General features: G+C 43.9%; 40 protein-coding genes and 3 pseudogenes. 18 read left to right on the forward strand and 25 right to left on the reverse strand.

What is annotated here, in order from left to right:
• Positions 1-134 precede the first annotated feature (134 nt).
• Positions 135-1,032: pseudogene (locus AB4371_RS14430) on the reverse strand (IS3 family transposase); the annotation flags it as partial.
• A gap of 36 nt (positions 1,033-1,068) precedes the next feature.
• Between AB4371_RS14430 and AB4371_RS14435 the strand changes: the two are divergent.
• On the forward strand, positions 1,069-1,884 hold the full coding sequence (locus AB4371_RS14435) for a tyrosine-type recombinase/integrase (protein ID WP_240798952.1): 816 nt from the start codon (positions 1,069-1,071) through the stop codon (positions 1,882-1,884).
• A 111-nt stretch (positions 1,885-1,995) separates the two neighbouring features.
• Here the strand turns inward: AB4371_RS14435 and tdh are convergent, their stop codons facing one another.
• Together tdh and AB4371_RS14445 are read right to left on the reverse strand one after the other, a co-directional pair.
• Positions 1,996-3,027, reverse strand: a complete 1,032-nt coding sequence (gene tdh, locus AB4371_RS14440) for an L-threonine 3-dehydrogenase (RefSeq protein ID WP_050649238.1) — start codon at positions 3,025-3,027, stop codon at positions 1,996-1,998.
• A 110-nt stretch (positions 3,028-3,137) separates the two neighbouring features.
• On the reverse strand, positions 3,138-4,331 hold the full coding sequence (locus AB4371_RS14445; RefSeq protein WP_372150197.1) for a glycine C-acetyltransferase: 1,194 nt from the start codon (positions 4,329-4,331) through the stop codon (positions 3,138-3,140).
• A gap of 455 nt (positions 4,332-4,786) precedes the next feature.
• Between AB4371_RS14445 and AB4371_RS14450 the strand changes: the two genes are divergently transcribed.
• The gene (locus AB4371_RS14450) at positions 4,787-5,719 is read left to right on the forward strand and encodes a LysR family transcriptional regulator (protein ID WP_065584581.1); all 933 of its coding nucleotides are present in this window, start codon (positions 4,787-4,789) and stop codon (positions 5,717-5,719) included.
• Positions 5,719-6,102 carry a VOC family protein gene (locus AB4371_RS14455; RefSeq protein WP_372150199.1) on the forward strand — a complete coding sequence of 128 codons (384 nt, stop codon included), beginning with the start codon at positions 5,719-5,721 and terminating at the stop codon, positions 6,100-6,102. Before AB4371_RS14450 ends, AB4371_RS14455 begins: the two co-directional genes overlap by 1 nt.
• Positions 6,103-6,213: 111 nt before the next feature.
• Here AB4371_RS14455 and AB4371_RS14460 read toward each other — a convergent pair whose 3' ends face one another.
• The 4 genes from AB4371_RS14460 to AB4371_RS14475 all read right to left on the reverse strand — a co-directional run bounded on the left by AB4371_RS14460 (position 6,214) and on the right by AB4371_RS14475 (position 9,799).
• A complete protein-coding gene (locus AB4371_RS14460; RefSeq protein ID WP_372150200.1) occupies positions 6,214-7,749 on the reverse strand; it encodes a PepSY-associated TM helix domain-containing protein in 1,536 nt (511 codons plus the stop codon).
• Positions 7,750-7,860: 111 nt separating this feature from the next.
• A complete protein-coding gene (locus tag AB4371_RS14465; protein WP_372150201.1) occupies positions 7,861-8,211 on the reverse strand; it encodes a hypothetical protein in 351 nt (116 codons plus the stop codon).
• A gap of 301 nt (positions 8,212-8,512) precedes the next feature.
• Entirely contained in the window at positions 8,513-8,908 is a 396-nt protein-coding gene (locus AB4371_RS14470; protein WP_017059534.1) for a cytochrome b562, read from the reverse strand.
• Positions 8,909-9,052: 144 nt separating this feature from the next.
• Entirely contained in the window at positions 9,053-9,799 is a 747-nt protein-coding gene (locus tag AB4371_RS14475; protein WP_017059533.1) for a phosphatase, read from the reverse strand.
• Positions 9,800-10,120: 321 nt separating this feature from the next.
• Here AB4371_RS14475 and AB4371_RS14480 point away from each other — a divergent pair.
• Positions 10,121-13,144 (forward strand): annotated as a pseudogene (locus AB4371_RS14480) (HD domain-containing phosphohydrolase).
• Positions 13,145-13,186: 42 nt separating this feature from the next.
• Here AB4371_RS14480 and AB4371_RS14485 read toward each other — a convergent pair.
• Positions 13,187-14,212, reverse strand: a complete 1,026-nt coding sequence (locus AB4371_RS14485) for a DMT family transporter (protein ID WP_017059531.1) — start codon at positions 14,210-14,212, stop codon at positions 13,187-13,189.
• A gap of 91 nt (positions 14,213-14,303) precedes the next feature.
• On the opposite strand from AB4371_RS14485, the gene AB4371_RS14490 reads away from it, so the two are divergent.
• Positions 14,304-15,251 carry a LysR substrate-binding domain-containing protein gene (locus AB4371_RS14490; RefSeq protein WP_372150203.1) on the forward strand — a complete coding sequence of 316 codons (948 nt, stop codon included), beginning with the start codon at positions 14,304-14,306 and terminating at the stop codon, positions 15,249-15,251.
• A 36-nt stretch (positions 15,252-15,287) separates the two neighbouring features.
• On the forward strand, positions 15,288-15,608 hold the full coding sequence (locus AB4371_RS14495) for a heavy metal-binding domain-containing protein (protein ID WP_004730185.1): 321 nt from the start codon (positions 15,288-15,290) through the stop codon (positions 15,606-15,608).
• 106 nt (positions 15,609-15,714) lie between these two features.
• On the opposite strand, the gene AB4371_RS14500 is transcribed toward AB4371_RS14495, so the two are convergent.
• The gene (locus AB4371_RS14500; protein ID WP_102319751.1) at positions 15,715-16,971 is read right to left on the reverse strand and encodes a peptidoglycan DD-metalloendopeptidase family protein; all 1,257 of its coding nucleotides are present in this window, start codon (positions 16,969-16,971) and stop codon (positions 15,715-15,717) included.
• A 161-nt stretch (positions 16,972-17,132) separates the two neighbouring features.
• Complete coding sequence (locus AB4371_RS14505) at positions 17,133-17,972, reverse strand: tetratricopeptide repeat protein (RefSeq protein ID WP_017069419.1); 840 nt, start codon at positions 17,970-17,972, stop codon at positions 17,133-17,135.
• A 276-nt stretch (positions 17,973-18,248) separates the two neighbouring features.
• Here AB4371_RS14505 and AB4371_RS14510 point away from each other — a divergent pair, with 276 nt between their 5' ends.
• On the forward strand, positions 18,249-18,764 hold the full coding sequence (locus AB4371_RS14510) for a cytochrome b (RefSeq protein ID WP_082151303.1): 516 nt from the start codon (positions 18,249-18,251) through the stop codon (positions 18,762-18,764).
• A gap of 80 nt (positions 18,765-18,844) precedes the next feature.
• Here AB4371_RS14510 and AB4371_RS14515 read toward each other — a convergent pair whose 3' ends face one another.
• From AB4371_RS14515 to AB4371_RS14535, 5 genes are all read right to left on the reverse strand, one after another.
• Complete coding sequence (locus AB4371_RS14515) at positions 18,845-19,279, reverse strand: hypothetical protein (RefSeq protein ID WP_102319749.1); 435 nt, start codon at positions 19,277-19,279, stop codon at positions 18,845-18,847.
• Between the two features lie 74 nt (positions 19,280-19,353).
• Positions 19,354-19,620 carry a hypothetical protein gene (locus AB4371_RS14520; RefSeq protein WP_017067627.1) on the reverse strand — a complete coding sequence of 89 codons (267 nt, stop codon included), beginning with the start codon at positions 19,618-19,620 and terminating at the stop codon, positions 19,354-19,356.
• A gap of 235 nt (positions 19,621-19,855) precedes the next feature.
• A complete protein-coding gene (locus AB4371_RS14525) occupies positions 19,856-21,640 on the reverse strand; it encodes an ABC transporter ATP-binding protein (RefSeq protein ID WP_372150204.1) in 1,785 nt (594 codons plus the stop codon).
• Positions 21,634-23,397: an ABC transporter ATP-binding protein gene (locus AB4371_RS14530; protein WP_017059523.1), complete on the reverse strand. Its 1,764-nt coding sequence runs from the start codon at positions 23,395-23,397 to the stop codon at positions 21,634-21,636. Before AB4371_RS14530 ends, AB4371_RS14525 begins: the two co-directional genes overlap by 7 nt.
• Before the next feature lie 228 nt (positions 23,398-23,625).
• Complete coding sequence (locus tag AB4371_RS14535) at positions 23,626-24,144, reverse strand: NUDIX hydrolase (protein ID WP_017059522.1); 519 nt, start codon at positions 24,142-24,144, stop codon at positions 23,626-23,628.
• Between the two features lie 302 nt (positions 24,145-24,446).
• Between AB4371_RS14535 and AB4371_RS14540 the strand changes: the two genes are divergently transcribed.
• On the forward strand, positions 24,447-24,707 hold the full coding sequence (locus tag AB4371_RS14540; RefSeq protein ID WP_017059521.1) for a DUF333 domain-containing protein: 261 nt from the start codon (positions 24,447-24,449) through the stop codon (positions 24,705-24,707).
• 129 nt (positions 24,708-24,836) lie between these two features.
• On the opposite strand, the gene AB4371_RS14545 is transcribed toward AB4371_RS14540, so the two are convergent.
• Entirely contained in the window at positions 24,837-25,715 is an 879-nt protein-coding gene (locus AB4371_RS14545) for a YdcF family protein (RefSeq protein WP_136982996.1), read from the reverse strand.
• A 355-nt stretch (positions 25,716-26,070) separates the two neighbouring features.
• Here AB4371_RS14545 and AB4371_RS14550 point away from each other — a divergent pair, with 355 nt between their 5' ends.
• The 3 genes from AB4371_RS14550 to AB4371_RS14560 all read left to right on the forward strand — a co-directional run bounded on the left by AB4371_RS14550 (position 26,071) and on the right by AB4371_RS14560 (position 30,318).
• Positions 26,071-27,441: an L-serine ammonia-lyase gene (locus AB4371_RS14550; protein ID WP_017068616.1), complete on the forward strand. Its 1,371-nt coding sequence runs from the start codon at positions 26,071-26,073 to the stop codon at positions 27,439-27,441.
• Between the two features lie 415 nt (positions 27,442-27,856).
• Entirely contained in the window at positions 27,857-29,335 is a 1,479-nt protein-coding gene (locus AB4371_RS14555) for a peptide MFS transporter (protein ID WP_372150206.1), read from the forward strand.
• A 200-nt stretch (positions 29,336-29,535) separates the two neighbouring features.
• The gene (locus tag AB4371_RS14560; protein WP_017070633.1) at positions 29,536-30,318 is read left to right on the forward strand and encodes a siderophore-interacting protein; all 783 of its coding nucleotides are present in this window, start codon (positions 29,536-29,538) and stop codon (positions 30,316-30,318) included.
• A gap of 133 nt (positions 30,319-30,451) precedes the next feature.
• Here AB4371_RS14560 and AB4371_RS14565 read toward each other — a convergent pair whose 3' ends face one another.
• The 6 genes from AB4371_RS14565 to AB4371_RS14590 all read right to left on the reverse strand — a co-directional run bounded on the left by AB4371_RS14565 (position 30,452) and on the right by AB4371_RS14590 (position 37,884).
• Positions 30,452-31,354 carry a multidrug transporter gene (locus AB4371_RS14565; RefSeq protein ID WP_102319744.1) on the reverse strand — a complete coding sequence of 301 codons (903 nt, stop codon included), beginning with the start codon at positions 31,352-31,354 and terminating at the stop codon, positions 30,452-30,454.
• A gap of 136 nt (positions 31,355-31,490) precedes the next feature.
• Positions 31,491-32,195: a phosphonate utilization transcriptional regulator PhnR gene (phnR, locus tag AB4371_RS14570; protein WP_029235340.1), complete on the reverse strand. Its 705-nt coding sequence runs from the start codon at positions 32,193-32,195 to the stop codon at positions 31,491-31,493.
• Positions 32,196-32,262: 67 nt separating this feature from the next.
• The gene (locus AB4371_RS14575) at positions 32,263-33,972 is read right to left on the reverse strand and encodes a putative 2-aminoethylphosphonate ABC transporter permease subunit (protein WP_372150208.1); all 1,710 of its coding nucleotides are present in this window, start codon (positions 33,970-33,972) and stop codon (positions 32,263-32,265) included.
• Positions 33,973-33,993: 21 nt separating this feature from the next.
• The gene (locus AB4371_RS14580; RefSeq protein WP_372150210.1) at positions 33,994-35,103 is read right to left on the reverse strand and encodes a putative 2-aminoethylphosphonate ABC transporter ATP-binding protein; all 1,110 of its coding nucleotides are present in this window, start codon (positions 35,101-35,103) and stop codon (positions 33,994-33,996) included.
• A 228-nt stretch (positions 35,104-35,331) separates the two neighbouring features.
• Positions 35,332-36,753 carry an FAD-dependent oxidoreductase gene (locus AB4371_RS14585; protein ID WP_372150212.1) on the reverse strand — a complete coding sequence of 474 codons (1,422 nt, stop codon included), beginning with the start codon at positions 36,751-36,753 and terminating at the stop codon, positions 35,332-35,334.
• A gap of 120 nt (positions 36,754-36,873) precedes the next feature.
• Positions 36,874-37,884 carry a putative 2-aminoethylphosphonate ABC transporter substrate-binding protein gene (locus AB4371_RS14590; RefSeq protein WP_372150214.1) on the reverse strand — a complete coding sequence of 337 codons (1,011 nt, stop codon included), beginning with the start codon at positions 37,882-37,884 and terminating at the stop codon, positions 36,874-36,876.
• A 350-nt stretch (positions 37,885-38,234) separates the two neighbouring features.
• On the opposite strand from AB4371_RS14590, the gene phnW reads away from it, so the two are divergent.
• The 4 genes from phnW (at position 38,235) to AB4371_RS14610 (ending at position 43,222) form a co-directional block, all read left to right on the forward strand.
• Complete coding sequence (gene phnW, locus AB4371_RS14595) at positions 38,235-39,338, forward strand: 2-aminoethylphosphonate--pyruvate transaminase (protein ID WP_102495249.1); 1,104 nt, start codon at positions 38,235-38,237, stop codon at positions 39,336-39,338.
• Positions 39,338-40,777, forward strand: a complete 1,440-nt coding sequence (locus tag AB4371_RS14600; RefSeq protein WP_372150216.1) for an aspartate aminotransferase family protein — start codon at positions 39,338-39,340, stop codon at positions 40,775-40,777. The genes phnW and AB4371_RS14600 overlap by 1 nt, the downstream gene beginning before the upstream one ends.
• A 114-nt stretch (positions 40,778-40,891) precedes the next feature.
• Positions 40,892-41,710, forward strand: a complete 819-nt coding sequence (gene phnX / locus AB4371_RS14605) for a phosphonoacetaldehyde hydrolase (RefSeq protein WP_136982419.1) — start codon at positions 40,892-40,894, stop codon at positions 41,708-41,710.
• 441 nt (positions 41,711-42,151) lie between these two features.
• The gene (locus AB4371_RS14610) at positions 42,152-43,222 is read left to right on the forward strand and encodes an OmpA family protein (protein ID WP_102321396.1); all 1,071 of its coding nucleotides are present in this window, start codon (positions 42,152-42,154) and stop codon (positions 43,220-43,222) included.
• A 131-nt stretch (positions 43,223-43,353) separates the two neighbouring features.
• On the opposite strand, the gene AB4371_RS14615 is transcribed toward AB4371_RS14610, so the two are convergent.
• Positions 43,354-43,752, reverse strand: a complete 399-nt coding sequence (locus tag AB4371_RS14615; protein WP_102393590.1) for an OsmC family protein — start codon at positions 43,750-43,752, stop codon at positions 43,354-43,356.
• Between the two features lie 200 nt (positions 43,753-43,952).
• Between AB4371_RS14615 and msrB the strand changes: the two genes are divergently transcribed.
• Positions 43,953-45,095: a peptide-methionine (R)-S-oxide reductase MsrB gene (msrB, locus tag AB4371_RS14620; protein WP_017061740.1), complete on the forward strand. Its 1,143-nt coding sequence runs from the start codon at positions 43,953-43,955 to the stop codon at positions 45,093-45,095.
• Positions 45,096-45,193: 98 nt separating this feature from the next.
• Here msrB and AB4371_RS14625 read toward each other — a convergent pair whose 3' ends face one another.
• Positions 45,194-46,561: a TrkH family potassium uptake protein gene (locus AB4371_RS14625; RefSeq protein WP_017065604.1), complete on the reverse strand. Its 1,368-nt coding sequence runs from the start codon at positions 46,559-46,561 to the stop codon at positions 45,194-45,196.
• 19 nt (positions 46,562-46,580) lie between these two features.
• Complete coding sequence (locus AB4371_RS14630; RefSeq protein ID WP_019820412.1) at positions 46,581-47,237, reverse strand: TrkA family potassium uptake protein; 657 nt, start codon at positions 47,235-47,237, stop codon at positions 46,581-46,583.
• Positions 47,238-47,423: 186 nt separating this feature from the next.
• Here AB4371_RS14630 and AB4371_RS14635 point away from each other — a divergent pair.
• A pseudogene (locus AB4371_RS14635) lies at positions 47,424-48,020 on the forward strand (mechanosensitive ion channel family protein); the annotation flags it as partial.
• Positions 48,021-48,161: 141 nt separating this feature from the next.
• Positions 48,162-50,458, forward strand: a 2,297-nt coding sequence (locus AB4371_RS14640; protein WP_372150218.1) for a hypothetical protein, incomplete at its 3' end; no start/stop codon positions are given.

Raw genomic sequence — 50,458 nt, forward strand, 5'->3', positions numbered from 1 at the left:
TAAGCTTGTGTATACCTAATATGTTCAAGGTCCTCTAAACCTTGGACAGATTAGTAGTATTTGCACTTAACGTATTGAAAATAATCAAGTGTAGCGGTGAATGGGTAACAACTTTCAGCGTAATGGCAATTGAAATAGTCTTTCGAGCAGTACTGACTACCTCGATCGCTATGAGTTATAACCTGCTCAGGGAATCCTCGACGGAATAAAGCCATCGATAAGGCATCACAGACCAGTGAGGCCGTCATTCTCGTATCCATAGACCAACTAATTACTTGCCTTGAATATAGGTCAATAATGACAGCTAAGTACAGCCAGCCTTCGCTTGTGGCAACATAAGTAATGTCTCCTGCCCATTTTTGATTCGGAGCCGTTGCGTTAAAATCTTGAGCGAGCAAGTTCGGAGCAACGGGCATTTTATGCTTACTGTCCGTTGTACACTTAAACTTGCGTGCTGCTTTCGCTACTAAATCCTGACGTTTCATACTGGCGGCAATGGTCTTAACATTATGGTTATCACCGCTCTCTGCCAGTTCTTTCTGAATACGTCTGAGCCATCTCATTCTTTGCTAACGTCAAAGGCTTCTTTTACCTTGGTATCAAGCTTTTGGCGCTCTGTCTCACGTTGAATCGCCTTGTGGCGGTTCTCAACCCAATAATAAAACCCACTTCAAGAAACTCTGAACACCTTAGCCATACGGGAAATACTGAAACTCAGCAGGTGTTCGAGCATAAATTCATAGCAATTTACTTTAGATTTTTCGCGAAGTAGGTGGCGGCCTTTTTTACGATGTCTAGCTCTTCTGCTTGCTCTGCCAACTGCCTTTTTAGCTTAGCGACTTCAACGGCCAATTCTTGTTCTCGTTGGCTAATATTAGAATTCTTCTTTGTGGCTTTTCGCCAACCATAGATCTGAGATTCATGTAACGAGAGCTGTCTTGCAGCTGTAGCGACTCCCACTTTCTCTGCCAACTTCAGGGTTTCGGCTTTAAATTCAGGAGAATGGATAATACGTTTCTTCTTGCTTGTTATGGTTCACCTCATTAGTGATTGTACTCACTTAACTCAGTGTCCAAAACTACTGGTGCGGATCAGCAAGCTCGGGATCTGATAGCCAAAACAATTGAAGGATTAGGTAACCCGATTGCCTACCACCTTAAAGAACGAGACTACTTGGACTATCGTGCAACACGAATACCTTACCGTGGCAAAAATAAATCTGTTGAGATTTCACCAACAACACATAACATGGAATTGATTTATCTAAAGGGAATGTTCAAGAAACTAATCAAGTACAATCAATGGAAATACCCCAACCCGATTGAAGCTATCGATACAATCAAAACTAGCGAGAAGAACCTGGCATATCTAACCAAGCCACAAATTGAAGAGTTCCTATTTAACCTGAAGAATTTCAACCGCGTAATTACAGTCTCGATTCCACAGCTCATTGTAATCTCTAAGATTTGCTTAGCCACCGGTGCTCGTATAAGTGAAGCTCTCACTCTTACCCGTTCACAAGTAGCTGAATTCAAGCTAACTTACACCGAGACAAAAGGTAAGAGAAATCGAAGTGTGCCCATCTCACCTGCTTTGTATCATGAGATCTTAGATATCGCAGTGAACGACCATAAGATTTTTGACACTACTTATAAGGATGCCTGGCGCTACATTAAAAGGGCTTTACCTAATCATGTTCCAAGTGGGCAAGCAACGCATGTTCTACGGCATACATTTGCTTCGCACTTTATGATGAATAAAGGGGATATTTTGGTGTTACAGCGGATTCTAGGTCACACAAAAATTGAGCAGACAATGGCGTATTCTCACTTTGCTCCCGAGCATTTGATGCAGGCAGTTCACCTCAATCCTTTAGAAAATTAATGGCGACAAAATGGCGACAGCCACTGTAATCGAGCGTTATTTAGCGGTTTTAGACGTAAAAAAGGCGACAATTTAACCTGTCGCCTTTTGCTAATGAGAGCCTAATTTAGACTATTCCCAATCAAGGATAACCTTTCCTGAAAGCCCGCTACGCATAGCGTCAAAGCCTTTTTGGAAGTCATCAACCTTGAAGTGGTGAGTAATGATTGGTGTTAGATCTAGGCCAGATTGAATCAATGAAGCCATCTTGTACCAAGTTTCGAACATCTCACGACCGTAGATACCTTTGATAACCAAGCCTTTAAAGATTACTTGGTTCCAGTCTACTGCCATGTCTGATGGTGGAATACCTAGTAGAGAGATCTTACCGCCGTGGTTCATGTTAGTCAGCATGCTGTTGAACGCAGATGGGTTACCAGACATTTCTAGGCCTACATCGAAGCCTTCAGTCATGCCAAGATCAGACATTACGTCTTCAAGCTTCTCTTCCATCACGTTTACTGCGCGAGTCACACCCATTTTCTTAGCAAGATCTAGGCGGTACTCGTTTACATCAGTGATTACAACGTGACGAGCACCAACGTGCTTAGCAACAGCTGCAGCCATGATACCGATTGGGCCAGCACCAGTAATTAGCACGTCTTCGCCAACTAGGTCGAAAGAAAGTGCTGTGTGTACTGCGTTACCAAACGGGTCAAAGATTGAAGCTAGATCGTCAGAGATTTCTGCAGGGATCTTAAATGCGTTGAACGCAGGAATCACAAGGAACTCAGAGAACGCACCAGTGCGGTTAACACCAACACCTGTTGTGTTACGACAAAGGTGAGTACGGCCGCCACGACAGTTACGACAGTGACCACATGTGATGTGACCTTCGCCAGATACACGGTCGCCGATTTCAAAACCACGAACTTCTTGGCCAATGCCAACAACTTCACCCACGTATTCGTGACCTACTACCATAGGTACTGGGATTGTGTTTTGTGACCACTCATCCCAGTTGTAGATATGTACGTCAGTACCACAAATTGCGGTTTTCTTAATACGAATAAGAAGATCATTATGACCCATTTCAGGTTTTTCAACCTCGGTCATCCAAATGCCTTCTTCAGGCTTTAGCTTAGAAAGTGCTTTAATTTTCATAATGTTACCTAGTTCATCTCGCCTAACTGTAAGGCGAGAATCAAAAATCTATATATTCTACTGGGTGTTGCTCTATCTAATTAAAGGATGCTCGTGGCATCCCTTTAAAATTAGATGATACCCATGTCTTTACCAACTTGAATGAACGCATCGATTGCGCGGTCTAGTTGCTCACGAGAGTGTGCAGCAGACATTTGCGTACGGATACGAGCTTGACCTTTTGGTACTACAGGGAAAGAGAAACCTACAACGTAGATGCCTTTCTCTAGTGCGCGCTCTGCGAATTCAGCCGCTACTTTTGCATCACCCAGCATGATTGGGATGATTGCGTGGTCAGCACCGCCCATAGTGAAGCCCGCTTCTTCCATGCGAGTACGGAAGTGAGCAGAGTTTTCCCATAGTTGAGTGCGTAGGTCGCCTGATTCCGCAAGAAGATCTAGAACACGGATAGACGCAGATACGATTGCTGGTGCAACAGAGTTAGAGAATAGGTATGGACGAGAACGCTGACGTAGCCAGTCGATCACTTCTTTCTTACCAGAAGTGTAACCGCCTGAAGCGCCACCCATTGCTTTACCAAGCGTACCTGTGATGATGTCGATACGGTCAACAACGTTGTGGAACTCGTGAGTACCCGCGCCGTTTTCACCCATGAAGCCTACTGCGTGAGAGTCATCAACCATAACTAGTGCGCCGTACTTGTCAGCAAGGTCACAGATAGCAGGAAGGTTAGCCACTACGCCGTCCATTGAGAACACACCGTCAGTTACGATAAGCGTGTGACGAGCGCCCGCTTCTTTAGCTGCTATAAGTTGTTGCTCTAGCTCTTCCATGTTGTTGTTCGCGTAGCGGAAGCGCATTGCTTTACACAGACGAACACCATCGATGATAGATGCGTGGTTTAGTGCGTCAGAGATGATTGCGTCTTCTTTACCTAGAATCGTTTCGAACAAACCAGCGTTTGCATCAAAACAAGATGTGTAAAGGATAGTGTCTTCTTTACCTAGGAACGTAGAAAGCTTTTGCTCTAGTTCTTTGTGAGAATCTTGAGTACCACAGATGAAACGTACTGAAGCCATACCAAAACCGTGCTGATCCATACCATCTTTAGCCGCTTCGATAAGATCTGGGTGGTTAGCAAGACCTAAGTAGTTGTTTGCACAGAAGTTTAGTACTTCTTCACCAGTCGAGATAGAAACCGCTGCTTTTTGAGCAGAAGTAATAATGCGCTCAGACTTGTAAAGACCTTCTTCTTTAACTTCTTCGATTTGAGTTTGAATCTGTTGGTAAAATGCAGAAGACATTGTCTCATTCCTTCCTAGTTATTATTCAGCAGCATCGCGCGCCGCATTATGTAGGGATATAAACGATCTCAACACGATCATTTACACTGTAAAACTTATGCCTATATTCTAGTTGAACATACCCTTTTCGATTATCCCTCTAGTTGGAAAAACATTAATGAACCACAGGCACTAATAATAGTTCATCCCAGTGACATAGGGCACATTAACGCCCTTCACCTGCTTTTTTAAACGCCAAATTAGCTATAATTTCCGTCTAATTTCGCTTTCATATCAAATCTCAATTTTTCATCTCAGAATGCGCAGCAGCAACGCCGCTATACAGATGAGCTTCAAACACAACAACCTATCAGAGCAATCACGTCAATCAATTAATGAAATTGATTCACAAATCAAAGTAAATCGCTCACAATGACCATTAAGTTCATCGTTGAAACTAGCTTAACTGGATACTTATGATTAACCCAAAACTCATCGCCCTGCTTCCGGATCTCGCCTCGTTCATTTTGGTGGTTAACGAAGGTAGTTTTACGGCTGCAGCAAAACAGTTAGGCGTGACACCATCAGCCTTGAGTAAGCTCATCACCCGCTTGGAAAAAGCGCTATCGGTGAAACTGTTTGAGCGTACCACTCGTACCCTTATCATTACGCAAGCGGGTCAATTGGTTTATGATCAGAGTGTGGTGATGATCAACGCAGCGCAACAAGCCGTTGAACTGTCTACCTCCGACCATACCGAACCTGCAGGCTCGATAACGGTAGCGGCGCCTGAAGCCTTCTTGAATTCGGTATTGCAGCCTTTCGTTGTTCCATTCTTAAATCAGTATCCAGAAATCCAACTTAAATTGAGAGCGGCTGACGGCGACATCGATATTTTACGTCAAGGCATCGACATTGCTTTCCGCCTGACTGATAAGCCCGACGAAAGCTTAGTATTGAAAGAGTTAGGAAAAACAAACCTCGTGTTGTGTGCAAGCCCTGACTATTTAGATGCCAAGGGGATTCCTCACCACCCTACCGAGCTGTCTGAACACGACTGTTTGTATCTTGCAGAGACAGACAAAGATCACATTTGGGATTTTCTTAAAGATGATGAATTTCACACAGTACCCGTCAGTGGACGTTACGCAGTTAACCACTCGCAGATGCGACTGAAAGGTGTGAAAGAAGGTCTAGGCGTCGGTATTTTCCATGACTTCGTGATTCAAGATGCGTTGGCTGAAGGGTCTGTAGTACAAGTGTTGGAAGATTGGACTATCAAGAGTAATTACCATGGTGCGATTGCGATGCAATTTGCTCAAACCAAGTATATGCCCGCACGACTGCGTGTATTCATTGATTACGCCATGAAGCACTTAGGTGACAAGTTGGCAGGAGAAATAAACTGATGCTGAAAGGAATACACCACGCGGCCATAATCTGTTCAAACTACGACGCGTCGAAACACTTTTACACTGAGATTTTGAAACTTGAGATAATTGCTGAAAACTATCGTGAGGCTCGCCAGTCGTACAAACTTGATTTAGCGCTACCTAATGGTGCTCAAATAGAACTATTCAGCTTCCCTAACGCGCCAGAAAGGCCTAGCTTTCCTGAAGCTCAAGGGCTAAGACACTTAGCTTTTTGTGTTGATGACGTTCAACAAATCAAAAGCTATTTGGAAGAACAAAGAATCGAAGTCGAACAGATCCGAATTGATGAATTTACAGGTAAAGCATTTACTTTTTTTGCCGATCCTGACGGGCTTCCGCTAGAGCTGTATCAGATCTAAAGCTTTATCAAATATAGAGCTGTACAAGTCTAACGTCTTCTTAATAAACAGAGCATGTCATCTGAATAATGAAACTGACCTCCTCAAAAAGGAGGTCAGTTTGTATATCAATTAACTCAATGCCGTCTTGAATTTCTCAACGCGTGAAAATAGTAACCAATCCAGCAGCATTGCTGTCACGATCGTCGCTCCCGCCAGTGGAAACAGTACTGAAATAACTATCACGATCACTAAACCTGTCTTCCAAAGCCCTGCATCGCCAAACTTCGGTGGCGTGCCAAGCTTTCTTTGACCTGAAGGTCTACGTATCCACCACATCACACAGCCAGTCACGGACACAACAATGAACGCCAAACAAAACAAAGCATTTAGAAGCTTGTTAATGATGCTGATGTCACCTTGATGCAATGAAATACCTACCGCTAACGTTTTGGCAATGAAGTTATAATCTTGCCATGTCACCTCACCCAGAATACGACCTGAGTATTGGTCGAGGTGCGTAGTACGATCCTGCGTTGGATCGATGATGTCACCGCCCATAGTGTTGGCTGTGACCGTGTAAACACCTGTTTCTGAACGCGGGAAATTCACCTTGTATTGAGTGAAACCAAGTGAGTGCGCTTTTTGGATAACATCATCAATCCCGAAACTGCTTGCTGACATCACATGTTGAGAGTGGTCTTCGCCCATCTTAGAGTGATCATGAGGTTCAGATGCCTCTTCCACGTGATGTACATGTTCTGCAGGCTTATCTTGAGACAACGGCAGCGGTGTTTGTTCTAGATTCCATGGAAGTTCTTCCTCTGAGCCATGGTTAAGCGATGTGTGCGTCTTATCAGACAACGGAATATCGTCCCACATTTGAGCAGGGAAAGTGCTCCATGCTTGAACAAGCTTACCGCCCCAAAAACCTGTCCATGCCAATCCAGACAGAATAAACAACAACAGAACGAGCGATAACACACCTCCAATGTTCGCATGCAGATCACGCATTAAAATACGCGTTCCTGAACCAAATCGAAGCTTAAGAAAACCAGCGCGGCTTGCGTTGTCTCTCGGTAACCATAAATAGATACCACTGATGAGCAACAGAATAGACAAGCTTATTGCGACTTCAATTAGGTAATCACCCCAATCACCAATCAACAAAGTGCCGTGAATGTCATTGGCGAGTTGGTATAGGCTGTCGCTGCGCGGAATCTCTCCAACCACTTCACCAGTATATTGATTCACAGTCGCGAAAACAGACGTTCCGTCTTCAAGTGATACCGAAAAGCGGTTAGCCAGATCAGGTGCTTTGCTCGGAACAAACTGCGTCACCGAACCTTGTGGGTATTGAAGTTGTACTGCAGCTAACTGTTGTGACACTTTAATCGGCTCGCCCGATGCAACAATCTCGATCGCATCGTGATGGAAAGCTAACTCGATTTCATCATCAAACAGCATCACCAAGCCTGTAATGCTCAGCATTAACATAAACGGGATAACGAATAGCCCAGCATAGAAGTGCCAGCGCCATGTGAGGAAGTAGAGGGTTTTATTGCGGTCTTTGCTTTCTATACTGGTTTTCGAACCAGTGGCTGCACTGCTTTTAGACTGCGAAGTTGCTTGTGCTTTCGCAGGGGTTTGAGATTCATTTCTCAACATTATTATTTCCTTTGACACACGCAAACATACCTTCTGAAAAATCAGAAAGTAATCTGAGCATGTTTAACTTTACTTAATACTTTATTTTTTAATTATTTTAATGGGTTAGGTTTAAGCAATAACAAAGGGAGGGCCGCGCGGGGCTTGCCTCGTGTAGCGTTCGCTTAGAGCCAAAAAAGCGTAGCTGTCGGAGGCAATAGAACTCAGTCGAGTTGTCAGTAGTGTAGTGGGAAGTTCATCTTGGTGAAACGTGGAAAAATGGCTAAACGGACACGGCTTTCCTTTATGAGTATTAGGTTCGCCTTCTTCGATTTGAACCAATTCAAAGCCATTGACCGTACATAACGACGCCCATACTCCCGCACTATTACCATGAGCATTGATAACAGGCATTAATGTCACTAGCGCCCAGCTTAATGCTGTTGCAAGTAACATGAAGAAGTTGAACGAGGTTCGGCGCATTATTCCAAGTCTTTATAAATTTCCCTTATTATGAGGGACTTGGAATATAGGTAAACGTAAAGATTAACAGCAAGTTAAAAAATTGAAGCTAACGCACACTCTTTTTCGTTAAATACTGGTTACAACACTAAAACTAAAAAAGTAATACTCATCTCTTTGCAGCAGGCTTTCGATAAAAGAGACAATAAAAACGCCGCCTTACACCTTCCTCGAAAGAGGGTAATGTAAGGCGGCGTTTTAGAAATCGAATCTTGAGGTTTGCTCTTTGTTACCTATCTAGCAAACGTTCATGATTAACGAATTAACCGAAGATCTTGCTCCAGATGCTTGGGTTACGCTTCTCATGGTACTCTTCACGAAGGCCATCAATAGTACGAAGTTCTTGCTGTGCCGACGCTAAGTCACCTTGGTCTAGCTTCTGCTCAATGCTATCCAGTGATGCACTGATCTTTTTGAAGCCTTCCATGAAGTTGTCTTCTTTCTCGACTGGGTAAACACCCGTTTTCAGCTCTGCCACTAGCGTATCTAAACGAACGATAGGCTTTTGCATCTCTTCAATGCTTTGAGCTTCTGCCGCTTGTTTGAACGCAAGCTTCATTTCTTGCATGTTTTTCTTAAGGTCTACATTAGCAAATGCATTGCCAGACAATACTGAAGCAGCGATTAAGCCAGATAAAAGGATTGAGCGAGTTTTCATTGTTTCTCCAAGTGAAGCGGTGTCTTTGAAGTTAGAGCCGTCATTACTGTGGCACTTCGACTTTATTATTTTCGGCTAGTGTATACAAAAATCTTTCAGGCACAAAAATTGATTGTGTCGAAATGCAAACCCGCCGACATTCTCTTAAACAAGATCTGAATATTCTGGGATTTCATTACGACCGCGCAAGGCCAAAAAGGCTAGGAACTGCTTTGGCGAATGGGTAATCACTTTACTCGAATCTACGCCCACTTCATCTAACAATGCTGCGACTAAGTCTAAGCCACCGACATCTAAACAGAAATGCGCATCGCTGCCTGTTGTAATAAATGCACCCTTCGCTTTCGCTATTCTTGCAATCTCATAGCAGCGGTCAACACTGCCAACTCGGCTATTGCCTTTGAGTGTGGTGTTGTTGATCTCAATCGCCACGTTGTTCTCAACCGCACATTGAATAACGGCTTCGAAATCGAAATCAAAATTAGGATTGCCTAAGTGACCAAGCGCATCAATTCGACCGCCCTTAATCACATTCAACAATGCTTCTGTATGGGTAGCGACATCCGATGGGCGAAATACTGGCTCATGAAAACTCGCGATCACCCAATCCAAGTTCTTATCCACACTCGGATGAATGTCGATTTCACCCTGTGTGTTCATGATGTTTGACTCAACACCTCGAATAATTGCGACATCTTCAATAAAACGAGGGAGCACACGCTGATTGCTGAAGAACCAATAGTGTGGCGCGCCCGGCATTGATTCTGAATGATCAGTAGTACAAAACATGGCTAAACCATTTTGCTTTGCCGACTTGGCGTTTTCGATCAATGTGCTGTAAGCATGACCACTTGCGTATGTGTGGGTGTGAGTATCTACTTTGAGTTCCATGAATCAATGCCCTCTTCGCTCGGTCAAAATACGTTTTTCAGAAAGTAACTCTGAATCTCTTTCAGGAAAAGAATACTTCAGAAAATGAATGCCTAATGGCAACAATTCGGCCAGTTTATCAGCTGAAAGTGACAATTAGCACCCAAACATAAAGGTTTATTACTGGTTCATTTACACGACACGGGAATACGTGGCTAACCAGAGCCAGCCAGCGCTTGGCCTTATCTAAGTAGAACCGCACACACTCGGTAATTGCGCCAATTTTTTGCAACCTACCCAAGTTCGTCAATACTTAAACCAGTCTACAAACCGGAGTGTTAGATGAGAAGAAGACGATATCCGCTGAGTATCCACATCACTAGCCTTTTCCTAATTTTGACAACACTTGTCGGTGCGGTATTGATTTCGATAAGTTATCGGCACTCCCAAGAGCTGCTGCTAGGCACAGTGCGCGAGATCAGTAATGAGCATCGCGACAAGCTGGAATCAGTATTTAAACAAGCCATTGCCCCTGTTATCACAACCTTAAATGTGATGGCGGTGAGCCCGTTTGTTGCTCATCAAACTTCCGCTGTCGAAAAAGACTCTTGGCTTGCTTCGGTCGATATCATCTTCAAGCAAAACACCAATTTGGTCGCTCTATTTTATGGTTCTGAAGATGGTGACTTCAGAATCTTTCGTCCATTAAGCACCAATAAACAGAGAGCCGCAAACAGCGCCCCCGCTAAAGCGACCATGATGGTCAGCAGCACCAATCTAGACGGTGAAAACTTTATTACCTACCTTGATGGCGCACATCAAGTGATCAGTACTCGACAAGCAGAGAGTAAGTTCAACCCCACAACTCGTCCTTGGTTTCGTAACGCAAAGCCTGACGGCTCAATACAACTCTCTGAACCCTATCTGTTCTATTTCCTGCAAACCAATGGTATTACGCTCTCTAGGCGTTCTGCCGATGGCAAGCATGTGGTTGGTGCCGACTTTACGTTGAGTTCCCTCTCTTCTCAGATCAGTGAATTAGCTTATTCTCCGCAAACCCGACTCGCCTTGTTCGATCAACATTTTAATCTTCTCGGTCAGCATCAACTTGAGCTATCAGTACCCAAGCCTGACTCCCAATCTGATGACACAAGTAAAACTGAGCAAACGAACAACCAAACGACGGGGAATCTCTCTGGCAGTGAGCAAGACCAAAGCTTCTTTAATGTGCCCAAACGTGAACAGATGGAAGCATTGAAAGCGTCCGTTATTGCGCCGCTTATCTCTGATGAAGAGAAGTTTAACCTCAATCTAAAAAACGTTGAGTACAACTTAAACACTTGGGCACTAACGCTAACGCCGGTTCAACTGACTCAAAATGTCACCTTATACTTGGCAGAAGCGACGCCACACAATGAGCTGCTCGCTGATCTTATCTCGATGCGAGACAAGCAAGTTGCGGTCGCGATTGGGATGTTGTTCATCTGCTTCGCTATCGTATGGTTTGTTGCTAATCGACTGTCTCAGCCGCTCAATACGCTGATGCAACTCACCGACAACATCGCTCGGTTCGACTTCAGGCGTACTCATTATCCCAAAAGCATGATTCAAGAAGTGGCTAACCTCGCCCACTCGATTGAGCTAATGGAACACACGCTTCATGATCTGATTACCCTACTTCGAGACACCGCCGGGAATCAGGAGTTTTCGATCTTAGCCAAGAACATTGCTCATCAAAGCTATTTAATTACCAAAGCAGAAACCATTGTCCTTTTCACTCAATCCAAAGAGAAAGACGTGTTTGATACGGCAGCCAACCTTGCCATTCTTCCTTTTAAGGCCGACATCAATGACTTCATCAAACACACGCCTTGGTTGCTGTGTCAGCTTAAATCTGGTGAGACGATCCATTTGAACAGAGAAGACAATGTTCTCAACTATTACCAAGATTCGATCTTCAATTCAGACCTGTACCTATTTCCACTATTAAACCGAGAGAAACTGTTGGTAGGGATTGTGGCAATTGGCTATGAGAGACCAATTACCAAGATGCAGGCAGACAAGCACGCCTTTTTAAGAGAGTTGCTCAGCTTTGCGGAAATAGCGAAAGACAACATCGACCAAATGCAGCAACAAAAAGACATGCTTAATGCCTTTATTGAGCTGATTGCATCGGCGATTGATACCAAGTCACCTTATACGGGCGGGCATTGCCAACGAGTGCCTGAGCTCACCAAATGGCTAACTCAAGCAACCATAGATGATGACCGCTATTACCCGCAATTCTCATTGGACAGTAAACAGTGGGAAGAGTTGATGCTCGCCGCTTGGCTTCATGACTGCGGCAAGGTGACCACGCCTGAATATGTGGTAGATAAGGCAACAAAACTGGAAACCATTTACGACCGAATCCACGAAGTGCGAATGCGTTTTGAGTTGTTGAAACAGCAAGCGGAAACCGATTACTGGAAAGCGATGGCGAACGGTGCACTACAAGAAGAACAACTCAAAATACTCGAACAAAGCCTGTCTGAACTGGATGAGGAGTTTGCCTTCGTTGCTGAGTGTAATCTTGGCGGCGAATCTATGACGGAAGAGCAGCTAGAACGCTTAGATCAAATAGCCAAACGCCAATGGAAACGTACACTGGATGATCAATTGGGTTTGTCTTGGTCTGAAAAAGAGAGATTTAACACCCAAAAATAGTCGGTTGAGAAAGAGAGAACTGAGCCAACAAGTCAGGAAAAGGGTTTGCCTGTCATGGAGCCTCTGCTTGCAGACAAACCGGAGCATAAAATACCTTGGGACAATGGCTTTAACCCTGCCGATGTATGGCAAGAAGCGTTTGTACTTAAGCCCGGAGAAGTTAAATACAACCAAGGTGAACTGCACAATTTGAAAGTACGCCGTGGTACGCTAAACGATGAAGAACGTTTCATGATCAACGATCATATTATCCAAACCTTCACCATGCTCAACAAGTTGCCTTACCCGCCTTACCTTCAAAACATTCCGGATATCGCCAGCGGACACCACGAACGTATCGACGGTAAGGGATACCCAAGAGGCTTAAACGAAGACCAGTTACCTCTGCCGTCCAGAGCAATGGCAATTGCTGATGTCTTTGAAGCACTCACCTCTAGTGATCGCCCTTATAAGAAAGGTAAACTCTTAAGCGAATCACTCAACATCATGACCGACATGGCCACCAGCGGTCATATCGATCCCAAGTTGTATTTACTGTTTTTGGAAAACAAAATCTACGATAAATACGCTGAGCGATTCCTAGAAATGAACCAACGCTGCGAGATTGACCCGCACGAACACATCGACCGAGTAAAAGAATACATACGCTCATTGTTCTAAGTTTTAAATTAACCATTCAGAGGATAAGCCATAACTCAATGGTTAGCTTTTAGCTGCCGAGTCCAATACCGCAACGTCCACTACAGTCGCTACAGCCACTGTGGTGTGCGGTTTTTGTTTGGCTTTCGCCTTGCTGTGTCTTTTTGCCAGCAATGTATTGGTGATGCTCGCCACGACAATCAGGTTAATGCCAATCATCTGCTGTGTAGAAAACACATCATCAAAGAACAAGCCCTGCCAAAGCGCGCTAAACAGCATGTTAGTAAAAATCAGAGGTGCCAACTGGGAGCCACTGTCTGCAAGCTTATACGCCTTGGAACGGAAGATTTGGGTATTGATGGTAAACAGTGCAAGACCAAGTGATCCGAGAACAATCCAGCGTAAATCGTCAAAAGACAGCAACGCCGACAAGGTTCCTTTCTCTGCACTTTCAAGTACATCAGGCACCGCAGAAACAGAAGTAAACACCACCATTGGTATCACAATAATTGCCGCAACTAAAAAGGTCCACGCGTTAAGCTCTGCCGGAGTCAGGCTGGTTTTAGACGCTCGGTACAAACTCACTTGCGAGCCAGAATTAAATACCCCCGCGAGAAGCCCAAGCAGAAGCGCAGGTCTAAAGAACTCCGAACCCAACTCAAACTGCGACCAATCCCCCGCCATCATCACTACGCCAACAAAGGTGACAGCTAAACACACTATCGTCGTTGTATGAATCTTGGTTCTAAATATTAACTTTTCTAACAATGGAATAAACAGAGGCCCCGTACTGAACAACACAACCCCTTCAACAAGCGTTAAGGTTTGCAGTGAAGTAAGGAAACACCACTGACACGCCACCATAAAGATCGCCCGCATCACCAAAGGTTTCCACATTTCTCGTGTCGGCTTGCTGATTTTGTAAAAGGTCAGGAAAAGAAATAAAAACAGACTGGGTAACAAAAAACGCACAAAACTGAGTAACGAAGTGGGCATCACTTCAGATAGATACTTAGCCATCAAGCCACTTAAAGACAAACTGAACGTCGACAACAACATGAAAGTCGTCGCCTTGGTAATATCAGACATAATTATCACCTCCTATGACATCTATTTTAGAGGCGTGACGTAATGAAAAATAGCGAGTAATATTAACTATAACTGTAAGGAAAACTTACCAATGAAAAAACTCGTTCCGCTTAAATCCGTTTATGCTTTCATTGCTGTTGCTGAGACTGGCAGCATGACCGACGCCGCGCGGGTATTGTACGTCAGTCACTCTGCGGTAAGCCAAGCGATAAAGTCGTTAGAACAACTGGTCAACAAGCCTCTGTTTCAACGAGTCGGTCGTCGTGTTGTTCTTAATGCCGCAGGTAAGCGATATTACCGCAAAGTTGCTCCCGCACTTGAGCAAGTGATAGAGGCGACCGAAGAGCTTGCCAGAACGCCTAACGACCACCGCATTACCCTCAACATGGTCAATTCGCTAGCGATGCACTGGTGGATCCCACGAGTTCCCGACTTCCAAGCCTTCGCTCCCTCACTTGATATCCGCATTTCGACGCTAACTGGCCCTTTCGATATCGAGCAGGAAGGGGTCGATGTTGCGCTTGTACATGGCAAACCCAACGAGTGGGAACAATATTACAGCGAGAAACTGGGCGACGATGACCTAATCTTGGTGTGTAGCCCTACGATATTAAAAAACCAGACCGGATTGAGCGTCGAACAACTCGTCAAACAAAACCCGACCATTGGCGTTTTTAACCTCAGGCGACAACACGACTGGCAAGTGTGGTGCGACAATTACCAAATCCCAATGCCCACATTCCATAGCAACCTGACATTCGATGTCTCCATTCAAGCAGTACAAGCTGCGATTCGTTCACTAGGCGTATTGGTTACACATCGCTTGTTTGTGAAGGATGACATCAGCCACGGGATGCTTGTCGAACTGGGTAAACCGGTTGCTAACCCGCACCAAGATTTTTACTTTGTTTGCCCAAAAAACAAATTAAAACAAGAAAGTGTGCTAAAACTGAGAACATGGTTAAGACATGAATTCACACGCTCAGAGACAGCACTGAACGATGACATTCAAGAACAAGACCAAGCTATCAATCAATAAGCGAGTAACAACTCAGCAAGCTTACAAGAGGCCATTATGATTATTACCACCACTCAATCTGTCGAAGGCAAACGCATTGTCGATTACAAAGGGGTTATCGCCGGAGAAGCCATTCTAGGGGTGAACGTTTTCAAAGATATGTTTTCAGGAATTCGTGACTTTGTGGGTGGACGTTCTGGCACCTACGAGAAAGAACTGGAAAAAGCACGTAACTACGCGTTCAAAGAGTTAGAACAGAAAGCGATTGAAGCGGGTGCCAACGCGGTGGTAGGCGTAGATATTGATTACGAAGTCTTGGGAACAGGTAATGGCATGTTGATGGTCTCTGCTAGTGGCACGGCAGTGGTGGTTGCTTAACTGAATCACTCGCTAAATCATGCGATTACCTAGAAAAACGCCCCTTAGCTGAATCGCTAGCTAAGGGGCGTTATTGTATTCGCTGCCAAACTAGGCTTGAATATCTCTAACTCGCACGATCTTCTGGCTCAGAAATCATGGCATCAAAAGAGGCAATTCGAGCCAAAAACTCTTTTCTATCTTTAGGCATAATTGAGCTTGCCATTGGTAAGTTCGCCTTCATCGCATCGACGGCGCGACCACGAACCAATACCTCAAAGTGCAAGTGCGGGCCAGTAATACGACCAGTAGCACCCGATAGCGCAATTTTCTGACCTCGCTTAATTTGCTGACCTTTCTTAACTAAGAAGCGGCTCAAGTGAAGATAACGCGTCGTATATACGCTGTTGTGTTCAATCACCAAATATTTACCAGCATACGGGTGGTCACGAAGTGCCACCACTCGACCATCACCAGTTGAGTAGATAGGTGAACCAACAGGTGTCGCAAAGTCGGTACCATTGTGCGGTGAGATTCGCCCAGTTACTGGGTGTCTTCGTGTCGGATTGAACGAAGAAGTGATTCTTCGGAATTTTCTGTCGACTGGGTATCTATCAAAGGCTTGCTCTAGACTATTTCCCTCTCTGTCATAAAAAAGACCATCTGGTGCTAGAAAAGCTGCGACTTCTCGGTTTCTTAATTGAATTGAGATACCTTGAATTTCTGTTTTACCCGTTAGGTGATCATCCGTGTACTGCTCTTTGATCAATACATTGAAGCTATCACCAGCTCTCAGCTCTCGAGCGAAGTTGACTTTGTCTTTTAGTGTGCGGGTGATATTGGCTATCTGGTTAGTAGTTAACCCCGCTTTGTAGGCTGACGTTGAAAAGCTACCGTGAACACTACCCGCATAGAGTTTTTCTTTCCATTCGCCTGGGATCTCGTGGAATTTATAGGTGAAGCTACCATCATCGTTTCGAGTAAAGGCTGCTTGCTCAACCAAACTCTCGTGATAAATCAGCTCCACAAGCTGTTTTGAGTCACTATCCAAAAGCAACTCTAGATGGTCACCAGGTTTTATTGTGTCGAGTTTCAAAGACTCCAGATCCGCTTCCATCACCTTTTGAACGGTTCCATATGGCAGTTGCCATGACGAAAAGATGTTGCTTAGCGTATCGCCAACTTTCACAAAATAATGGACCTTAACCAAAGAGTTGGGAGTCGCTTGCGAGTCGATGACTTCCTTATCATTAGGTTGAGAACCTTGGTAAGGTGTTATTTTGATAGAGATTTCTGGTGCTGGTTTGGAGTGAAAAGAGAGCAAAGCAGCAAGGGAAAATGCGCTGATCGCAGTAACGATCAGACCAATACGGAGGAACTTCATAAAATACTTAGCGGTTATAACGAGGAACTTAGAATGTGTTATAACATAACAATTAAATCAAAAAAATAAATGAAATGTAAGAAACCATAGCGCGATAGGTGTGAAAGTATGGTGAGCATGCAAAGCCCACCACCTTAGTTAACACGGATCTTTACCTCATATTACTCTTCACGAAGTACTTCGAAGCGTTCTAAGCCTCGCAGCATCTCAAAGTCCGGCTCTTCAGTTAGCAGCTCTCTCATGGACCCACTGGCTTCAATAGCGCGCTCTAAGTCATCGATAGCTTGACCTTCTGCCCCTAATCGAGCATAGGCGCAAGCACGTTGATACAAGGCATGAGCATTTTGGTCATCGACTTCTAATACACGGTTACAAAGACTCATTGCCCAGTGGTATTCCTGTATATCCATAGCAGCGTCAGCTTTGGCAGTAAGTGCTTCTAAATCTCCAGGACGAACCTTCAGTATTTCATCGTAGATTTCAATTTTTTGCTCTGCCGTTTGTGCGTTCTGTGCTCTCAACCATAGGTTATGAATCTCATTGATAATTTCAATTTCGCGGTTGTTGTCGGAAATGATTCTGGTCTTGCGCTTAAGATCCCGTTCAAGAACATTAAACTTCTTCTCATAGTCTTGAGCGATAGAATTAAGTCGCTTATCAGCCATGTCTTGAGTTGTGTGTTTAAGCTCTTTGATGGATTGCCAACCCACCAGCGCGATAAGAGAGGCCACACCAGCAATAATGTAGAAGAAGTAGGTTACGGTTACATTGGCGTAATTCAGAGACTTGTCTGCCACAGTCAGTTCCCGGTCAGTCATCTGAATGGTCAAGCGTCTTTCAAGATCCTGCTGTTCCATTCGAAGCTGCTTCAACTCATCCAAGATATAGCGTTCCATCAGCGGTCTATCCAAATACTCTTGTTCCGAGTACTTAACCTCTTCGCTTGCAAAACTCATCGTGCTGAACACCGAGATAACTGCAATCAATAAGATTCGAAGCATTATACATTCCTTATATATTTATCTTTAGACTAACTGTATCTCGTAATAGGCATACAAGCTAGGAAGTCGACAAGTTTGCTATGTCCATATTGGAATTAACACTCTAAAACATCATTGATAATTATAAAACACCTGAAGCAACATCATTAATTTCTAAATTATAAAAATACCGCGTAATACTGTTCTATATGATTAATTCGCGATGCGAATATACCGAAAAATGGTTTATTGCATCGAGATGAATCTTATATTAATAACGATCAGAACGAGGTTAATTTGAATAATCCACGATACGATTTAGTAAGCCGTGTACTGCACTGGGTAATGGCTTCTGTAATCATCTATGCAACAATCGCAGGGTATGTGATGCACTATGTCACCAGTCATCCAGAGCTGTTTTCTTTTCTGTCAGTGCTCAACATGTCATTGGCGACCGTTGCGACGCCACTGCTTGTGGTTCGTTATATCTGGAGCCACTTTCGCTCGTCGCCAAGCATGCCAACCTCTGTGCCTGAAGGGCAAAAATGCGTTGCCAAGCTTGCACACTCTTTGATGTATCTTGTGATGTTTATGGTTTTCAGCACCGGCTACTTAATGCTAAAAGAACCGTACTCTTTATTTTGGTTAGTGAGCGTAAATAATCTAATTACCGACTCTGCAATCAACGGCTTCTTTTTCTATTTACATCGTGCCAGTTGTATTGCCCTAGCCTGTTTAATTGTGCTGCATATCAGTGCCGCACTTAAACATCACTTTGTCTCTAGGAACTATGTATTGAAGATGATGCTCTAGATTCAAAGAATTCAAGACAATTTGCACAAACAACAAAAAAGCCATAGCATGTTCGCTATGGCTTTCTTATTTCAATTTGATTACTTGGTTTGAGTATCAATCATCACTTGCCAGTATTCACATTTAGCCAAGAACTCTTTTAAATAAAGCTCTGGGTTAGCAAGCTTCTCACCGCCTTTAACATCAGCACCAGTCACACGCCAAAAGCCACGAGTGACCAAGTTTCGATGATAAATAAAATCGTTGAGTTCATTAGCCTTCAAAGGAAGTTGTTCACCAAACGTATTTTCGTAGCGGCTCAGAGTCGAGGCTTGTTCACTTGGCTTCTCCCTTAAAAAGGTATCCAAATCCAGACCTAATGCCTGTTGCTGATCTTTTGATAGGGTTTTAACTAATTTAGAGATCACACTGAACAGAGCCAACTCAACTTTTTGAGACGCTAATAACGATGCACCTAAAAGCGCATGTTCATTGGAAATGTGTTGCTCTGTTGATGAAACGGTTGCTGTTGTCACTGTGTTAACCTCAAATAATCATAACGGGTGTTACTGAACTGGATAGAGTCTTTTCACTAAGCTGAATCTTGCAGCTAAGCAGAGTCTTTTAGCAGAACACGGTCAGCATCAATAATGGTGAAGCCTGATGCATCTTCGTTCTTTTCGACTTGCACTAAACCTTTAAAACCAATCTGCGACAGCTTCTTCGCAAGTTGATCTGGTGCTGTTTCAAAAACAACATTCATAAAAGGTAAAGACTCAGTATCAACAAAACCATGCTCGTTAAACAGTTCCATTGCTTGAGATAAATGGTCTGAGTCGGTTAATTCGATAATTTCTACAACTTCTTCCAACAACATTTTCGATTCCATATTCGCCAGAAAGTGACTGACACAAGCCGGTTCTTTTTGCTTGCATACATCCCGATGCCCTAAGACACCCCTTTAGTAGTAGGGATATCATAACATATTAATAATCGTAAAATATGTTTTATTTTTCCTAAGCTACTGGGAATACTAGAAAACAATAGAAATTGGTGAAACATAAGCAACACCAATTCATAGTATCGATAACGGTAAACCTGATTTGAGGTGATCAGGCAACCGTTACTTGAGAATCGCCCATTTCTACAATCGATTCTTGTAACAAGCCAGCATAAATACCATTGTGTGCCACCAGCTGTTGATGATTACCTTGCTCAACAATTTCACCCTTTTCCAACACCAAAATCGTATCTGAGTGACGAACGGTACTCAAACGGTGTGCAATCGCAATCACAGTTTTTTCCTTGAAAAGGCGCTGCATTGCTTTTTGAATCAGGTCTTCGGTGATTGAATCTACCGAACTGGTCGCCTCGTCAAGCATCATCAATTGACCACCCTGTGAAACCGCTCTAGCGAACGAGATAAGCTGCGTTTGCCCTACAGACAAGTTGGAGCCGTTCTTTTCCAAGTGGAAGTCATAACCTTGTGGCAATTGTTCAATAAACTTATCGGCATAAACATAGCGCGCCGCCTGTTCAACCTCAGTTCTAGATAGATGCGTTTTGCCCAGCGCGATATTGAATTGAATGGTCTCTTCAAATAAGTGCACGTCTTGCATCATCATTGAGAACAAATGAGCAGAGTCTTCACTTGAGATCTGTGACAGTTCTATTCCATTCAACAAAATGCTGCCTTCATAATCTTGGTAGGTTTTAGAGATCAGACGCAGAATCGTCGACTTGCCCGAACCCGTCGAACCCACAAGGGCAATTTGATGCCCTTTCTCCAATACAAACGAGACATTCTTTAGAACGTAGGGAGAGTCGTCTTTGTAGCGGAAGCTTACGTTCTTAAACTCTAGGCTCACAAACTGTTCAAGCTGTTTCTCAACCTTGTTAGATGGCAGCAGGTTACGCCCTTCCTCTTCAGTCGGCTCAACAAACAGTTCTTCAATATGGTCAAACGCTGCAAATGAACTCTGAATCGAAGCGATCTGCGAAGTAAAGTCTCGGATCGGAACAAACACTTTCTCTAAAGTATTGATGAACGCAATCAGCACACCCAAGGTGAGCGCTCCTTCTATCACTTGCTCAGAGCCATACCAGATCATAATCGCGATAGTGATGGAGGTGATGCCAGAGATAAACGAGAACAAAATCGCATCGTATTTATTGATCTTCTTCTGCGCTCTTAAAAACTCATCGGTATAGCCTTGGTAGCGTTGCTCGACTTGCTCTTCCGCTCGGTACATCTGAACGGTTTTCATGCCAAATAAGACTTCTTGTAAAAAGCCAATACCGCGAGCGAGAGAAGAACGAGTCACCTTATAGAGAGCACGAAGTCGGTTTCTCACATACACCGTCAAATACATCACTGGCGGCATAATGATCAATACAATCATCGTTAACTGCCAATCAATGAAGAACATCATCACCAACAGAGCAATGGTATTGATGCTGTCTTTAACTAGCCCTACAACCGACTGAACAAACGTCTCGCCGATGGTTTCCAAGTCACTGGTTAATCGTGAAAGCGTTACGCCAATCGGTGTGTTATCAAAATAGCTGCGTGGCAGTTTGAGCACGCGAGCAAACAACACTGAGCGCATGTCAGTTATCGTGTATTGCCCAGTTTTACGAAGGTTGTACGAATAGGTGGTATCCACCACATAACTCGCCACCAGCACGGCAACGAGATAGAAGACGTATTCGAGCAGACCATCCATATCCCCATGACTCAGGTGAACATCGATCACTTGAATGATCAGCCAAGGGAACAACAAGCTCGTGATGACAGAAAGAGGAAGCATAGCGATGCCCAGAATCGCAGAGCCTTTGTATTTCTTAGCAAACTTAAAAAAGTGCTTGAGGTACTTGAGATCAACACGTTTTAACATGCTGCTGCCTCCGTTTCATTCTGCTGTAGTTGCCATGTATCGTAATAGTAATCACAGGTTTTCAATAACGTGGCGTGGTCGCCCTTCGCGATCACTTTACCTTCGTTCAACACGATGACTTCATCCATATATTCAAGGGCATTAACGCGGTGTGAAACCACAAGAACCGATTGATTTTCCAAACGTTTAAACAAACCTTCCAAGATCTTACGTTCTGTTTCATAGTCGACAGCCGATAGAACGTTATCCATGATGATCAGATCGGTGGGTTGTAATAAAGCACGCGCAATACTTAAGCGCTGTTTCTGACCACCTGACAACATGATCCCTTTCTCACCGACTAAGGTTTGATCGCCGTGTTCAAAACGTGTCACATCACTAGCCAACTGGCTGAGCTCTAGCACTTCATCAACCTGACTCTTTGCCAAATCGGTATCTAGGCTACCAAAGCGGATATTGTCTTCGACGGTTGCTGAAAACAGGTAAGGGTCTTGAGTCACGGTTTTCACGTAACGGCGTAAGTCACTGCGTGAGAAGCTAGTGACATCTCTTTCACCAAGGAAAACAGAACCTTGTGGTACATCCAAGTGGTGGTTTAAGCAGTTCACTAATGTCGTTTTACCCGCTCCGATCCCGCCTAACACACCCACTTTCTTACCTGTTGGAATATCAAAGCTGATGTCATCGAGAATCACGCGTTCTTCACCTGAATAGCTGAAGCTGAGATTGCGAACGGAAAACGTTTTTCCCTTCAGCGATTCAACATCTAATTCAGTAAGCTTATCTTCATCTAGCTCTGGGACTTTGGCATTAAGAATGGTTTGTGCACTTTGGATACCGACCATGCCTCGCTGATAAATGGTCGCGATTCTGCCAAGTTGCATCAATGGCATAGCGAGCAAAACTGAGTAAGTCAGAAAGGCGGTAATCTCACCAAGTGTGAGTTCCTGTCTCATTAACATGTAGCCACCAAGCCCAAGAATGATGATTTTCATCAGGTCATTGGCGTAGTCGAGTACCGGCATAAAGAAGACTTGAATGCGTGTAATTTTAAGGCGGCATTCAAGCAATAACTGGTTCAGTTTTTCAGTTTCAGCTTTCACCCAAGGTGACATCTGCTGGCTCTTAATGAGATCAATCCCAGACAGGTAACTCATTAGCTGAGCAGACAGATTTTGTAGGCGCTTCATGTGCTCTAAATGCAGCGTTTTCATACGCTTGAAGCCCACACGGAAAATCACAAAAGCGATTGAGATAGGAATGATCGAATACAGTGTGAGTTCTGGCGATATGCGCCACATGTAAAGAGGCGTCAACGACAACGCAAGCAAGGCATTGAAGAACTGCAAAAAGCCGACACCAAACAGCAGTCGAATGCCACTAAGGTCATTGTTGATAATCGAGATCAGTCGACCCGAAGCAAAGCGTTCGTGAAAGCTGCTCGGTAAGCGATTCAGCTTTTGTAAAAGAGTACTTTTGAGCGCAGCCTCTGTAATTCGCCCCGGATTAAGCGCATAAATACGAGACAAAATTCTCACCACCACCATGGCAACCGACATCCCGACCACAATCCAAACATAGGTTTGAAGCTGTTGGTGGCCAGTTGAAGAGGCATCATCAATCAAATCTATCGCCAATTGGATATAGCGAGGGATCTCTACTTGTAACCAGTTGACGAGAAAGATGAATACAATCGCCAATAAGTACGAGGTGCGATTCATGCGCAGATAATGGGCAATAAACTGTCTTTTATTCATAGTATTCTTTGTTTAGGGCAGGCTCACAGCGAGATTTAGCGATATAACCGAGCAGTTAAGCTAGATAGGTTCATCGCTGAGGTAAAGATACATCAAAAACACTTAGTTGACAATATCAACCATATTCAATAATTAGTTTCCGCTATTAAATTTTAGCATTGCTGGAAACAATTTTGCCGCCAAAAGTGGCGGCAAATAAATAGCTTAGCAGGCTAGTATTGATAACGGCTAAAGCATCTCTTTGGCAATCAAATGCAGCAAAAAGGTTTCACGTTCAATACTCATGCCCTTCTTAGGGCTCTCTGCCATGGTCTTTTCGTTATGAGCGATCGCTTCATGGATATTCATCCACACCGGTTTCATCCCGTTTTTCACTTCATAATCTTCGTAAGCCGTTTCACCAAGCTCACGATCGATCTTGCATGAGTAGCAGTAAGAAATCATGTGCATCATGTCTGCATCATCTTTGTACCAAGGACGAAACTCTTCAAAAATGCCGAACGGCTTGATGCTATGGATATTCTTCGCGCCAGTCTCTTCTTCGAGTTCACGAACCATACCTGCGATCACATCTTCCCCTTCATCCAAACCACCACCAGGAATGGTGTAGTCGTGATAACGCTCTGTATACAGCATCAGAATGTCTTCACCATCTAACACAATGGCACGGGCAGCGTTGCGCTTATAGACCGTTTTATTGTCTAGATGGTCGATATCAGGATGGATGGTTGTTTTTAGGTGTCTCATGATTCTGACTGCTCTACTGAATTTGGCGGCATCATATCATAATCATCAATAGATTCGAGGTTCACAACCGCTAACCAGAACGGATCGGACGGGGATATTCCTACGGTAACTTGAATCCACTTAGCTTGATCTAACACTCAAAAAGTCGTTAAACATGAAGAAATATCAACCTATTTCAATATCTTGACCAAATTAGGACAACCTTTTCTGAAATCTAAAATATACTAATTTCATAGAGCTTCTCATTTGGTTCTGTAGAACTTAACGCATTCGATTATAGAGTTATCACGTAGGAGATAGACATGAAGAAAATTGGTTTGATGGCTGTATGTGCCGTTGTATTAGGCGGTTGTGCAAACGACTATGCAGAATATAGCGAGGGCCAACGTGTTTCAGTCGCTAACCCAGCAGCGGTTTATTGTGTTCAACAAGACGGTGAATTAGACACGGTTACTGAAAACAATCAGCGTACAACTTACTGTGTATTCGATGACGGCGAGCGCATTGAACAGTGGGAGTACTACCGCAATAACCATGAGCAAGATTCAGAAAACCAAAGTTAATCACTGTAAAAAACACATGAGCCTTCTGGCACAATGTTATGGGCGATGATTACGTTCGAGCGGTTAAAAACATCGCTGAAGAAGGCACTGAACTTCTAGCTTTTGGCATCACGAGAAAGAAATAAACATCTATCGCCACCAGCGGTGTGTGTGATCCGATTCCGGGTCTAAATAACGATTCAATAAAGTCAGGTTAGTATCAAGTAATGCTAGGTATTCCCTGACTTTTTTTATATCGGTACCCACTGAAGTCTGCTGGATACAGCGCTCCAATACAGGGAGTAAACTCTCCACAATGTCAAAGTCAAATGAACGTCCGACGAGCTCCTTGGCAGTTATCAGTGCTTCCAAAGACTGTCTTTCTGGCTCTCGCCTTACTGAATCCAAATCTCGCTTAAACGCGCCCGAACAGACACCTTCAAGATAAACTCGGTAGGTCGTCAGTACGTCCATCAACAGAAACAATTGCCCTTGAGCACTTTGATGTGGGTATGGCACCGCAACATGAGCCTCCAACCAGCGATCTATTTGCAGCTCCACCCCAAGTGCGGAACACTTCTCGACGAGAACTTTAAGCAAACCTTGCTCGTCCATAAGCGATTGAATCTCGAATATACGTTGTAAGTGGTAGTCATTAGAAACGAATGTCACCTGCACACTCTGCCCGCGAGTAAACAGCCCGCTTTTAATCATCTCTGAGGCCAAGTTCTGTATGTTCTCGACAGTATTGGTCGAATGCTGCTCGAGTAAAATCGCCCCTAAAGAAAACGGATGTTCTCGCTGATGTTCAAGCTTCCTAAAATATTGGTGCATCGCATCGGCTTCAGACAGTGTTTGCCCTTTTGTTACCCCACCACAAAATGCTACCGCAGTTTGCTGATTCGACTCTTCTACCAAAGGCTCCGCCAGATACTCAACCAAAGCATCAACTCGACTGGTTCCTTCATCAGTCAATTTATTCTCATTAAGTCGCTTACCCAGCACAATAAGGAGGTGATTAATGCTCATTTTATGTTCAAGTCTCGTTTGGGGGATTAGATGGAGTGAATTATGTATACAATACTTGTTAACAAAAGTATTTTGAAATTCTTATATGTTGCTCGCAATAATGCTCACTATTGATAGCCACATCTTAGGTAATACAAGAATAGACGTGTCGCTTTACAGCAAACATAGCACGCTCTTGTATTTCAGCGCTCTATGCTTGTTAGCACTAGTCGATAAAAGAGTCCTTTCAATCAATGAATACGCTCAATCGATAACTGTTTCACCCAAAGAACAGGTTCACTCAAAGAAGTGAAACTAACTAAATACAAATTTTACACAGAGTTCGTCCATCGAACCGTCTTCACAGGAAGTTACTATGCTGTCTATTTTTGATATCTACAAAATTGGGGTTGGACCATCCAGCTCCCACACAAATGGACCAATGATCGCTGGGTTTAACTTTACCCAAAAAATTGATGCTCAGCTTAAGCAAGTGAAGCGTATTCAAATCGACTTATACGGCTCGTTATCATTGACGGGTATTGGTCACCACACAGACAGAGCGACCTTGTTAGGTTTGCTAGGTAACCGCCCCGACACCATTAAAATCACCAGTGCTAACCAAGCAATGCGTAAGGCGATTGAAGATAAATCTCTATTGGTTAGCGGTAACCATGAAATTTATTTCGATGTAGAAAGCGATCTGCTCTTCCACAAGACCAACCTTCCGCTGCATGAAAATGGCATGACTATCTCTGCCTTTGACGAAAGCGGTAGTCTCCTGGATATGGAAACCTACTACTCGATTGGTGGTGGCTTTATCGCAACCGCTGATGAGCTACAAAACGGCAAACAGGAAGCAGAAACACAAGTTGAGTTCCCTTTCTCTTCAGCCGACCAGTTGCTTGAACTATCCGAACAACAAGGACTGAGCCTTGGTGGCTTAATTCTACGTAACGAAGTTTCATTCCAAGGTATGGATGTGATTGACCAGAAAGCCGACCAAATTTGGAAGGTGATGTCTCTGTGTATGCAGCGTGGCTTTGACACGGAAGGCATCCTTGATGGCGGCCTAGAAGTCACTCGTCGAGCACCTGCTCTGCTTAAAAAGCTTGAAGCGAATGCCTCGATTGAAAACGATCCAATGGAGATCATGGATTGGATTAACCTATTTGCCTTTGCCGTGAGTGAAGAGAATGCAGCGGGCGGTCAGGTCGTGACATCACCTACCAACGGTGCAGCTGGGGTTATTCCTGCGGTATTGATGTACTACCATCGTTTCATCAAGGAGCTAGACACCAAGCAGCTTAAAGACTTCTTGGCAGTCTCTGGCGCAATCGGCATCTTATACAAAACCAACGCTTCGATTTCTGGCGCAGAGGTAGGTTGTCAGGGTGAAGTCGGCGTTTCTTCATCAATGGCCGCAGCAGGCCTAACTGCCCTACGTGGTGGTAGCAACGAACAGATTTGTATTGCCGCTGAGATCGCGATGGAACACTCACTGGGCATGACATGCGATCCGATCGGTGGCCTTGTTCAGGTGCCATGTATCGAACGTAACGCAATGGGTGCAATGAAAGCCATCAATGCATCGCGCATGGCGTTGAAACGTACCAGCAAGTGTCTTATCTCGTTAGACAAGGTTATCGAGACCATGTATCAAACAGGTAAAGACATGAACAAGAAGTACCGTGAAACTTCTCTAGGCGGCCTGGCCGTGATTCACATGGCACCCCCGTGTGAGTAACAGACAGGAACACGAGTAGAGAAAGCCTCTATAGAGACGGCATTCTTGTAAACTTAGTTTTCAATATCTCAACAAAGCCAGCCACCAAGCTGGCTTTTTTATTGGCTAAAGCCCAGCAGACAATTGAAAGTGATACTCACTCAAAATAACTTATAGAATGACTACCTCTAATTTTCCCTTTATTAGTTCATTACTTAGCCACAAATGATGATGGCTAAATTTCATACCGCCATGCATCCACTTGCAAAATCTAACGTTGCAAATCTCATTCATGAGAAATATGAATGCACTCATAAGAAAAGATATATCGAGTAAAGTTCTGTTTGGGACAGATATTTCAGTTTATGTATTACTACTAATGATATTATAATCGGGTAATTACACTACATATTAATACAAACGTGAGAATAAAATAATGTGGAATAGATTAAACAAATCAATGATGTTCTGCCAAATGATGTTCGGACTTTCGTTCTATGGCGTCATGGTGATCTTGACTCGTTTCTTCCTTGAAGATCTGAACTACAATGAAGCCGACACCATGATGGTTGTTGGTGCTTTCTCTGCAATCGGACCGCTATTTGCTATCGCAGGTGGCTTTATCGCCGACAAGTTTTTAGGCGCCTACCGATCTTTAACCATTGCCTTCCTAGGGTTCGCAAGTGGTTACGTTCTACTGGTACTTGGTGCAGCAGCAACCAATGTTCCGATGGCATTATGTGGTATTGCGTTAGCAAGTTATGCACGTGGTTTGATGTCCCCTTCTTACCCAAGTCTTTACAAACGCACGTTCAAAACTCAAGAAGATTTTGAGAACTGCTACCCAATCAACTACTCAGTAAACAATATTGGTGCTCTGTTAGGCCAATACCTGTTCCCAATGCTAGTACTTGTTGTTGGTTTCCACGGTGGTTTCCTTCTTTCAGCGGTGCTAGCCGGTGCTGCGCTTCTGATGATGATCTTTGTTCGCAAAGGCCTTGTTGAAGCAAGTGCTGAAATCGACCAAAAACCAGTAAGCACTAAAAACTGGGCAGCATTCCTTGGCCTTTCTGCTGCAATGATTGGTTTGGTATTCTTCATGTTTTCTAACATGGATATCGGCCAGAACATCGTGTACGCAATTGGTGGTGCAGCGATCATCTACTTTGTCTCTTTGATGATGAAATCGAAGAAGTCAGACATGCTGAAGATGGGTACGATCTTAATCATCACATTCCTGACGACATGTTTCTTCGTGTACTACGGTCAGATGATGACTTCGATGACAATGGTAGCGATCAACACAATGCGTGGCGATCTATTTGGTTTCATCCCTGTCGCACCTGAAGCTTCAATGGCAATGAACCCACTATGGTGTATGGTTGCTGGCCCTATCATCGCGGGCATCTTCTCTAAACTAGAAAAGAAAAACATTCATTTCTCTACCGCAACCAAAGTAGGTTTCTCTTTCATTCTGACGGCGATCGCTTTCGGTATCTTAACGATGGCAGTAACAACCGTTGGTGAAGATATTCTGATTCGCCCTGAAGTGTTCTTAGCAATCCACTTCTTCCTAGCATTTGGTGAGGTTATTGTTGGTTCTATGGTTGTAGCCTTCATCCTGTCTGTTGCACCTAAGCACATTGAAAACTTCTCAGTAAGCTTGTTCTCTGTTGCTATCGCACTATCAGGCATTGTTGGCGCGGTATTCTCAACGTCTATTGCACTAGAGAAAGGTCAAGAGATCACACAAGAGATCGTGCAAACGGTTTACGGTGATTACTTCCAAATGCTGACTGTTCTTGCCGTCGTGATGGTAGGTATCGCAATGGCAGCATCGTTCATTATTCGTAAGATGCTAGAAGCTGCGAAAGCCGCTGAAGAAACGATTGAACTAGAGCAAGCAAACAGCTAATTCTGTTCGCTGAGTCAAACCAATCCTAAGAGCCCTTTAGTTTTCTAAAGGGCTCTTTTTTGTAGGATCCGTTTCTCAATAGGATCTGTCGTATAAGTTAGGTAGTACATGTGTAAATCAAAGTAAATGATAACTATTAGTATTGAGTGTTTTTTAGTTCAGGATTATGATGTGGAAATCCAAATCTAAGAGAGCCTTATATGAGCAAGCCTAGCCCTATCACATTAACCGTTACTCAAACCTCAACAATTACTCCAAACATGCAGCGCATAACGCTTAGCGGTGAAGGATTAAGTAAATACCCAACAGAATGTGCCGGCGGCTACATCAAGCTTTTATTCTCGCCACTTGGCACGACTGATTTAAGCCAGCTAAACGAAGGTGAGCGCCCAACCATGCGCACTTACACCATTCGTCAGTACAATCCTGTAGAGCAGTGGATTGAAGTTGATTTTGTTCGCCATATAACTACAGATTTGCAATGTGGTTTTGCGGCTCGATGGGCAATGAACGCAAAAGTGGGTGACACGGTTTCAGTGGCTGGCCCTGGTTTAATTCAGGGGCTTAACCTAGAGTCAGACTGGTTCTTCTTAGTTGCAGACATGACGTCCCTACCTGCGCTTTCTGCAAAAGTAAAAACGCTCCCAGAAACAGCAACGGGGCACGCTATCATTCAGATCAACTCAGCAGCAGATAAGCAGGTACTTGAGACTCCTCAAGGTATCAAAGTAACCTGGTTGATTGAAGATGAAACCTCAGAGTCACTTTCACAAACCGTGCGCAACACAGAATGGTTAGAAGGTCAGGTTTCAATATGGACAGCGTGTGAATTTGAAAGCATGCGTGAGCTAAGACAATACTTCCGCAACGAAAAAGAAGTCGCGAAAGAGAACATCTACATCAGCAGCTACTGGAAACGTGGTGTCACTGAAGATGGCCACAAAGTGTTGAAACAGCAAGATGCTCAAGATTTAGCGGGTTAAGTCTTTTACTACCTACAGCTTCTTACTAGATAAAGAGAAAACGCCCTTGACGAAGTTTGTATCGCTAAGGGCGTTTTTGATTTAGCTTAATATAGATGCCTCTGCACAAATATCCAATCGTTCCGGCGAGCTTTTAAGTCAATGAGATAACTAAGCCAGCAATAATTAGAGAGACGCCTACACCGCGAGTCGCGTGCCACTTTTCCTTTAAAAAGTAGAACCCCATCACTACGCCGAAGATGATACTTACTTGCCTAAGTGCCACAACCAAGCTGACGTTCTCTGTCATAGTCATCGCAAATAACACCAAACCATAAGTCGAAGCCATCATAATGCCTGCAAGCGTGGCTTTCTTTCGCAGTATCCAAGCATTAGTAAACTCGATTCTTTGGTTGGTTACGAATAACCAAACACTCAACGGAATCACAATTGCCCAGAACTGGATACCTAGGTAGAAAATCGCGGTGTGCTTGTTAGTTATAACTGGTGTGCTCAAAGGATCGAGTAACAGAAGCGCTTCTTTATCAATGATGGAATAGCCCGTGGTACCAATGGCCGCGATTAACGCCCACAGTACGCCAAGGTTGAGATACGCTTTTAACCTAAGATCTGAAAACTTCTTAAGTGGTACAAACAAACAACCCAAGGTAATCAAGGTGAAGCCAAACCATTGATTAGGTGACAGCTCATAGCCTATCAACACCGTGCCTAAACCCACCATCAACACGGGCAGCGCTCGTGCCATCGGGTAAATCACCCCAATATCGGCCTGCTTGTAGGCTACACCTAAGCCGATTAAATAGATGATTTGGCAAATACCACTTAAAAGAAGTAGCTTCCAAAATAAAAGCGTGATATCCACAAAGCCGACACTGTAAATGAACCAAATCAAATAGGGAGTCAATATCGCAGCAGCGGCAAAGCCAGAGGCTAAGAAGAAAGACGAGCCCGATCCTTGATTCGATTTACCTAGAACGTTCCAACCCGCGTGAAGCAAAGCCGAAATAGTCACGATGACGATGGCAGAGAATTCCATTTCATTCCTAAATTATAGATGAATTAGCACAACGGCTGACAACAGGTGATAAAAAGGCCTCCGAATAAGAGACCTTTGAACTTTTCAATTGGGCAATCCTGCATAATTGCAGATATGCTAACGTTCTAACGTATGACTAGCGCTCTAGCTGCGCGATTGACTCAATACTGATCGCGTCATGACGCCAATACTCAATATCACAGTCAATCAGATCGCCGTTTTGATTGTAGTTAACACGCTCAACAACCATTGCAGGTGAGCCAGAAGTCGCACGTAGGGCTTGCGCTGTCTCGCCAAGTAAAGACGTTGTGCTCACTCGGTAACGGATCTTCTGATACACCACACCAAAGTGTTCGCGGTAGATGTCCGTCAACGATTTAGACAAGTCGTAGTCAAGCAAGTTAGGGAACAACTCAGGTCGAATGTAGTTGGTCACATACACAACCGGCCTATCTTCAAGATAACGAACTCTGTCTACTCGATAAACGTCCGAGAAAGGTTGTAACTCAAGAAGCCGAGTCGCCTCCTTGGTTGCTAACATTCCTTTCGCCGCCACCAACTCAGTTTTCGGCTGTCGATTCTGCGATAGAGCCATATTGGTGAAGTTCAGCGTTTGTGTTGGATCGTAACGAAGCGGCTCGGGAGAGATAAACCAACCACGTCGGTCTTCTCGATAAATGCGCCCTTCCGCTTCAAGTGAAGACAAGGCTTCGCGTAAGGTAACTCGAGTCGTATCAAACGATTCAGCCAGCTTACGTTCCGCAGGCAGCTTCTGTCGTGGTGTTAACATCCCCGACTCTATCTGCTCTACGATGACATCTTTGATTTTTACGTACTGCACTTCATTTCCTTTCATTCTTGTTCTTGTCGTCAGCCACTCCTTGGCCAACTGCAATATAAGTGGTTCGCTAGCGTTTACGCCAAGCTTGGGTGCGCTTATCGAATAACTTGTTGATTAGCATATGAATCAACTTCGCACTCGCTGCAGATATCATGATCATCACCGCCATCGCTGCTGCTGCACCGGTTTGACCTGCATCGTCCATATTCAGTACAGATACTGACGCTGGAATCGTATTGGTAGAATACAAGAATACTACCGCAGATGTCGTGGTAAGTGCATTAATAAACAGGTATGTCGCAATATCTAAAATCGCCGGCAGACAAACAGGTACCGTCACCTTAAAGAACAGCTTGTATTGCGGTAAGTTTACCGAAGCCGCTGTTGCTTCAATTTCGGAAGGCAGTTGTTTCAATGCCGTTAACGCCGTCATGTGCCCTACCGTGTAGTAGTGAACCACGGTATTAATCACCAAGAACGCCATCGTGCCATACAAGAAGTTAAGTGGGTTACTCAAATCATTGAAGTAGAAGATATAACCCAAACCCAGCACCATACCCGGAACGGCCATCGGAACAACGCTGAGCATTTGCATCGCTTGACGAACAGGACCGAAGGCGCGACCTTTCTCAATGCAGTATGCACCTAAGAAAATCAGAACAGTACCAATAACCGCAGTCCAAGCACCAAGCGTTAAGGAGTTGAAGAATGGCGCCCAACCATAAGTACTCATTTCTGCGAAGTTGTAGTTGTTTAGCGTCAGCGCTTTGTTCCAAGGCCAGAAGGTGACCATCGAACCGTATATCGCCATGCCCAACACAATAACCACAGCAGCAGAGATGATGGTGCAATAAAGGAAACATAAGCCATCACGTAGTGAACTAGGTTCAGGTTGGTACGCGACAGAACGAGTATCAAACAAGCTCTTTTGTTTCTTTTGAACCCAGCGGTCAACGGTAAACGCAAGCAACGCAGGTAATAGCAGCAAGATACTGGTTACTGCACCCATAGAGAAGTTCTGTTGACCAACCACCTGCTTAAAGATGTCAGTCGATAACACGTTGTAGCTACCACCTATCACCTTTGGCACACCAAAGTCACAAACCACCAGCGTAAACACAACGATCAAGGTACTTATCAAACCGTATTTTGCCGCAGGTAACGTCACCATGAAGAAGGTTTTTAGCGATGAAGTATTGAGTGCACGTGCCGCCTCATAAAGACGAGCGTCAGAGGTTCTCAATGAAGTAGTTAAAATCATTAAGGCATGTGGAAACGTCCAGAATATCAAGCCCAGTGAGATACCAATCAAGCCGTACACCGAATTGCCACCCAAGACTTCTTTTGCGATACCTTGGTTGCCAAATAAGAAGATCAAACTGATGGCAGGAAGCAACGACGGAGCAAGAATCGGCGCAGAACCCAGCACTTGAAAAAGCCCCTTGAAAGGCATGCATGAACGAGTCAAAGCATAGGCATAGCCAAACGCTAATACTCCCACGACAACGGTCACTAACAACCCAAGCGTGAACGTATTGCCTACCGACTGCCACAGGCTTTGAGAAGCAAAATACGTTGCGAAATTCTGTAATCCTACAAATTCTCCGTCTGCATTCTGAACGCTTTTTTTCAACATTGCCCACAGTGGCATCAGGATAAACAGCGTCATGAACACAGACAAAAAGGCCAACAGCCCAAATAGGATTACGTTGTCTTTACTTAATCGAGCAAGAAAAGGTTGTACTCGTCGTTGAATTAGCAGCTTAGATTGCATCATTTGAGTCGATTCCATGATTATTTACGCCGCCTCGTCTTCCATCACTTGCAGGCTTTTCGATGGGTAAGCTCTAAGGCCACCTTGATCAAACGCCACGTAACGAATATCACTGCGACGCAGCTTCAATCGGTTGAACTCTTTGACTGATACATCAACGATGATCTCTTTCGCCGTTGAGTCATGTTGCAATTGACACTCAACACGATAAAACGCCCCTAAGAATTCGCTTGATACGATTCTCACGGGTAATGACTCACTAAAACGACCCACAAACTGGATTTGCTCTGGACGAACGGCAATATCGAAAACATCACCAAGTTTTGGAGTGAGGTTATCTAAACCTGGCAACGGTAACATCGACTCAGCAATACGCATCTTGCCTTGAGCCGCAACAGAAGCTTGAATAAAGTTCATGCTACCAACAAACTCAGCCACAAAACGACTGACAGGTTTTTGGTAGATCTCTTGAGGAGCACCGACCTGCTCGATAACACCATGATTCATCACGACAATACGGTCTGCCATCGTTAACGCTTCATCTTGGTCGTGCGTCACCATAATAGTGGTGATACCCAATTTGCGTTGCAGTTGGCAGATCTCATCACGTAGGTGTGTTCTTACCTTCGCATCCAACGCAGAAAGCGGTTCATCGAGTAGCAACAAGCCTGGAGACAAGGCTAATGCGCGAGCCAGAGCAACACGCTGCTGCTGTCCACCAGATAGCTGATTTGGAAATTTCTGACCAGACGTTGGTAAGCCAATGGTCTCTAACCAAGACTCAACCGTCTCAAGGGCTTCTTTGGTCGACATGCCTTGGTTTTTCAGACCAATCGCAATGTTTTCTTCCACAGTGAGATTTGGAAACAAAGCGTAAGATTGGAACACGATGCCAAAGTCGCGCTTTTCTGGTGGCAAGAAGGTCGTATCATTACCGTTCTGCTCAATAGAACCTGACGTTGGTAAGTCTAGGCCTGCAATCGCACGTAATAAGGTGGTTTTTCCACAGCCAGATGGGCCAAGGAAGCAGACGAACTCGCCTTTATCTATCGATAGGGAGATGTCTTTTAACGCTGTAAATTGGCCAAATTGCTTTACAACGTTTTCAATATTCAAATAAGTTTGGTTGCTCATACTACAGCACTCTCCATATGGTATATACCAAATTTAAACTGAGAATATTGCAGTTGAGTGACAAATTTATAGTAGCTAAATGACAGTTATATTGCAGATATAATAAGCATTAAAGATTGCTATTTGTTCAGCATTAACCGTTCGTTCCAACGTTGTAAGCCCTCAGTGACTTGCTCATAAATCACTGAGATCCTAAATGTAAACTTCTAATTTAAACGCTAGATTAATCTATGATTCAACCTTGTCGGCTTTGCCCGCTGCACCTGCGAGTTTGGATAACTGTTTATCTAGCCACAATGGCGTGTCACCCGAATCTTCCGCGTTCTCTTTTCTTCGTACCGCATCACGCACCATCATCGCACCTATCCAACGAAATGGCTCTGGCGGGAAGTGCCCTAATGGGCCTTTAGTTAAACCGCTTCGTGTCCAAGTATTGTCGATATCGAGTACCATTGCTGACAAAATCTTCCCGCCCATACGGGTTTGAGCAACGCCATTTCCAGAGTAACCAAGCCCATAATAGATGTTGCTTTGGCCTTTTAGGTTACCGAAAAATGGCAATCCGGTAACCGAACGATCTGAGCCGCCAGACCAGTTGTAATCGAATTCACTTTGTTCCAATTTAGGGAACAGTTTTTGGAACGATTGATTGAGAATCGGCAGGTAGTTAGTCGTTTGGTTAAACATGCTTTCAACTTGATTGGCAAACGAGAATTTATTGCCGCCTTTGCCCAACATGAGTCGTCCGTCCTGGGTATCTCGGTAGTAGTGGACAAAGATACGCGAATCCACCACCGCCGCCCCTTTCTCTGGGCCAAACTGCTTGAGCTTTTCAGGAATGGGCTTGGTCACCACCATATCTGAAGAGACAACCACAATGCTGCGTTTGAACTCTTTAAAGTGATCGAGCATCCACGCATTGAGTGCCAAAATCACTTTATCCGCAAATACTGACCCGCCTTTGGTTTGAATTCGAGCGGGAGAGCCATAGTCGAGTGATGTCATCTCTGTGTTTTCGTGAATTTCGACACCCAGTTCAAGCGCGACTCGGCGCAAACCTCTAGCCAATAACGCTGGCTGCACACTACCCGCAGCTTCTGAGTAGTAACCCTCAATGTGGCGATCAGATCCCGCTTTATCAGCCAAAGAATTGTCGCACTTCTTCCAGCTATTGATACCCTGCTTAACCAGATCATTAACAACAGGCTCCATTCCACCCTTTTGCGCTTCATTGGTCGCCGTGTAGTAAGTACCGCTTCGATATAGATGCGCGTCAATCTTGTGTTCGTTACAGAAGGCTTCGATCTCGTATATAACCTTTTCCGACTCCTTAACCAACCATTTCGCTTGTTCTTTTCCATAGAGCTTTTTCAGCGTCGGATACTTGGTTGACCACGTCAGCATGCAACCGCCGTTCGCACCAGAAGCACCGCTACCACATAGGCCTTTTTCAATCACGACAACATGCTTTTCGGGTTGCTGTTGTTTGATTAAAATCGCCGTCCATAAACCCGTATAGCCACCGCCAACAATGGCGATATCACAGTTGACATCTTTTTGGAGCGGCTTAGCCGAATCTAGCCCCGCATTGATGTTGCCGAACTCTTGTTCCAACGCTTGCTTGAACCAATATGAGTAGTGCTTTGTCATTTGTTGTACCTTACTTAAAACCTGAAGGCGTAAAACTAAAAAAGGAAGACCGAAGCCTTCCTTTACTGATTTCTAACTTCTAATGAACTAAATAGTTAAGTAACTGACTAGGTCGTCAGATTAAGATTTTGGCTCTGATTTAGCGTCAAACTTGTCAGACCATGTTTTAAGAACGTCGGCACGTTCGCTGCCCATGCGAGCGAAGTCCATTTTTGCCATGTTCTTTTCTACATTAGGGAAGTTCTCTGCTTTGCCTGTCACATCTTTGTGACCAACAACTGGGTACATTTCGATGTAAAGCTCATTTGCTGCTTTTGAGATAGACCAATCAACCACGCGTTGCGCAGCATCAGACGGCTTCACAAGGCCTACCGCTTCAGATTCCCAGCCGATGCCTTCAGGTGTAATCACTGAAAGTGGAGCGCCTTGAGTTTTCAGCTTAGCGCCACGGCTCGCCATAGAAATACCGATAGCGACTTCACCCATGCCCGCTTGAACACATGGCTTAGAACCTGAGTGCGTGTAGTGAGCAATATTTTGGTCTAGCTTCTGCATGTAGTTCCAACCTTGGTCTTCACCCATGTTTTGTAACCAAGCCGAAACCTGCATGTAGCCCGTACCAGAAGATGCTGGGTTTGGCATAGCAATGTGGCCTTTATAGATAGGCTTCGTTAGGTCATCCCAAGATTTAGGTGCAGGTAAGTTAAGTTGCTTAGCCACCACTTCGTTGAAACAAACTGCATTGAAGAATGCATCATTACCGTACCAAGCTTGAGTAGACTGTGGGTCGTTAAGGTTAGCGCGTAATGCTTCTACACCTTGAGGCATATAAGGTTTCAGGATGCCCTCTTCTTTAAGCAGTGCCATTGAAGAACCAGCAAGTCCCCAAACTACCTCTGCACGCGGGTTGTTTTTTTCGGCCAATAATTTTGCCGTCATGATCCCAGTTGAATCACGTACCCACTTGATGTTGATGTCTGGGTTTTCACTTTCAAATGCGTTTTTGTACTTCGCTAAAATGTCAGTTTCAAAAGCGGTGTAAACCGTCACTTCCTGTGCTGCATAAGCATTACCAGCCAATAGAGTAACTAAAGCTGCAAGTGATCCTTTCATAAAACGGTTTTTCATCATTTTCTCCAGTCAGGCCCGATGCCAAGGTTAGGAATTGCCAAGGTTAAAGTTGTTAAGGCTAGAAGCTCCATCTAGAGGCTTCTATATCCATAAATTCATTTAGGTTGTTAACACACACCTTTGCATTGGTATGTACCAGATTTCAAGTATTAAGCTAACTGGCTTTTATGACGATTAAATGAACAAAAAATGGCAATTTAAAGATCGAAAACTTTCTCAAGACAAGTGACCATTTTTAATATGAAGCTTTTGTGAAAATGATGTTTGGGCTATTTACGACCGTTTAAATTGGTTGTTAAAGTAACTCTAAATATTGGTATAGTCCAAAATTAAAATCACGAGAGTTGAACATGAGAAACGAATACTTACTGCTGACACCGGGCCCTTTATCTACTTCTGAAACCGTTCGCCAAGCGATGCTAAAAGACTGGTGTACTTGGGATGATGAATACAACAAAGACGTTGTTGAGGTGATTCGTAGCAAGCTTGTTACTTTGGCGACTAAGCAGGCGGGATATACAAGTGTATTAATGCAAGGCAGCGGCACTGCTTCAGTTGAAGCAACAATCGGTAGCGTTATCTCTAACAGCGATAAGCTTCTTGTGGTCGATAACGGTGCGTATGGTGCTCGTATTGCTCAAATCGCAGAATATTTAAACATTCCATGCCATGTCGTTTCCCCAGGTGAAACATCACAGCCTGACTTGAACAAAATGGAAACGGCATTGGCTATGGATTCAGATATTACTCACGTTGCGATTGTGCACTGTGAGACCACTACAGGTATGTTGAATCCAATCGAAGAGATTGCCAAATTGGCAAAACAGCACAACAAAACCGTCATTCTTGATGCGATGTCGAGCTTTGGTGGCATCCCTATGGATATTGCTGACTTAGGTATTGATTACATGATCAGCTCGGCAAACAAGTGTATTCAAGGTGTACCTGGATTCGGCTTTGTTATTGCGAAGCAATCGGAACTGGAAAAATGCAAAGGCCAAGCTCGCTCATTAAGCCTTGACCTGTTTGACCAGTGGCACTGCATGGAAAGCAACCATGGTAAATGGCGCTTCACGTCTCCGACTCATACAGTGCGCGCTTTCTACCAAGCTCTACTTGAATTGGAACAAGAAGGCGGCATCGAAGCTCGTCATAGTCGCTACCAAACCAACCAAACCACATTGGTTGCAGGTATGCGCTCTCTTGGTTTTGAACCACTGCTTAATGATGACCTTCATTCACCTATCATCACCTCTTTCTATTCTCCAACTCATAGCGATTACCAATTCAAGGAATTCTATGACCGTTTGAAAGAGCAAGGGTTTGTGATTTACCCGGGCAAGGTTTCAAACGCAGACTGCTTCCGAATCGGTAACATTGGTGAAGTGTATCCGTCAGACATTGAAGCTCTCATTAGCGCAGTGAAAAACGCTATGTACTGGGACATCAAATAATGACGACGACCAATCCAGAGCCAGTTCTAAAGGCGACACACTTTCGAAGCGAAGGCGATGTGAACACCACGCCAGCACGCGAAAAATGGAACGAGTCGCTAAACGATGATGCGACTCAAGTAATGTTAAAGCGTGATGCTGACGTGTTTCTTCATCAAGCCATGTCAACGCCTTGCCTAGACACACTTGAAGCAGCCGAAGGCATCTACATTCAAGATGCGACGGGCAAGAAGTACATGGACTTTCACGGCAATAATGTTCACCAGCTAGGTTATGGTCACCCACACATCATCAATAAAGTGACTCAGCAAATGGCGTCATTGCCGTTTTCACCGCGTCGCTTTACCAATGAGACGGCCGTTCAGTGTGCTGAGAAACTCACACAGATCTGCGGTGGTGATTTGAATCGCGTGTTGTTTGCTCCCGGTGGCACATCAGTGATCGGCATGGCGCTAAAACTTGCTCGACATGTCACCAACAATTTCAAAGTAGTGTCTTTGTGGGACTCATTCCATGGCGCGTCACTCGATGCAATTTCAGTAGGTGGCGAAGCGTGTTTCCGCGAAGGCATGGGGCCATTAATGGCTGGCGTAGAGCGCATTCCACCAGCGGTCTCTTATCGTGGTGCTTTCCCGCTTAATGACTCTTTATCGCTTCGCGGGCAAAACTCCGGCGATGCGAACGAGACCACATGTGATGTGCGTTATGCGGATTACCTAGAGTACGTGATTGAAAAAGAAGGCGGCATTGGAGCCTTCATTGCAGAAGCGGTTCGTAACACAGACGTTCAAGTGCCAAGTAAGGCTTACTGGAAGCGAATCCGTGAGATTTGTGATAAGCATAACGTCATGTTGATCATCGACGATATTCCAAACGGTATGGGTCGTAGTGGCGAATGGTTCACTCACCAAGCTTTTGATATCGAACCTGACATTCTTTGTATCGGTAAAGGTTTTGGCGGCGGCTTGGTTCCAATTGCAGCCATGGTCACTAAAGACAAATACAACACAGCAGCACAAGTCTCACTTGGTCATTACACCCATGAGAAAAGCCCTATCGGTTGCGCGGCGGCACTGGCTACGATGGAAGTGATTGAGCAAGAAAATCTACTTGAAAAAGTGCAAGCAGACAGCGCATTCGTGCGTGAACAACTGCTTCAAATGAAAGAGAAATACCCAGTCATTGGTGACATTCGCGGCATCGGCCTGCTCTGGGGAGTGGAATTGGTCACTGACCATATCACCAAAAACCGAGCGTTCGATGAAGCAGAAGCAGTACTTTACCAATGTCTGAACGATGGCCTGAGCTTTAAGGTGTCACAAGGTAACGTGATTCAATTAAGCCCGCCATTGATCATCAGTCGCAGCGAGCTACAAGTCGCTCTGTCTGTATTCGAAAAAGCGATAGCAAAAATCTGCAAAGACTTTGAATACCTTTAAACCACCTTTAAAAGCATGCCTTGAAGCAATAATTTCAAGTAACCAATAACCTAAAACAATCATTCATCTCCCAGAACAACCTGAGTTGGGAGAGAACAGAAATAGGACACGACTATGAATACAACATCACCTATCCAAGCGGTTATCTTTGACTGGGCCGGCACTATCGTTGATTTTGGGTCATTTGCTCCAACCAGTATTTTCGTTGAAGCATTCAGACAAGGTTTCGACTTTGATATCGATTTAGCAGAAGCGCGTGAACCTATGGGGATCGGCAAATGGGACCACATCCAAGCAGTGGGTCGAATTCCTGCTGTTGACGCTCGTTGGAAAGCTCAGTTCGGACGCTCAATGACAAGTGAAGACGTTGACGCGATCTACGCGGCATTCATGCCTCTTCAAAAAGCGAAAGTAGCCGATCACGCAGCACCTATTTTGAATGCGATAGAAGTGGTCAATAACCTAAAAGAGAAGAACGTGAAGATCGGGTCTTGTTCAGGTTACCCACGTGAAGTGATGGATGTTTTAATTCCTGCTGCTGCAGATTACGGTTACCGACCAGATAACGTGGTAGCGACCGATGACTTACCTCAAGGCGGTCGCCCAGCTCCATTCATGGCACTTAAAAACGTCATTGACCTAGGCGTGACGAGCGTTGCAGCGTGTGTGAAAGTGGATGACGCAGCACCCGGCATTGATGAAGGTCACAACGCAGGCATGTGGACGGTAGGCCTTGTTCTATCAGGTAACGAAGCAGGCTTAACGTATCAAGAATACTTAGACGCAGACGAAGCAACTCTGGCAACGGCGCGTGAAAAAGCAAGCGTGAAGCTGAACAAATCAAACCCTCATTACCTGATCGATACCATTGCAGACTTACCTAGCGTAATTGCAGATATCGAGAAGCGTTTATTGGCGGGTGAGCGTCCATAAACAAAGTCGAGCTATTACGTGATGTAAAACGTGAAAATACCGCTATAGCTTCAATTCAAATCCCTATCCAATCATGTACTCATTCGAGTTATACATATTGGGTGGGGATTTTTGTTTTATAAGCATGATAAAGCGCAAGTTTTTTACTTATTACCCGTAGCGCCACTGGTAAATAGACGAGGCTAGGCTATAGCTTAAACATAAACATAAACATTCCAACAAATGATAAAATCAACAATAAAGGCATCTTAAATATATAATATTTAACAATTTCATTGACTCCAATACGCAATCAGATTAACAATATAAGTACTGAGAAAGAAACAGGTTCACCTGAACCAACACCTTGATTTACTTATTATAAGCAGTGTCGTAACCCAATAAGTGATCGTTTTACTGGTAAGTTCAGATAACAATAATAGCTAATCCAAGGATAAGATTATGAAAAGACTGTCAAAAATCATGTGTGCTGTTGTTGCCGCTTCAGGCCTAGCAGCAGCGCCTTCTATTGCTGCAACCACTTATGTAGGTGCAAAAGTGGGTATGGGCTGGCTAGACAGCGCATGTGTAGCCGGTGCTAAATGTGATGATGATGCAATTGGTGCAGGCATCTACTCTGGTTACAATTTTAATGACAAATTTGGTATTGAGCTAAGCTCAGACTTCCTTGGCGACTACAAGACAAGCTTTTCAAAAAACGGTACAACAGCTGCGTTCAGCGACCCACTAATCGCAATCTCGCTAACTCCAATGTACCGTCTAGCAGTACAACAAGAGTTTGATGTATTCTTCAAAGCGGGCCCGGCATACATTTCACACGGTGGCGAAGATGACGTTGTTCTTTCTGCTGGCATCGGTCTAGAGAAGCAGCTTTCTTCTGATTGGGCATTGCGTGTTGAATACCAATATTTTGATGACTTCGACGACAACTACGTTCAAGACCTGAACTCGAACCTACTATCAGTTGGTGTTAGCTACAACTTCGGTACTGGCAACACAACAGCATCAGCGGCGGCTGCAACAGCTTCTGCAGTAGCAGTGACTCAAGCGCCATCTGAGCCAATCACAGAGCCTGCAGTTGTTGTTGAAGAGAAAACGACTGTCGTTGTAACTAAAGCGCAAACAGAGAGCTACTCTCAAGAAATGTTCGCGACTAACAGTACTGAACTGTCTACAGATGGCAAAATTGCATTAATGCCATTAGTTGAAGTACTTAAAGCTCACCCTCAATCAACAGTTGATGTTGTTGGTCACACAGACTCAACAGGCGCAGCTGAATACAACATGATGATCTCTAAGAAGCGTGCAGCAGCTGTAGCGGCATACATCGAAGAGCAAGGCATTGAAGCAGACCGAATTACAGCGTCAGGTGAAGGCGAAGAGAATCCAATTGCATCAAACGCTACAGCTGAAGGTCGTGCTCAAAACCGTCGTGTTGACGCAACGATCCCTGGTTTCGAATACCAAGAAGAAGTACAAGTTGAAGAAGTTATCGTAGAAACTGCTGAATAACAGCACTCTACCTTAGCCGAAATAATAAGGGCGGAGCACTCAAAGTGCTCCGCCCTTTTCTGTATCTGTCTTTACTAATAAGCCGTAAGCCGAAAAGTACCGGCCCCAAGCTAGGCTGTACAAACCGAAAACTAAACGATTTCCCAGCTATGAGTCATCTCTACGCCAGCACCCAACATTAGACATACAGAACAGTACTTTTCTAATGAATCCGCACACACCTTAGCGACCTGCTCAGGATCAAGGTTGTCACCAGACACTTCAAAGTGAATATTAATCACAGTAAAGATTTTCGGCGCTGTTTCACGACGTTTGGTTTCAAGCTTTGCATTGCAACCAGTGATGCTTTGACCCGCAGATTTCAAACCGTCCACTACATCAACAGAGCTACAACCACCAGCGGCCATAAGGACCATTTCCATTGGGCTTGGCGCGGTTGCACCACCACTGCCATCCATTACTACAGAGTGGCCAGATTGAGATTGACCTAGGAATTTAAAGCCTTCGACCCATTTAACTTCTGCTTGCATGTTGTTCCTTAGATGTACGATAACCGCCATCGCTGTCTATTATTGGATATCAATACTGACACCCTACTACTGGCGGCATTTATGAGCAAGATTTTCTCGGCGACATATTTTTTTGTGAATGATGCAATTTTTTCCATCTAAAACCTGTCTCTATTCGTACATTCAAAATCGAATGAGAAGAACGTCAAGATGAGGTATCTATGAATAAATTATCTAAAATATTGGTATCACTCGTGGTTGCGCTACCACTGATTTCGCTGTTTGTAAGCCAGACTGGCACTGCCAATACAATGGATAAAACAGCTAATTCAGGTAATAGTGAAATCGCGACACTGGCTGGTGGTTGTTTTTGGTGTACAGAATCCGACCTAGAAAAGCTGACAGGCGTCACCGACGTTATCTCTGGGTATTCTGGCGGTGAACTAGAAAACCCAACCTACAAACAAGTATCCTCAGGCAAGTCGGGTCACATCGAAGTGATAAACGTGACTTACAACCCTGATGTTGTTAGCTATGAACAGGTTCTTGACCAATTCTTCAGACACATCGATCCAACCGATGACAAAGGCTCTTTTGTAGACCGAGGCCGTCATTATCGACCGGCTATTTTCTATCATAACCAAGCACAAAAAGATGTTGCTCAGAACTTCATGATGGAGATCGACAAAGCTAATATCTTTGGTGCACCACTAAAAACAGAACTGATAAAATTTGAGAAGTTCTGGCCAGCAGAAGATTACCACCAAGATTATTACAAGAAGAGTAAGGTTCGTTATAACTACTATCGTTACGCTTCAGGTCGTGATCAGTATTTAGATAAAATCTTCGGTGATGATAGAAAGGACAACCCTAAAACACTACGTCAGATCATCGACAGTAAGAATGCGACAGCGAATGCTAAAACATACGTAAAACCGTCTGATGCAGAGATCAAAGCGAAGCTTACAGCACTTCAATACGATGTAACGCAAGAAGACGCTACTGAGCGCCCATTTGACAACAAATACTGGGATAACAAGCAAGAAGGTATTTACGTTGATATCGTTACCGGTGAGCCTTTGTTCTCATCAAAAGACAAATACAAGTCAGGTACAGGTTGGCCGAGCTTTACACAGCCAATCAGCGAGGCTTATGTCGTCACAACTACTGACTACAAACTGCTTTACCCAAGAACAGAGGTTCGCAGTAAGTTTGGTGATTCTCACTTGGGACATGTATTTAAAGATGGTCCAAAACCAACAGGCTTACGTTACTGCATGAACTCAGCCGCAATGCGCTTTATCCCAGCGGATAAATTAGCAGAAGAAGGCTATGAGGAATACGTTGAGATGTTTGAGGGCTAAGCATTCAGCATTTAACGAACAGCCTATAACAACAAAGCCAGCATATCGCTGGCTTTGTTTTTATTTACAGAGCTTTATTTATCAGCCCGTGAACCTAATTAACCAGTCAACACCGTGTCTTCTGGATATTTCAACAAGGAAGGTTCTGGGCGAGCTAGCATATAAGCCAAGGTCAAAGGACCGATACGTCCAATCACCATAACAACAATCATGATGTATTTACCTGGCTCAGTCAGGTTCGCGGTTAAGCCAGCGGTTAAGCCAACCGTTGCAAAGGCTGAAATCACCTCAAACATGACTCGATCAAACGCTGCCTTTTCAGTAAGCATTAACAAAAACATCGCGGTGGTTAATAACGCCCCACTTACCACAATAATGGCCAATGACTTTGTTACCGCTTGCCAAGTTACGGTTCGCTTAAACATCACTACATGTTTCTTCTGGCGTAAAAACGTCCACGTCGCAACAAACGCGACGGCAAAGGTCGAAACCTTAATACCACCACCCGTTGAGGTAGAACCGGCACCAATCAACATCAGTACAATCATTACCAGCAATGCCGGCTGAGTGTATTGAGACAAATCCACACTATTAAAGCCAGCAGTACGAGCACTTGCCGACTGGAAAAATGCGGCTAGCCACTGTCCTTGAGTCGATAGCCCTTCCATGGTTGCTGAGTTATTTCTTTCCAGCAGCCAGAACAATACCGTACCCACCAACAATAAAGTCGGGGTTGCGGTTAGCATAATCTTAGTGTGTAAATGAAGATGTCGAAAACCTTTACGCCAATTACTGGATAGGTCACCCACTACCGTGAAGCCTAGCCCACCGAAAATAAACAAGCCAGCTAAGGTGAAGATCACCAGCGGATCATCAACAAAACTCATCATACTGTCTGAAAACAGTGCAAAACCTGCGTTATTGAATGCAGATATCGCATGAAATAGAGCATAAAAACTGCCCGTTGACCATCCCATCTCAGGTACCCAGCGGAAGCAGAGCAATACAAAACCGATAAATTCAGCCACTAATGCAAAGATGATGATCTTCTTAACCAATTTACGAAGGTTAATCTTACGATCTTGGCCAAGCGCTTCTTTCGCGAGTGCTTGTTGTTTAAGGCTTAACCTAACACCGAACATGTAAAGCAGTACCGCAGATAGAGTCATCTGCCCTAACCCGCCGACTTGCATCAAGAACATCAGTAAGATTTTACCCGCCAAGGTGAAATGCTCACCGGTATCGACAACACCTAATCCTGTCACACTGATCGCCGAGGTTGCTGTAAACAGTGCATCCGTAAAACTTAGGCCTGTCACAGAAAATACAGGCATCGTCAACAATATTGCAGAGGGGATAAGTACGCCTAAGAAGCTCGTAAGGATAATCTTAGGTTCAGAGCCTTTACGTGGCTTTTTATCACTCTTAAGCGTGTAGAAAGTACCTTTTCGTTTTAACGAATTCATACTGTTACCTTATTGCCAATTACCAATTGCGTAGCTTTCTAGATAAGGTCTCTTTCGGCCCAGCGATGATCACCACATCCCCAATTTCTAAACTCACATCCAATTCTGGTGCTTTAGTGAGGTTCGGCCCTCGCTTGAAGCCAAGTACCTCAACACCATTTTCTTTACACAGCTTAAGATCGCCAAGTTTCTTACCCAACAGTTTAGAACCAATAACAATCTCCGTCATCGCTAAGCCACTGCCAAGGTCGATAAATTCGAGAACGCGTCTGTCCAGCATCTTACGAGCAACACGAATACCCATATCGCGCTCGGGCATGATGATATGGTCAGCACCAATCTTAGAGAGAATCTTGCCGTGAAACTTATCGTTCGCCTTTACCCAAACAGCTTTTGCGCCTGACTCTTTTACCACCAGAGTAGTCAGAATACTGGAATTAACATCAGAGCCAATCGACACCATCACCATGTCGTAATCGTCGAGTCTTAACTCTTTAACTGTCTCCTCGCTTGTACAGTTCGCAACAATCGCTTGTGAAACAAAAGCCGCCGCTTCTTTCACTCGCTCTTCATCAATATCGACGGCCAGTACCTGTGCCCCTGAACTTTGTAGCTCTTTGCAAACAGACAGACCAAATCGCCCTAAACCGATAACTGCATATTGTTTGTCGCTCATTTGAAATCCTGTTTAGAAATTTTAATTACACGGGATAGCCAAACCTACATTAGTTTCTATCTCAAAAAAAGTTAGTTCTGCAAGAATAAGGTTATACTATTGTCATAATCGCTTGATTTATAAAGGTAGAGAACAACTCGAGTTTCTGCTAATTTCCAATTCATAATTTCTGCGGCAGCACACACAATGAATGAATTCATAACCCAAGTACAAACCTACATCAACCAGAGCCATAGTGATTGGGCAAACAGCGTCCTATTCATCACTATTGCGAGTTTTCTCGCTTGGGTAGCTTGGCGAATTATCCATAATCGCTTAGAAATTCTGGTTCAGAAAACCCCATTCCACTGGGACGATCTACTGCTAGAAGCACTAAAAACCCCTGTCAGCACATTACTTTGGTGTTGGCCTGCTACAGTCTCTATCGGGCTAATACTTCAAGACCAGTTTGGCAATGAAATCAATTGGTTAAAAACGCTTAAACACATATTGATTATCTGTACATTCGTTTGGTTTACCTTACGAATGATCACTAACACTGAAGCCTATGTCTTAGAGCAAAAAACCAGAGACGAAACCACTGTACAAGCGATAGCGAAAGTCGCTCGCTTGTTCTTTATGGTGATGGGCGGCCTAACCATTATGCAGGCATTTGGGCTCAGTCTTTCCGGCTTACTCACCTTTGGTGGTGTTGGTGGCTTGATCGTCGGTTTAGCGGCTAAGGACTTACTGTCGAATTTCTTCGGTGGCATGATGATTTACTTCGACCGCCAGTTTAATCTCCCAATATCAAATCTTGTCAATAAATTCGTAACTGTATAATTAAACTGTATTTTTTTGCCAAATACTTTAGATTTTTTAATTGACAACTGTCAATTGTCTACTAGGCTAAAGATTATACACACTATATAATTCAGTACGCATATGAGAATCCCGATATTAAAAGAGCTATCTCAAATCACTTCGTCTCTATCACCCTGTTATTCTCACCACCTTTCCAACGATATTTTCCCGCAATCTTCTATAGTTAAAGGCAAGGTAGAAGGTGCTGTAATACAGAAAAAATTAAATATTTATGCATCCTTCTGTTACCTAGTTAAGTCAAAGGGGTATAGTGGTATTGATATCCTGAATGATGCCTCTGCTCTGAATCTTCATTTTGAACAATTTATCGGTTTTCTACATAAGGAATCAGAAGTAAAGCGAGATTGCTCGTATAGCCTAATTAACCCATTCAGAATAGCCTTTAGCCTCCTAGCCAAAGAAAGAGGCCTGCAACTTCAGAAAATTAAACTCTCCACTAACTATATTACAGATGATTTACACAGGTGTATCGATAGGTATAACGCCCTGAGCATTGATAACACCAAGCGCGATTATCTCAATGGGTGGCGCGCGGTTAGCAAAAATGGTCAAGAGTATGAGCTGTTTCTTGATCCAATCTACACAGGGCACGGCAAAGAATTTGCTACGTTGTTGCATAATGCTCTCAACGATTACACCTCAAAAATGCTTCAGTCTTCAGCTCGTACTGTAGTTAATAACTTCAATAATCTATTCAGAGCGATGTCCATAGTTTGCTCTAAACAAAAAGACATTAATGACCAATTGAATCACGAAAACCTACATCAGTTTTTCCTCAAAATCATGAACCTTCTTTTTGCTGAATGTTTGGCTAAAAATAACGACCCCAAACATTTTTTTCTAACATGGAAAAGGTCAGTAGAGCACTTTCAGAAATGCTTCATCCAAACAGGTATATTTGATCCTCCAATTAAGCCATTTGTGACTCCGATATGGAAGTCACCAAAAGATTCTATATTCACTTTTTCGATCGGAGGTCAAGCATCAAAAATCGAAAAAGATCGATGGTTTGCAGATATCCCTTTGAGAATAAAGGATGAAGAAGCCTTAACCATTATTCAATCAAGGGTTGAGAGAGATTTAAAACACATTCACCACATTTGTTATACAAAATTCAAAGAGTTTAAAAAAATTGACAAGCGCAATGACTTGTACCGTTGCAGCGGCGTAATAAAGCCACTGACACGAGCCTATGGATCAGATGTGCCTGTAGGAGATAAGCATGTTGCAAATACAGTTGCCACATTCCATACATATGGAATCGCAGGGAAGAAATCAGGTTACGTTAGTTTTTTGGGGTTTGCAGGCAACTCACGGGATCTTAATTATGAATTGAATCTTCCAACTGTCGCTAGCCTAGCGATTATGTGTAACTTATTGATTCAACAGCATCCTCAAATTACTCCATCTTGGCTCGAAAAGTGGGAGCTATTTAACAAGAATGGCGATCAAACTGGTTTTATCCAATCTGGAAACCAATTCTTAATTGATAGTGTTAAACGTCGTAGAGGTCTATCAAAAGCTCAACAACCAATCATTTTAAACGAATTTTCAAAGGAAGTGGTTGAATACCTCATCGAGCACACCGCTATAGCTCGCGACAACCTCAGGAATAAAAAAGATACCTCTTGGCGGAAAATGTTACTCACTGCGAATGTAAACAAGGCTAGTCAGTCAAGCAGGTTAACAAGCTACGACACGTCGCCAACATTTATTGGTTGGATGACTGATAAATCATTATTTTCCAATGAAATACTTATTACTCAAGAGGAAGCAGCTGTCATTGCAGATATGGCGTCCCTTCGTTCAGTTAGAAGAAATAAGGCTCTTCTAACCTATTTGGAAACGCACTCCATGACTGCCGTAGCTGAAGCTCTTGGGCACAAAGAAATGAACTACACTCTGTTGTGCAGTTACCTACCTAAACCTTTAATGGACTTCTTTAACGACCGCTGGATTAGGCAGTTTCAAAACGCCATACTTCTTGAGGCTCTAAAAGGCTCAGATTATCGTTTAGAAGCTGTTGATATGACTGCTGATGAAATAGATGAATTCCTCGAAAATCATGCTCTTTCAGAGCTTCCTAGCTTTTCTCAATTTGAAGCCGCTTCAACTGGGTCACAGAACATTTACGTCGATAAATACGACTTTGATGGAGCCACATTCACTATTGGTACCGCATTATTGCAGGTACTAATAGCGATTAGGAATACTATCGAAGAAAACTCATATAATGAGTTAACGGATATTATCAATAACTGGTATGAGTCTTCTATTTTTATTCTTAACCTCTTGGAGTCAGAACAATATAGCGCAGATAAAGAGCTAACACGCATGCAGGGCAAGATCATGAAAAA

Origin of the sequence: Vibrio sp. 10N.261.51.A3 (assembly GCF_041471965.1) — a bacterium.
Lineage (GTDB): Bacteria > Pseudomonadota > Gammaproteobacteria > Enterobacterales > Vibrionaceae > Vibrio > Vibrio crassostreae_C.

Excerpts from the sequence above, each read along its gene's own strand:
- AB4371_RS14450 (WP_065584581.1), top strand. The coding sequence starts at position 4,787 with ATGATTAACCCAAAACTCATCGCCCTGCTTCCGGATCTCGCCTCGTTC.
- phnW (WP_102495249.1), top strand. The coding sequence starts at position 38,235 with ATGAGAAACGAATACTTACTGCTGACACCGGGCCCTTTATCTACTTCT.
- AB4371_RS14630 (WP_019820412.1), bottom strand. The coding sequence starts at position 47,237 with ATGAGCGACAAACAATATGCAGTTATCGGTTTAGGGCGATTTGGTCTG.
- AB4371_RS14530 (WP_017059523.1), bottom strand. The coding sequence starts at position 23,397 with ATGAATAAAAGACAGTTTATTGCCCATTATCTGCGCATGAATCGCACC.
- AB4371_RS14615 (WP_102393590.1), bottom strand. The coding sequence starts at position 43,752 with ATGCAAGCAGAAGTTAAATGGGTCGAAGGCTTTAAATTCCTAGGTCAA.
- AB4371_RS14475 (WP_017059533.1), bottom strand. The coding sequence starts at position 9,799 with ATGGAACTCAAAGTAGATACTCACACCCACACATACGCAAGTGGTCAT.
- AB4371_RS14470 (WP_017059534.1), bottom strand. The coding sequence starts at position 8,908 with ATGAAAACTCGCTCAATCCTTTTATCTGGCTTAATCGCTGCTTCAGTA.
- AB4371_RS14550 (WP_017068616.1), top strand. The coding sequence starts at position 26,071 with ATGCTGTCTATTTTTGATATCTACAAAATTGGGGTTGGACCATCCAGC.
- AB4371_RS14465 (WP_372150201.1), bottom strand. The coding sequence starts at position 8,211 with ATGCGCCGAACCTCGTTCAACTTCTTCATGTTACTTGCAACAGCATTA.
- AB4371_RS14580 (WP_372150210.1), bottom strand. The coding sequence starts at position 35,103 with ATGAGCAACCAAACTTATTTGAATATTGAAAACGTTGTAAAGCAATTT.
- phnX (WP_136982419.1), top strand. The coding sequence starts at position 40,892 with ATGAATACAACATCACCTATCCAAGCGGTTATCTTTGACTGGGCCGGC.
- AB4371_RS14555 (WP_372150206.1), top strand. The coding sequence starts at position 27,857 with ATGTGGAATAGATTAAACAAATCAATGATGTTCTGCCAAATGATGTTC.
- AB4371_RS14495 (WP_004730185.1), top strand. The coding sequence starts at position 15,288 with ATGATTATTACCACCACTCAATCTGTCGAAGGCAAACGCATTGTCGAT.
- AB4371_RS14445 (WP_372150197.1), bottom strand. The coding sequence starts at position 4,331 with ATGTCTTCTGCATTTTACCAACAGATTCAAACTCAAATCGAAGAAGTT.
- AB4371_RS14455 (WP_372150199.1), top strand. The coding sequence starts at position 5,719 with ATGCTGAAAGGAATACACCACGCGGCCATAATCTGTTCAAACTACGAC.
- AB4371_RS14560 (WP_017070633.1), top strand. The coding sequence starts at position 29,536 with ATGAGCAAGCCTAGCCCTATCACATTAACCGTTACTCAAACCTCAACA.
- AB4371_RS14460 (WP_372150200.1), bottom strand. The coding sequence starts at position 7,749 with ATGTTGAGAAATGAATCTCAAACCCCTGCGAAAGCACAAGCAACTTCG.
- AB4371_RS14505 (WP_017069419.1), bottom strand. The coding sequence starts at position 17,972 with ATGCTTCGAATCTTATTGATTGCAGTTATCTCGGTGTTCAGCACGATG.
- AB4371_RS14590 (WP_372150214.1), bottom strand. The coding sequence starts at position 37,884 with ATGATGAAAAACCGTTTTATGAAAGGATCACTTGCAGCTTTAGTTACT.
- msrB (WP_017061740.1), top strand. The coding sequence starts at position 43,953 with ATGAATAAATTATCTAAAATATTGGTATCACTCGTGGTTGCGCTACCA.
- AB4371_RS14490 (WP_372150203.1), top strand. The coding sequence starts at position 14,304 with ATGAAAAAACTCGTTCCGCTTAAATCCGTTTATGCTTTCATTGCTGTT.
- AB4371_RS14485 (WP_017059531.1), bottom strand. The coding sequence starts at position 14,212 with ATGTCTGATATTACCAAGGCGACGACTTTCATGTTGTTGTCGACGTTC.
- AB4371_RS14525 (WP_372150204.1), bottom strand. The coding sequence starts at position 21,640 with ATGTTAAAACGTGTTGATCTCAAGTACCTCAAGCACTTTTTTAAGTTT.
- AB4371_RS14500 (WP_102319751.1), bottom strand. The coding sequence starts at position 16,971 with ATGAAGTTCCTCCGTATTGGTCTGATCGTTACTGCGATCAGCGCATTT.
- AB4371_RS14565 (WP_102319744.1), bottom strand. The coding sequence starts at position 31,354 with ATGGAATTCTCTGCCATCGTCATCGTGACTATTTCGGCTTTGCTTCAC.
- AB4371_RS14520 (WP_017067627.1), bottom strand. The coding sequence starts at position 19,620 with ATGTTGTTGGAAGAAGTTGTAGAAATTATCGAATTAACCGACTCAGAC.
- AB4371_RS14575 (WP_372150208.1), bottom strand. The coding sequence starts at position 33,972 with ATGATGCAATCTAAGCTGCTAATTCAACGACGAGTACAACCTTTTCTT.
- AB4371_RS14600 (WP_372150216.1), top strand. The coding sequence starts at position 39,338 with ATGACGACGACCAATCCAGAGCCAGTTCTAAAGGCGACACACTTTCGA.
- AB4371_RS14610 (WP_102321396.1), top strand. The coding sequence starts at position 42,152 with ATGAAAAGACTGTCAAAAATCATGTGTGCTGTTGTTGCCGCTTCAGGC.
- tdh (WP_050649238.1), bottom strand. The coding sequence starts at position 3,027 with ATGAAAATTAAAGCACTTTCTAAGCTAAAGCCTGAAGAAGGCATTTGG.
- AB4371_RS14625 (WP_017065604.1), bottom strand. The coding sequence starts at position 46,561 with ATGAATTCGTTAAAACGAAAAGGTACTTTCTACACGCTTAAGAGTGAT.
- AB4371_RS14585 (WP_372150212.1), bottom strand. The coding sequence starts at position 36,753 with ATGACAAAGCACTACTCATATTGGTTCAAGCAAGCGTTGGAACAAGAG.
- AB4371_RS14540 (WP_017059521.1), top strand. The coding sequence starts at position 24,447 with ATGAAGAAAATTGGTTTGATGGCTGTATGTGCCGTTGTATTAGGCGGT.
- AB4371_RS14545 (WP_136982996.1), bottom strand. The coding sequence starts at position 25,715 with ATGAGCATTAATCACCTCCTTATTGTGCTGGGTAAGCGACTTAATGAG.
- AB4371_RS14535 (WP_017059522.1), bottom strand. The coding sequence starts at position 24,144 with ATGAGACACCTAAAAACAACCATCCATCCTGATATCGACCATCTAGAC.